This window comes from Microbacterium sp. CFH 31415, assembly GCF_022538185.1.
In the GTDB taxonomy this organism is placed as follows: domain Bacteria; phylum Actinomycetota; class Actinomycetes; order Actinomycetales; family Microbacteriaceae; genus Microbacterium.
This window is the reverse complement of record NZ_JAKYXC010000002.1, coordinates 1-57,671: the sequence shown is the minus strand read 5'-3', so window position 1 is coordinate 57,671 and position 57,671 is coordinate 1. Positions and strand designations below refer to the sequence as shown.

52 protein-coding genes (1 of these 52 running past the window's edge) are annotated in these 57,671 nt (G+C 69.1%); 17 read left to right on the top strand and 35 right to left on the bottom strand.

Annotated elements, in window-relative coordinates:
* The 3 genes from MK786_RS01165 to MK786_RS01155 form a co-directional block, all read right to left on the bottom strand.
* Positions 1-823, bottom strand: the 5' portion of a protein-coding gene (locus MK786_RS01165; protein ID WP_241110436.1) for a tyrosine recombinase XerC. Its footprint begins 86 nt before the window's first position; 823 of the gene's 909 nt are visible here — the first part of the coding sequence; the start codon lies at positions 821-823; the stop codon falls past the left edge of the window.
* A gap of 85 nt (positions 824-908) precedes the next feature.
* On the bottom strand, positions 909-2,099 hold the full coding sequence (gene dprA / locus MK786_RS01160) for a DNA-processing protein DprA (RefSeq protein WP_241110435.1): 1,191 nt from the start codon (positions 2,097-2,099) through the stop codon (positions 909-911).
* Complete coding sequence (locus MK786_RS01155) at positions 2,096-2,668, bottom strand: ATP-binding protein (protein WP_241110928.1); 573 nt, start codon at positions 2,666-2,668, stop codon at positions 2,096-2,098. The genes dprA and MK786_RS01155 overlap by 4 nt, the downstream gene beginning before the upstream one ends.
* On the opposite strand from MK786_RS01155, the gene MK786_RS01150 reads away from it, so the two are divergent.
* The 3 genes from MK786_RS01150 to MK786_RS01140 all read left to right on the top strand — a co-directional run bounded on the left by MK786_RS01150 (position 2,637) and on the right by MK786_RS01140 (position 5,648).
* Positions 2,637-4,289: a recombinase family protein gene (locus MK786_RS01150; RefSeq protein WP_241110434.1), complete on the top strand. Its 1,653-nt coding sequence runs from the start codon at positions 2,637-2,639 to the stop codon at positions 4,287-4,289. The two genes, MK786_RS01155 and MK786_RS01150, sit on opposite strands and share 32 nt — an antisense overlap.
* 70 nt (positions 4,290-4,359) lie before the next feature.
* Positions 4,360-4,809, top strand: a complete 450-nt coding sequence (locus MK786_RS01145) for a hypothetical protein (protein WP_241110433.1) — start codon at positions 4,360-4,362, stop codon at positions 4,807-4,809.
* Positions 4,806-5,648 (top strand): hypothetical protein, encoded by an 843-nt coding sequence (locus tag MK786_RS01140; RefSeq protein ID WP_241110432.1) that lies wholly within the window; start codon positions 4,806-4,808, stop codon positions 5,646-5,648. Before MK786_RS01145 ends, MK786_RS01140 begins: the two co-directional genes overlap by 4 nt.
* On the opposite strand, the gene MK786_RS01135 is transcribed toward MK786_RS01140, so the two are convergent.
* Positions 5,649-6,449: an AbiJ-NTD4 domain-containing protein gene (locus MK786_RS01135; protein WP_241110431.1), complete on the bottom strand. Its 801-nt coding sequence runs from the start codon at positions 6,447-6,449 to the stop codon at positions 5,649-5,651.
* Positions 6,450-6,588: 139 nt separating this feature from the next.
* Between MK786_RS01135 and MK786_RS01130 the strand changes: the two genes are divergently transcribed.
* Both MK786_RS01130 and MK786_RS01125 read left to right on the top strand, forming a co-directional pair.
* Positions 6,589-7,170 carry a hypothetical protein gene (locus MK786_RS01130; protein WP_241110430.1) on the top strand — a complete coding sequence of 194 codons (582 nt, stop codon included), beginning with the start codon at positions 6,589-6,591 and terminating at the stop codon, positions 7,168-7,170.
* 370 nt (positions 7,171-7,540) lie between these two features.
* Positions 7,541-8,413, top strand: a complete 873-nt coding sequence (locus tag MK786_RS01125) for a hypothetical protein (protein WP_241110429.1) — start codon at positions 7,541-7,543, stop codon at positions 8,411-8,413.
* A 3-nt stretch (positions 8,414-8,416) separates the two neighbouring features.
* Here the strand turns inward: MK786_RS01125 and MK786_RS01120 are convergent, their stop codons facing one another.
* The gene (locus tag MK786_RS01120; protein ID WP_308220009.1) at positions 8,417-9,064 is read right to left on the bottom strand and encodes a recombinase family protein; all 648 of its coding nucleotides are present in this window, start codon (positions 9,062-9,064) and stop codon (positions 8,417-8,419) included.
* A 272-nt stretch (positions 9,065-9,336) separates the two neighbouring features.
* On the opposite strand from MK786_RS01120, the gene MK786_RS01115 reads away from it, so the two are divergent.
* Positions 9,337-9,510 (top strand): hypothetical protein, encoded by a 174-nt coding sequence (locus tag MK786_RS01115; protein ID WP_241110427.1) that lies wholly within the window; start codon positions 9,337-9,339, stop codon positions 9,508-9,510.
* 172 nt (positions 9,511-9,682) lie between these two features.
* Here MK786_RS01115 and MK786_RS01110 read toward each other — a convergent pair whose 3' ends face one another.
* The 14 genes from MK786_RS01110 to MK786_RS01045 all read right to left on the bottom strand — a co-directional run bounded on the left by MK786_RS01110 (position 9,683) and on the right by MK786_RS01045 (position 19,633).
* Positions 9,683-10,798, bottom strand: a complete 1,116-nt coding sequence (locus MK786_RS01110; RefSeq protein WP_241110426.1) for an AAA family ATPase — start codon at positions 10,796-10,798, stop codon at positions 9,683-9,685.
* Positions 10,799-10,812: 14 nt separating this feature from the next.
* Positions 10,813-11,658 (bottom strand): bifunctional DNA primase/polymerase, encoded by an 846-nt coding sequence (locus MK786_RS01105; RefSeq protein ID WP_241110425.1) that lies wholly within the window; start codon positions 11,656-11,658, stop codon positions 10,813-10,815.
* 1 nt (position 11,659) lies between these two features.
* Positions 11,660-11,812, bottom strand: a complete 153-nt coding sequence (locus MK786_RS01100; protein ID WP_241110424.1) for a hypothetical protein — start codon at positions 11,810-11,812, stop codon at positions 11,660-11,662.
* A 1-nt stretch (position 11,813) separates the two neighbouring features.
* The gene (locus tag MK786_RS01095) at positions 11,814-12,134 is read right to left on the bottom strand and encodes a helix-turn-helix domain-containing protein (RefSeq protein WP_241110423.1); all 321 of its coding nucleotides are present in this window, start codon (positions 12,132-12,134) and stop codon (positions 11,814-11,816) included.
* Between the two features lie 569 nt (positions 12,135-12,703).
* Positions 12,704-13,282, bottom strand: coding sequence for a hypothetical protein (locus MK786_RS01090; RefSeq protein ID WP_241110422.1), 579 nt, complete (start codon positions 13,280-13,282; stop codon positions 12,704-12,706).
* The gene (locus tag MK786_RS01085; RefSeq protein ID WP_241110421.1) at positions 13,282-13,719 is read right to left on the bottom strand and encodes a hypothetical protein; all 438 of its coding nucleotides are present in this window, start codon (positions 13,717-13,719) and stop codon (positions 13,282-13,284) included. The genes MK786_RS01090 and MK786_RS01085 overlap by 1 nt, the downstream gene beginning before the upstream one ends.
* A 182-nt stretch (positions 13,720-13,901) precedes the next feature.
* The gene (locus tag MK786_RS01080; protein ID WP_241110420.1) at positions 13,902-15,044 is read right to left on the bottom strand and encodes a hypothetical protein; all 1,143 of its coding nucleotides are present in this window, start codon (positions 15,042-15,044) and stop codon (positions 13,902-13,904) included.
* Positions 15,045-15,076: 32 nt separating this feature from the next.
* Positions 15,077-16,156: an ATP-binding protein gene (locus MK786_RS01075; RefSeq protein WP_241110419.1), complete on the bottom strand. Its 1,080-nt coding sequence runs from the start codon at positions 16,154-16,156 to the stop codon at positions 15,077-15,079.
* Positions 16,153-16,521: a YraN family protein gene (locus MK786_RS01070; protein WP_241110418.1), complete on the bottom strand. Its 369-nt coding sequence runs from the start codon at positions 16,519-16,521 to the stop codon at positions 16,153-16,155. Before MK786_RS01070 ends, MK786_RS01075 begins: the two co-directional genes overlap by 4 nt.
* A gap of 101 nt (positions 16,522-16,622) precedes the next feature.
* Entirely contained in the window at positions 16,623-16,946 is a 324-nt protein-coding gene (locus MK786_RS01065; protein ID WP_191766815.1) for a DUF2469 family protein, read from the bottom strand.
* 65 nt (positions 16,947-17,011) lie between these two features.
* Complete coding sequence (locus MK786_RS01060) at positions 17,012-17,671, bottom strand: ribonuclease HII (RefSeq protein WP_241110417.1); 660 nt, start codon at positions 17,669-17,671, stop codon at positions 17,012-17,014.
* Positions 17,668-18,450, bottom strand: coding sequence for a signal peptidase I (gene lepB, locus MK786_RS01055; RefSeq protein ID WP_241110416.1), 783 nt, complete (start codon positions 18,448-18,450; stop codon positions 17,668-17,670). Before lepB ends, MK786_RS01060 begins: the two co-directional genes overlap by 4 nt.
* Before the next feature lie 174 nt (positions 18,451-18,624).
* On the bottom strand, positions 18,625-18,972 hold the full coding sequence (gene rplS / locus MK786_RS01050; protein WP_109210763.1) for a 50S ribosomal protein L19: 348 nt from the start codon (positions 18,970-18,972) through the stop codon (positions 18,625-18,627).
* A gap of 169 nt (positions 18,973-19,141) precedes the next feature.
* On the bottom strand, positions 19,142-19,633 hold the full coding sequence (locus MK786_RS01045) for an MFS transporter permease (RefSeq protein WP_241110415.1): 492 nt from the start codon (positions 19,631-19,633) through the stop codon (positions 19,142-19,144).
* Between the two features lie 118 nt (positions 19,634-19,751).
* Here MK786_RS01045 and map point away from each other — a divergent pair, with 118 nt between their 5' ends.
* Positions 19,752-20,534, top strand: a complete 783-nt coding sequence (gene map, locus MK786_RS01040; protein WP_241110414.1) for a type I methionyl aminopeptidase — start codon at positions 19,752-19,754, stop codon at positions 20,532-20,534.
* A gap of 11 nt (positions 20,535-20,545) precedes the next feature.
* Here map and treZ read toward each other — a convergent pair whose 3' ends face one another.
* The 3 genes from treZ to glgX are packed head-to-tail and all read right to left on the bottom strand — an operon-like array spanning position 20,546 to position 26,839.
* Positions 20,546-22,279, bottom strand: a complete 1,734-nt coding sequence (gene treZ / locus MK786_RS01035) for a malto-oligosyltrehalose trehalohydrolase (RefSeq protein ID WP_241110413.1) — start codon at positions 22,277-22,279, stop codon at positions 20,546-20,548.
* A complete protein-coding gene (gene treY / locus MK786_RS01030; RefSeq protein WP_241110412.1) occupies positions 22,276-24,618 on the bottom strand; it encodes a malto-oligosyltrehalose synthase in 2,343 nt (780 codons plus the stop codon). Before treY ends, treZ begins: the two co-directional genes overlap by 4 nt.
* Positions 24,619-24,625: 7 nt before the next feature.
* The gene (gene glgX, locus MK786_RS01025) at positions 24,626-26,839 is read right to left on the bottom strand and encodes a glycogen debranching protein GlgX (RefSeq protein WP_241110411.1); all 2,214 of its coding nucleotides are present in this window, start codon (positions 26,837-26,839) and stop codon (positions 24,626-24,628) included.
* A gap of 332 nt (positions 26,840-27,171) precedes the next feature.
* On the opposite strand from glgX, the gene nirB reads away from it, so the two are divergent.
* Genes nirB through MK786_RS01005 form a run of 4 tightly spaced genes read left to right on the top strand, consistent with a single transcriptional unit; the run spans position 27,172 to position 32,032 of the window.
* Positions 27,172-29,751 carry a nitrite reductase large subunit NirB gene (gene nirB / locus MK786_RS01020; RefSeq protein ID WP_241110410.1) on the top strand — a complete coding sequence of 860 codons (2,580 nt, stop codon included), beginning with the start codon at positions 27,172-27,174 and terminating at the stop codon, positions 29,749-29,751.
* Positions 29,748-30,131, top strand: a complete 384-nt coding sequence (gene nirD, locus MK786_RS01015) for a nitrite reductase small subunit NirD (protein WP_241110409.1) — start codon at positions 29,748-29,750, stop codon at positions 30,129-30,131. Before nirB ends, nirD begins: the two co-directional genes overlap by 4 nt.
* Positions 30,128-30,883, top strand: coding sequence for a uroporphyrinogen-III C-methyltransferase (gene cobA, locus MK786_RS01010; RefSeq protein WP_241110408.1), 756 nt, complete (start codon positions 30,128-30,130; stop codon positions 30,881-30,883). The genes nirD and cobA overlap by 4 nt, the downstream gene beginning before the upstream one ends.
* A gap of 3 nt (positions 30,884-30,886) precedes the next feature.
* Complete coding sequence (locus MK786_RS01005) at positions 30,887-32,032, top strand: uroporphyrinogen-III synthase (protein WP_241110407.1); 1,146 nt, start codon at positions 30,887-30,889, stop codon at positions 32,030-32,032.
* 19 nt (positions 32,033-32,051) lie between these two features.
* Here the strand turns inward: MK786_RS01005 and trmD are convergent, their stop codons facing one another.
* Positions 32,052-32,729 carry a tRNA (guanosine(37)-N1)-methyltransferase TrmD gene (trmD, locus tag MK786_RS01000; RefSeq protein ID WP_241110406.1) on the bottom strand — a complete coding sequence of 226 codons (678 nt, stop codon included), beginning with the start codon at positions 32,727-32,729 and terminating at the stop codon, positions 32,052-32,054.
* Positions 32,730-32,894: 165 nt separating this feature from the next.
* Between trmD and MK786_RS00995 the strand changes: the two genes are divergently transcribed.
* Positions 32,895-34,316: an MFS transporter gene (locus MK786_RS00995; RefSeq protein WP_241110405.1), complete on the top strand. Its 1,422-nt coding sequence runs from the start codon at positions 32,895-32,897 to the stop codon at positions 34,314-34,316.
* Positions 34,317-34,475: 159 nt separating this feature from the next.
* Here MK786_RS00995 and MK786_RS00990 read toward each other — a convergent pair whose 3' ends face one another.
* The 4 genes from MK786_RS00990 to rpsP all read right to left on the bottom strand — a co-directional run bounded on the left by MK786_RS00990 (position 34,476) and on the right by rpsP (position 40,034).
* Complete coding sequence (locus MK786_RS00990) at positions 34,476-38,600, bottom strand: bifunctional nitrate reductase/sulfite reductase flavoprotein subunit alpha (RefSeq protein WP_241110404.1); 4,125 nt, start codon at positions 38,598-38,600, stop codon at positions 34,476-34,478.
* A gap of 118 nt (positions 38,601-38,718) precedes the next feature.
* A complete protein-coding gene (rimM, locus tag MK786_RS00985; RefSeq protein WP_374200393.1) occupies positions 38,719-39,366 on the bottom strand; it encodes a ribosome maturation factor RimM in 648 nt (215 codons plus the stop codon).
* 1 nt (position 39,367) lies between these two features.
* A complete protein-coding gene (locus MK786_RS00980; protein WP_055965452.1) occupies positions 39,368-39,598 on the bottom strand; it encodes an RNA-binding protein in 231 nt (76 codons plus the stop codon).
* 4 nt (positions 39,599-39,602) lie between these two features.
* Complete coding sequence (rpsP, locus tag MK786_RS00975; RefSeq protein ID WP_241110403.1) at positions 39,603-40,034, bottom strand: 30S ribosomal protein S16; 432 nt, start codon at positions 40,032-40,034, stop codon at positions 39,603-39,605.
* Positions 40,035-40,228: 194 nt separating this feature from the next.
* Here rpsP and MK786_RS00970 point away from each other — a divergent pair, with 194 nt between their 5' ends.
* Positions 40,229-41,392 carry a glutamate--cysteine ligase gene (locus MK786_RS00970; protein WP_241110402.1) on the top strand — a complete coding sequence of 388 codons (1,164 nt, stop codon included), beginning with the start codon at positions 40,229-40,231 and terminating at the stop codon, positions 41,390-41,392.
* 13 nt (positions 41,393-41,405) lie between these two features.
* Here the strand turns inward: MK786_RS00970 and MK786_RS00965 are convergent, their stop codons facing one another.
* From MK786_RS00965 to MK786_RS00950, 4 genes are all read right to left on the bottom strand, one after another.
* The gene (locus MK786_RS00965) at positions 41,406-43,109 is read right to left on the bottom strand and encodes a glycosyltransferase (protein WP_241110401.1); all 1,704 of its coding nucleotides are present in this window, start codon (positions 43,107-43,109) and stop codon (positions 41,406-41,408) included.
* Positions 43,106-44,266, bottom strand: a complete 1,161-nt coding sequence (locus MK786_RS00960; protein ID WP_241110400.1) for a hypothetical protein — start codon at positions 44,264-44,266, stop codon at positions 43,106-43,108. Before MK786_RS00960 ends, MK786_RS00965 begins: the two co-directional genes overlap by 4 nt.
* A gap of 98 nt (positions 44,267-44,364) precedes the next feature.
* Positions 44,365-45,921, bottom strand: coding sequence for a signal recognition particle protein (gene ffh, locus MK786_RS00955; protein ID WP_241110399.1), 1,557 nt, complete (start codon positions 45,919-45,921; stop codon positions 44,365-44,367).
* A 50-nt stretch (positions 45,922-45,971) separates the two neighbouring features.
* A complete protein-coding gene (locus MK786_RS00950; RefSeq protein WP_241110398.1) occupies positions 45,972-46,961 on the bottom strand; it encodes a TetR family transcriptional regulator in 990 nt (329 codons plus the stop codon).
* An 86-nt stretch (positions 46,962-47,047) separates the two neighbouring features.
* On the opposite strand from MK786_RS00950, the gene lipB reads away from it, so the two are divergent.
* Positions 47,048-47,689, top strand: a complete 642-nt coding sequence (gene lipB, locus MK786_RS00945; protein ID WP_241110397.1) for a lipoyl(octanoyl) transferase LipB — start codon at positions 47,048-47,050, stop codon at positions 47,687-47,689.
* A complete protein-coding gene (gene lipA / locus MK786_RS00940) occupies positions 47,686-48,711 on the top strand; it encodes a lipoyl synthase (RefSeq protein WP_241110396.1) in 1,026 nt (341 codons plus the stop codon). Before lipB ends, lipA begins: the two co-directional genes overlap by 4 nt.
* An 11-nt stretch (positions 48,712-48,722) precedes the next feature.
* On the opposite strand, the gene MK786_RS00935 is transcribed toward lipA, so the two are convergent.
* The 3 genes from MK786_RS00935 to ftsY form a co-directional block, all read right to left on the bottom strand.
* Positions 48,723-49,154, bottom strand: a complete 432-nt coding sequence (locus tag MK786_RS00935; protein WP_241110395.1) for an MSMEG_6728 family protein — start codon at positions 49,152-49,154, stop codon at positions 48,723-48,725.
* Between the two features lie 4 nt (positions 49,155-49,158).
* Positions 49,159-49,659 carry a DUF2004 domain-containing protein gene (locus MK786_RS00930; protein ID WP_241110394.1) on the bottom strand — a complete coding sequence of 167 codons (501 nt, stop codon included), beginning with the start codon at positions 49,657-49,659 and terminating at the stop codon, positions 49,159-49,161.
* Between the two features lie 89 nt (positions 49,660-49,748).
* On the bottom strand, positions 49,749-50,621 hold the full coding sequence (gene ftsY, locus MK786_RS00925) for a signal recognition particle-docking protein FtsY (protein WP_191766791.1): 873 nt from the start codon (positions 50,619-50,621) through the stop codon (positions 49,749-49,751).
* Positions 50,622-50,675: 54 nt separating this feature from the next.
* Here ftsY and MK786_RS00920 point away from each other — a divergent pair, with 54 nt between their 5' ends.
* The gene (locus tag MK786_RS00920; RefSeq protein ID WP_241110393.1) at positions 50,676-53,291 is read left to right on the top strand and encodes a DUF4062 domain-containing protein; all 2,616 of its coding nucleotides are present in this window, start codon (positions 50,676-50,678) and stop codon (positions 53,289-53,291) included.
* Between the two features lie 6 nt (positions 53,292-53,297).
* On the opposite strand, the gene smc is transcribed toward MK786_RS00920, so the two are convergent.
* Complete coding sequence (gene smc, locus MK786_RS00915; RefSeq protein ID WP_241110392.1) at positions 53,298-56,837, bottom strand: chromosome segregation protein SMC; 3,540 nt, start codon at positions 56,835-56,837, stop codon at positions 53,298-53,300.
* 497 nt (positions 56,838-57,334) lie between these two features.
* On the opposite strand from smc, the gene MK786_RS00910 reads away from it, so the two are divergent.
* Entirely contained in the window at positions 57,335-57,589 is a 255-nt protein-coding gene (locus MK786_RS00910; protein ID WP_241110391.1) for a hypothetical protein, read from the top strand.
* The last annotated feature ends 82 nt before the right edge of the window (positions 57,590-57,671 follow it).

Sequence of the window (57,671 nt, the reverse complement as noted above, 5' to 3'; positions counted from 1 at the left end):
CGTGGCCGAGGATCTCCTGCACCGCGCGCAGATCCGCACCGCCGTCGAGGAGGTGCGTCGCGGCGGAGTGCCGCAATGAGTGGGGTCCGACAGGGGCCCCGAGCTCCGGACCGAGCACGCGCGAGACCACGTCGTAGACGGCGCGCGTGCCCATGCGCCCGCCCCGCGCCCCGAGGAAAACCGCTGCGGTCGCCGGCGCATGGCGGCCCGCACGAGCGAGCAGCGCGGGGCGGCCTCGGACGAGGTACGCGTCGAGCGCGCGACCGGCGGCGCCGCCGAACGGCACGACGCGCTCCTTCGAGCCCTTGCCGAGCACGCGTACCGTGCGTCGCCGGGCGTCGATGTCATCGAGGTCGAGCCCGCACAGCTCCGAAACGCGCACGGCGGCGCCGTAGAGCAGTTCGAGCAGCGCGTGATCGCGAAGGGCCACCGGATCCCCGTCGGCCGCTGCATCGCGCAGCAGATCGAGGAGAGCAGTGAGCGAATCGGATGCCGCGACCTTCGGCAGGGTGCGCCCGCGCTTGGGCGCAACCAGGCGCAGGCTGGGGTCGGTGTCGAGGAGGTGCTCCTCGACCGCCCACGCGAAGAACCCACGTGCCGACGAGGTGCGGCGGGCGATCGTCGACCGAGCGTCGCCGCGCTGCGTCGCCTGCCACAGCCAGTCGCGGAGCTGCTCGAGGTCGATGTCGGTCAGCTCGGCGTCAGCACTGGCCGCCGTGAGGTCGGCGAGGTCGGAGCGGTACGCACGGACAGTCGCAGGCGCGAGCCGACGGACGTCGGCGAGATGCGTGACGTACGTCTCGGCTGCCCTGCTGATCCTCACTCCCCCAGCTTGCCCCGGCCCGCGCCGACCGGCCCCGCGGCGCACCGCGGCGCACCGCGGCGGCGCGGCGCGCCGACGGGAAGCGTCACTCCCGGCTGCCGGCCTTGCGCCAGCCGCCGGGGCCACGGGCGACGCTCCCCTCGAGATCCAGCAGGCCGAGGATCGCTTCGACCTCGTCGGGTGCCATTCCGGCCCGGCGGGCCACGTCGGCCGTCTCGCGCCATGCCCGAACACTGAGCGCGTCGCGGACCCGGGTGGTGTCGTCGGTGCGGTCGCCCTCGTACGGCATCGCGCCGAACGGCGCGGTGCCGTCGAAGCCGATCATCTCGCGGATGTCGGCGGCGCTCGTGATGCATTGAGCGCCGTACTCGCGCAGCAGCCGGTGAGTTCCCGCCGATGCGGCCGAGGTGATGGGCCCCGGAACCGCGCCCAGCGGCCGGGAAAGCGCCGCCGCGTGGCCCGCAGTGTTGAGCGAGCCGCTGCGCCACCCGGCCTCGACGACCACCGTGGCGCCGGCAAGGGCGGCGATGAGCCGATTGCGCTGCAGGAACCGCCACTTCGTCGGCGCCGATCCGCAGGGAACTTCGCTCACGACGGCACCGGACGCCGCGATGCGATCGATCAGGCCCGCGTTGCCGGCAGGGTAGGCGCGGTCGACGCCGCCCGCGAGGAGGGCGACCGTCAGCCCGCCGACGCTCAGCGTCGCCCGATGTGCCGCAGCGTCAATGCCGTACGCGCCGCCCGAGACGACCGCGATCCCACTGCCGGCCAGTTCTGCGGCGAGCTCGATGGCGACATGCTCACCGTACGACGTCGCCGCCCGGGCGCCCACGACGGCGACGGAGGGACGCAGCTCGCTGAGCCGCACCGCGGCGCCGCGCACCCACAGGCAGACCGGCGCGTGCAGTCCGAGATCGTCGACCTGCTCCGGCCATTCGGGATCGCTCCGCGTCACCAGCTGCACACCTGCCCTCGCCGCGCTGTGCAGCGCATCGCCGACGTGCGTGAGGGAGAGCCTCGGCAGCCAGCGCTTTCGTGCCGTCGCGAGTTCCGTCTCACCGAGCAGCGCGGTGGTGCTGTCACCGACCGCGAGCCGCAGCGACTCCGACGGGCCGAGGCCCGCGAGGAGCTGCCCCGCCACCGAGTCGCCGGGCTCGAGCAGGTGGCACCACACGACCGTCGCCAGACGGTCGACCACCGCGTCATCGCCCTCGGCGGGCGCGAACGGTCCGAGCAGTCTGCGTGCCGTCGCCGGCGAGAGGTCGAGCGCGGTCATAGCGCGATCCCCTTCTTCAGGTAGAGCGCACGGCCGATGTGCTCGGTCCCGAGCTGCGCGCTCGCGTCGAGGTCGGCCAACGACCACGCCACGCGCAAGACCCTGTCGTAGCCGCGCAGGGTGAGGGCACCACGATGGAGCGCCGCATCGAGCGGCCGACGTACCGCCGGCGGAGGCGCAGCGGGGCCATCGCGCAGCCAGGCTCCTGAGACCTCGGCGTTCACCCGCCACGGCGTGCCGGCGAGCCGCCGCGCCGTGCGGTCGCGGGCCTCGGCCACGCGCTGCCGCGCGGTCGCGGTCGTGAGGGCTGCCGTCGACTGCTCGCGCTGCGCCACCGACACTCGGGCGAGAGTCAGCTCTATGTCGATGCGATCGAGCAGCGGGCCGGAGAGTCGTCCGAGGTAGCGGCGGATGGCGGCGGGCGGACACGTGCACGTTCCGCCGCGGATGCCGTAGTCGCCGCATGGACACGGATTCGTCGCCATGACGAGCTGGAAGCGGGCGGGGAACTCGGCGGTCGCGCTCGCGCGATGGATCGTGATCGACCCGTTCTCGAGCGGCTGCCGCAGCGCATCGAGCGCGCTGGCCTGGAACTCCCCCGCCTCAGCGAGGAATCAGAAAGTCACCCTTGTAATACAATCGACTATGAGCACTTCAACCCCGCGCCGCGCCGCGCTCTATCTTCGCCAGTCGCTTGACCGTGCGGAAGGTATCGACGCGCAGCGCAAGCGCTGTACCGACCTCGCGAGCGCGCGCGGTTGGCCGATTGTCGCGGTCTTCGACGACAACGAGGTTCGGGCGTCGAGCGCCCGCGGCGAGGGCACTCGTTGGCACGAGATGCTCGGCAGGGTGGGCCGCGAGTTCGAGGTGATCATCGCGGTGGACCTCGACCGGCTCGTTCGCAGTACCTCCGACCTCAACAAGCTCATCGAGCGAGGCGCGCAGGTCGTCACCGTCGACGGCGAGATTGACCTGACCTCGGCTGATGGTGAGTTCCGCGCCACGATGATCGCCGGTATCGCTCGCTTCGAGACTCGACGCGCGAGTGAGCGCCAGCGACGGCATAAGGCGGCGAAAGCCGAGCGAGGCGAGTGGCACGGTGGGATTCCGCCCTACGGGTACCGAGCGGAGGCCGGCCGCCTGGTCCCAGAGCCCGTCGAAGTGAAGCGCATCCACGAGGTCGCCCAGCGCCTGCTCGACTTCCGCGAGCCCATGCACGCGATCGTCACCGACTGGAACAACCAGGGCGTCAAAACCCGCGGCGGGAACCACTGGCGGCAGGCGAACCTGCGCTCGATCATGCTCAACCGCTCGATGCTGGGTGAGACCAAAGCGGGCAAGGTCGGCTGGGAACCCATCATCGATCCTGAGACCTTCGACCGCGTTACGCGCCTCCTGACCGACCCTTCTCGCAAGGTCGTTCACTCACCCGGGGTGAAGGGCGGGAAGTACTCAATGGGCGGCGGGCTCACCGTCTGCGCGAAGTGCGGAAAGCCTCTCATCACGGCCACCAAGTCCGGGGGCGGTTCGGGTAAGCGCCCTGCCATCGGATGCCTCGCCCGCGTACACGGACCCGACCCGAAGAATCACCCTCGCGTCGAGCGCGTGACTACTCGGAACGGCGAGAAGATCACGGTTATGCAGGACACCGGCCGGGTGAACATCGACCACGACCTCCTGGAGGGCTACGTGTTCGAGCAGGCCATCGCTCGCCTCAACGACTCCGAGTACTGGCAGAAGCGCAAAGCCGAGCGTGACCCTGACGCTCAGAGCAAGATCGCCGCGCTGAACGCGAAGCGCGAGGCGCTTTTCGAGAAGCGTGCGCGCGCCGAAGACCTCGCCCTCGATGGGCTCATCACGAAGGAACGGCTTCGCTCAGAGATTCAGTCAGTCGAGGCCGAGGTCGAGCAGATCGGCAAGGACATCCAGGCGCTGGTTGGTGCGCCCGACATCGAGCAGGCGTTCGGACCCCGAGACGCGATCCTCGCTCGGTGGACGGAATGGACGCCAGGGCAGCGCCGAGAGTTCCTGCGGCTGCTGATCGCCCGCGTGGTCGTTGACGAATGGCCCGAGGGGATGCCTCGCACGCGGCCCCAGCTTCGCAACGAGTCTGACGAGGACTACTCCAACGCGCGAGCTGCCATCCTTCGTCAAGCGGTCGAGGCCAGGGTAACGATCGACTGGGCGTGACGAGACACGCCGTCAGCACCACGCGCAGATCGATAGAGTGGCGTCAACTTGCTGAGCCGGATGGGATGACGTGACAACACAACCGCCACCTGCGGGGCCGGCCGCCTCCGACAAAGTGGTTCTCGCCGTCCCCGGTTCGAGCGTGCTCGCGGGGCCGCCGCGGGTAAGCTACGTGACCGCAGTAGAGAAGTTCGCACGAGCTGTCCTGCGCGAAGCGAGCAACCTTGAAGAGCAAGAGCGGACAAACCGTCGCGCGCCCCGTGAGTACCACAGCAAGCACATCGAACGTGCCGCAACCTGGGTGCGGGAAAGTGGGTCGACTTTGCGCCCACGTAGCGCGTGGTACCTCGTGGGCAGGATCGCGCAGGCGATTCTCGTCATCGCAACGAGCATCTTCCTTACCTTCATGGTTGTCCCGGAGGCCTGGAGCGGGTTCGGCTACCTCTTCACCATCAGCCTGGTCCTGACAGTCATGCTGACCGTGATCGTTGAAGTCATTGATTGGAGGTCACGGCGATGAACGAGAGCAACCGGCACGACGTCCAGATGTCCGATGCGGCCAGAGCAACTCTTCAGGAGTATCTCGCCCAGTACGAGGCACGTGTGCTTGCGGAGGCAACTCACCTCACCGCCGGTCAGGCGCTGACCCCGAGGGACATTGTGAACACCGTCGAGGCGCTTGAGGCCCGGAATGCGGACCGCGACGTCTGGTACGCGCTTCACACGACTCGTCGTCGAGGCAGCCGCCCCAACTTCCTTGTCTTCGTCCTCCTCGGCCTTACTTTGGTGGCATTCCTGCTGGCATACGCTTTGCCGCTCATGTTCAACGTTTCGGGTGATCTCACAGCGACTGTGCTGGTCTCCTTCGGCACTGCGACGCTGGCTGGCGCAGGCGCTCTCGTCGGTTTCCGGTACGCCGATCGGGCCGAGTCGGAACGAGCCGAAGCCGCGTTCCAGCTGGCCGCGGCCGAACGTGCCAAGGCAGACGCCATCGCTGACAGCCGAGCGGCCTACGCCGCTTGGGACGGGAGCGCGTACATCGCTAGCGAGTCGTCGGACTTCCTGCATGAGTGGATGCGAGTCGAGGAGAGAATCCGCTCGCTCGCGAGCGTGGCGCTCGGCATGAGCCGCGCAGACGTTGAGGACTACCCCATCGGGCTGCTCCTGGACCGTCTCTCGGCCCTTCACGTACTAGATGAGACTCGCCGAAATGATCTAGTGAAGGTCCTAAATGTCCGGAACGCCGTAGCGCACGGTCGGCGAACAAGCGACGCTGAGCTCCGAGTCGGTATGGACTACTTGCGAGACCTCGAAAGATTCCTGGACGCCTACATCAAGGAGCACAAGGTCGGCCGGTAGTCAGCGTGCGGTCCCGATCAAGAAATTGACGATCGCGGAGCAAGTCACCAAGAAATAACGCGCAAGGTCTTGGCTCACGTCGGGAGCATGGGCTCCACCGTGCCGAATGGCCGGGGCGTCGCTAGTGAATCCGTAGAGCGACTTCCAGCCGGCCACCAACGCAGGGTGGAGATCGGGGTTTCGGGACCGTAGCTCATCCAGCGCCGGACCAAGAGCGTTCTTCCCTGTCAGGATTCGGGCGATTGCCTCGACGGAACTTATGGACTCCTTGACGGAGTTCGCGTAGTCGGGATTCTCTAGCCGGGAGTACAGGGTCAGCGCGGTGCGAAGGTGGTGGCGAACGGCTGCGTACGGGCCGGAGTTGGCGATCGCGTCTTCGACCGACTCAACCTCTCGTGCATCTGAGAGGGGCGTCACGTCTCCGTCGATGATTCGGTAGCCGGCGAGGTGGGTTTCCAGTACCTCGTTGTAGACGGTCGTTAGTTCTGGTTCATTCACTGTCGTGACGATTGTCTGAACGATGTCGTAGACGACGTACCACTCCTCGTTCTCGAACATCATCCGCAGCGTCTTGGCAGCGCCGGACGCAAACTCCGGGACGGTGGCGATGTCCCAGTGGAAGAGGGACGCCCAGAGTACGCGCATCATCGATGCGCCGTTGCGGTACTCGTATGTGTCAAAGTCCTTCAGGAAGCGTTGATAAGTGACGTTCCACAGAGCCGTGCGGAGCGGCGAGTCCATCGACTCGACCTGCGCCACCGTGCGGGCCTCCGTGTATCCGTATCGCTCTGAGAACTTCACAAGGAGACGGTCTCACAGACCGCCCTCGCTCATGCGTTGCCGCGCGGGTCGCGTCGCGCCACTCTGACGCGATCCTGCTAGAAGCGGTCGAGTAGCCCGTCAGTTTCAGGTAGGCCGATTGACGCGCTAGCTTGCGGGGATGGCACACTCCCCGCTGTACGAGAACGTCCCCGCGCCGCCAGACGACGCCACCCGGATCGACATGTTTCTTGATACGGCCGACTCGTACGCCGATCTGGCCGAGACCTTTCCGCTCCCTCGCAAGTACGACCTCTTCGGATCCCCGAGCCGAGCCGAGTACTGGACGGTCATCTTGCACGCTGGCGTCCTCCGGAAGTTCTACAGCGCCAAGGACCAGGTATGTCTGACCAAAGTCGTGGATTCCCTCGCCCGCATGGCTCTGGTGGACCATCCGGTTATGCGCGGTGACCTCATCGAGTTTCGGAAGATTGCTACGGCTCGCACCGTGCCGGAAGGTTTTGGACTGCGGATCGGCGACAACGACGTCACACAGTGGGAGATTGTTGAGGTCGAGCTTCACGGACGCCACCTCCACGCAGACTGGGGCAAGTGGGCCGCTTCACTAGAAGTACGAGAAGGCGGGCGGGACTTCTTTCTCGGCCAGTGGTGCCGCACCGCTGCTGACTTAGTAGACATCGCGAAGAGGAAGATTCGCTGGTACCAGGAAGAGGGTTTCATCGATGGTCCCGCGGGGTCCTAGGCGGGGCGTATCGTGCGTGCATGGATCCTCGACCTGGCTCGCGCGATGGCGTCGTGAATGAGCGGCTCGAACTCACCTACCTACGCGCGGGCTCGGAGCCGCAGTGGGAGCGTGTGACGCACGGCGGCGTCGATGTCACAGAGCGGCCCGACCTCTGGACGCCATACGAGACGGATAGGCGCGCGGGCTTTGAGGCGAGGATTGAGCGGTACCGCCGCGAGGGGCTGATTCCGTAGAAGCGCCTACAAGCATCTCAGGGCCGAGAGTCGAGTGATCTATCGACTCCTAGTCCTTCGGCGCGCGAGATGCGCCTAGGAGGCCTCTCCGAGTGTCGCGACGCCTGGTGCGCGAGGGTCGATAACCTTCGGCTGTGGATGGAGGCGAAGTGGACCCGATCGTTACCGGTGCAGTCGTCAAGGTGGGAGCTTTCGGCGAGAAGATGGCGGACTCTGCTGCCAAAGAGACTGGCGGACTGATCACGCGCCTGTTCGGGCCATCAGCTGACGTGATTGGCAACAACTGGGCAGAGCGTCTCCGCGAGCGGAACCTCGACAAGCTTCTGCGCAAGACCGAGAAGCGGGCCGCGGGAAAGGCTGATCCCGGCATCGCCAACCCACGCGTGGCCTCGCAAGTGTTCGAGGCGGCGGAGTATGCGGACGCGGAGGTCGTGTCCGAGTATCTCAGCGGCGTTCTGGCTTCATCGCGCACCCCGGATGGCTCGAGCGACCGCGGAGTGAGCTGGGTCGCCCTCATCCGGCGTCTTTCGAGCGATGAGTTGCGGCTCCACTACGTGATCTATGCAAGCGCGCGTCAGATTCTCCTGGAGCAGGGTTTTGAGCAAACCGGCTCGGCTCACAACATCGAGGTAGTTCTGCCTCTTCGGGATCTCGCTGCATCAACGCAAATGACTCATCGAAGGATCGGCGAATCTGTTGAGGTCCTCATGCGGGAAGGGTTGCTCGGCGATGCCTATCGCCTGGGGCCTCGGGACTTCGCGTTCGAGAACGAGTTGAAGCGCGACAACGTCGAGGTCGTCTATCCCGAGGTCCCCGCTCTCCGAGTGCGTGTCACTGTGCACGGCTTTGCGCTCTTTGCATGGGGCAACGGGGAAGGAGAGCTGTCGAAGGGGGCGTACCTCGACCCCACTGTCGAGATGGGCCCGATCGACTCTGACGGACAGTTGCCCTTGGTTGAAACGAAGCTGCTCAAAGCGGTGGTGAGGAATAAGGCTTCTGAATCGTGACCTTCAGCTGCCGCTGCGCGTAGTGACCCGCTCAATCAGCTTGGCAACGGTCGAGGGATAGAACTGGTTGCCGTGCGCGGTGGTGTGGCCGGCCTCGTTCAGCTCGCGAGCGATCTGTGAGATTCGAGCGCCCTCTTCGCGACGCATGGTGATGTAGTTGACGACCTCGCCCTTGAGGTCTGTCTTCGAGGGCCTGCCGACTGGCTTGCCCTGTCGCTTCAACTCGGCGAGGGCTGTCTTGGTCCGTTCGCTGATGGTTCGCCTCTCCCACTGGCTCAGGTTGATGACCATGTTGGCGATCATCTCCCCGTTCGCGGTGGCAGTGTCGATGTCGAGGTCCAGCGCTGCGATCGTCCATCCGTTGAGGCGAAACCGGGCCAGGGTCGTCGCGAAGTCAGGCACATCGCGGGACAGTCTGTCGAGCTTGGTGACGATCACGCCGTGCGCCTCGCCTGACTCCAACAGGGCGAGCATCTGCGCGCCACCTTCGCGCTTGGCGATCGGCACCTTGCCCGAGGTGTCGGGGTCGGTGATCCAGGCGACCACCTCGTGCTCTCGGTAGGCCGCGTAACGCTCGATCAGGTCCCGTTGAGCGGCCATGCTGAGGTCCTGCTTGTTGGTGCTCACTCTGATGTACGCGGCTACCTTCACGGCGGCTCCCTCGAGGTTGATTTACCCCAACCGCACGGTTCGGGTTCAGTATCAACAGTATTCGAACGTATCTTCGATGCAACCACCAGTTTCCGCAGCTGGCCTGGGCTTTCCTGTCATCGTGAATCGCATTCCAATCCGCGCCGGACTGGCGGATCGACCCCAATCGAGCCACCTCCCGTATGGCTTCCTCGATGGGTCACACTCAGGGCTTCATCGACCTGAGCGTGTGGTGACCGGCTCCGAGTCAGACGCGCCAGTACGTTGAGACCGTGACCTTCGACTTCTCCGACCCGAACCAGGTGCTTCTCTTCTGGGTGATGGCCATCGTCGTGGGCATCCTGAGCCTCGTCCTGACGTTCCTGTTCTTCTACTGGATCATCCGGCTTGGGGTGTACCACGGCATGCGCGAGTTCAAGCGCTGGGAGCGTTCGGGCGAGCTGTAGCCTCAGGCCCGCGCCCGGGGGTGTATTCGATGTAACAACTGTCAACCTTGCTTGGAGATAGTTGACAAAAGTTACATAAATTCCATATCAGGTGCGCGCGCGTACGTGTGGGCGCGCGCGCGGGTGGGTATCCCGCGCACGCGCCCTGTAAGTCCTCGCGCGAGGCTCCGGGTCAGTCCTCGGGCTCGAACGGGAGGCGGAACTTTTCGTAAAGCCCGTGGGTGGTCCGGGCAAGGTCGTTCCGCTTCACCAGCCGAGAGAGGTTCGTCCTGACAGCGTTCTGTTCCTCGTCTGGGAACGCCGCGTAGATCTGCTCGATGGACACCGAGCCTTCCTGAGCGACCTGCACGGCTTCGACCACCTTGCGGATCGCGTGAGCGAGGTTGTACTTCGCGTTGCGGACCTTCGCGCCCTCTCGCTCACGGTCGATGAGGTCATGCACGGAGGTATCCGACTCGCCCGTGAGAACCGCCCTGCCGACCGCAGCTAGCCCGCCGCCCACCGGCACATCGACCGTCTCGACGTTGTACGCCCAGGACAGCCCCTCCTTGCCGTAGTTGAGCTTGTCGACGGTGGTGACCCGCTCGTCGGACTCGGGATCCTTCGCCATGATGATGAGGGACCGCACGATGTCTCGCCAGGCGTGGGAACCGCTCATCATGTCGCCTGCCGGTCCAGCGCCTGACTTGCGGAAGTGACCGACCACGATCACCGCGATGTTGAGTCTCCGAGCCATTGCCGCGAGAGGATCCAGCGCGTTGCGGACCTCCTTGACTCGATCCGGGTTGCCATCGATGAACGACACGATTGGGTCCACGATGAGGATGCGCGTGTCCGTCTCCTGGATCAGCGCCTCGAGGTCGCCGAGGTCTTGCGCCAGATCCAGCACGGTCGGAACCTCCTCATCCTCCGAGCGTTCCAGCGTCACTTCCAGGGCCCTCACCCGATCCATGTCCGCGCCCGCTGCTCTGAGCCTTGGGACGAGCTGGCGGTCGATGTCGTCCTCACCCGACACGATCATGACGTTGGTCGGCTTGCCCTTGAGGTCGCCGGGAAGCATGCCGTGCGTCCAGTACGCCGTCAGCAGGGCAAGGACGGTCGACTTCGCGATGCCAGCGCGGCCGGCCAGGGCAGTGAGGACTCCGAGAGGCACCATCCGGTCGATGGCCCATTCGGTCGCCTCGCCCTCTCGGCCCGCGAGCGACGTGGCGCTCAGCTTGCGTCGCCCGGAGGGTCGCCGCTCGTCGCCCAAGGCTTCGAGGATTCGGCGGGTGTCGAGCGGCGTCACGTTGCTCGGATCAGTCATGCCAAGCCCTCTCGGTAGAGCCAGGCTGTGAGCGCCTGGCGAGTCTTGTAGTCCTCGGACTCGATGAATCGGCGGGCGCTGCGCACCGATGTCTCGACCTCGCTCCACGGAAACGACCCTTGCCCCGGGGTCGAGTCCCAGACAGCACGGGCGAGGGTCCAGACCTCCGCCTCAGCGTCGAAGCCCAACTTCAGCCACCATCGGCACGCGAGGCGATGCATGAAGTCGTTCCGCGAGTTGAGCGGTAGCCCGTGCTCGATGGCTTCCTCAGTCGTAGGCAGGTCGCCACCTGGCGAGGTCGATCCGCCTCCGTTGCCCGGTCGCCCGACCCGCCACCCGCGGATCGCCGACAGGAGGGCGTCGGGTGCGTAGGGAATCTCTCGGAGGCTTCCGCGAACCAGGGTGTAGACCCTCTGGACGCCGGACGAGTCGTCGCGGATCGTGCCTGGCCCTGCGACTTGATGCCCACCGTCCGCTTTCACATCGAGGTACGGCACCCACGGAACCTTCGAGTCCAGGCGACCGCCGTAGCGGAAGTACAGATGGACGCCGTTCGCGGTGGTCACCATCGGCAGGTTGCTGAGGTCGATCGCCAGCAGTTCCTCGATGTCGATGAGCGAGCCGAACCCGCCTGGGTCGCCCTCTGGGGCGTTCTTCGTGTCGAGGTCGAGGACACCTAGACCGTCGCCGGTGAGGATGCCCCAGTTGCATCCTGGGACCTCTCTGCGCCATTGGGTGATCTGGTCGTGGTCGGCGCTGGCGAGGTTCTGCCAGTTCTTGATGGCAGGGATGTTCGTGCCCGGTCGGAGTGGAAGCACTCGGAGGGGCGGATTGCCCTCCACGTCAGGCCTCGTCGTCGTAGTCGAGCGTCGCGCCGATCCGGTCGAGCAGGGAGACGATCCGGTCAACGCGCGCGGCGCTGATTGCACGGACTTCGGCAGCGACAGCGTCGAAGGCTTCGAGCGGATCGGGCGTGGGCTGGGTGATCCTAGCCACGTCACTCACCCGCCTCGTGACGGTCGCGGTCGAGCTGGGCACGAAGCCGCTCGAAGTCAGCGATCTGCGCGGCCCCGCCTCGCGGCGGCGGCCAGGGGCCGTCACGGTAGACGAGCATCTCGGGCTCGAAGAAGACCTCAACCGGCAGGCCGAACAGCCGGCCGATTGCGGCAAGCTCGTCTGGGCTGGGGTACGTCAGGCCACGACAGAGGTTGTGGATCCGCGCAACGTTCGTGTTGAGCGCGGCCGCGACGACCTCGGGAGTGAGGTCATGGAAGGGGATGAACTTTGCGAGCGGCTGTCGCCGTCGGGGAAGCGCCAATTGGGCCACCTACCGTTCTGAACAGAACTGGTAGGCCTTCTTTTCCCCACTCCAGCGGATTCGCTTGGTAAGTCGAATATACACCCCGCGGTACCAACTTAGTAACTATCTTCGAATGTCGCGTAGGCGCATCTGAAGCGGCGTGGTCGAGGTTCGATTCGACCTCGCGACGCCAGCGCCTCAGATCGACTCAGGACGCCTCTCGTCAGGCAGTCCTCACCGTTCGAGGGCGCGATTCGAGTCGAGGATGAAGGCTCGCGCGTCCTGCGCTCGCTTGAACGGCTTGCACGTGCAGTTCCGGGTGGGGTGGTATCCGTTCGGGCACCCTGGGGCGGTGGCGAACCAGGTCGTGGAGTGGTTTCCCCACGATCCACTGATCTTCCGAAGCCGCCAGGTGTTGATGTCCTCTACCTCTTGCTCAGACAAGTCAGTTCTCCTCATACGTGCGTCGTCCCTTGACGACATCTGACCAACGCTTCGAGGGAGGGCCGAGCGGGTCACCCGGATCGGGGTCCTTCACCGGAGGCAGGGAGAACTCACCGTCCTCAGGCGTCCTGGCGGCACCGGGCTCACGCTGGCTCATCTTCTCGTTCCCATCGGTTCGGCGGATCGACTGTGCGGGGAATGTGAGGAAGCGCGGCGCGGGCGCGGTCGCGTTCTTCTTCGCGGTACGCCTGGACGCGACGTTCGGCTTCCTCACGCTCGTGGCGTTCAAGCTCGTCCCCGCTGTCGCCCTCAACCACTTCGGCATCCTCGATGTCGCCTGGCTGGATCTGTCGGAGAATCGGGATCTGTCCGTCCTGCGGCGTGAGCAGCTGCTCCCAGAGCGGCGGACCCTCGACGTGGATGTTCGTCTTGCCGGGAACGAAGCCAGTGCGATCCGCGATGAACTTTGCCCAGGCAAGGGCCTCCATCGGGTCGAGCTTTCCCTCAGCCGCTTCCTTGATGTACCGCGCGGCGGTCTGGATCATCGGGTCGATGTTGTCGTTGAAGCGCTCGCGTGCCTTCCGCTGCACTTGCGGCGTCGCGCCTCCGTGTGACCGGCAGACGGTCGCCCCTCGAATGGCGGCCTTCTTGCACCGCTCGCCGTCGCGTTTGTGTGCGATGCAACGGTGCGCGGCATCTTGACTGAGGACTCCCTTGGGCATCAGTCGGCCCGTCCCGGAGAACCGATCTGCGGCTTGCAATCGAGGTCATCCATCGCGTGCTTGGTGCACGCGTTGCAGAGGTCTACTTGGGCGATGACCGTTCCGCAGTTCACCCAGAACGGAGTGGTGAAGCCCGTTGGGTCGCCGCAGTACGCGCAGTAGGTCACGGTGCTCTTTCGACCTGCGGGTTCCTCTCCCACACGCTCTCGGATGGCTTGGGTGAATCCGCCCGTCAGTTGAATGACTGGGACTGTGCCGCCGACGCTGTCGTAGTCGGCCGAGCGCAGGGCGTTCTTGATCGCCGCGCGGATGGGGGCGAGTCGAAGGAGCTTCCGGTTCGTCCCCTGCGGGCAAAGCGCGTCGGCATCGCCGTACTCCGCGAGAGTCTGGTCGAACGCGGCGATGTCTACGTTTGCGAAGTTGCTGGTGTCAGTCATGGCCTTGGCCTTCCATGTGTTGGCCGGTCGGGAAGAAGGGGAGCCCCGCCCTACCGGCCAAGGCGGCGGGGCTCCCAAGTGACGCATGCCCCTGCGTCAAGGAGTTCGAGGAAAGGAAGACCCGAACTCCAGGTTCGGAGGGGTCCGGGCGAACAAGCAGCCAAAGCCCGGACCCCGGTCTGTTAGGTCCAGCTCGGCGCGGTGTACGTGCCGGAGGCCTTGATCTGGATGACTGCGGCGGCGTCGCGACGACGGATGCCGAGCCCGAAGCCTCGCTCGTAGATCGACTCGATGAGCGGGTAGCGAGCGAGCGGCCCCTGCACGAGGCGGAACCCCTGGTTGTCAGCGATGGGGTGCTGACGGAATGCGACGGGGTTCTCACCGCCTGCGGCGACGGCCACCATGTAGCCGGCCTTCGCGAGCGTGTGCTCCACGATCAGCGCGTTCCCATAGGAGCCCAGGACGTCGAGACCGTTGAAGGTCGCGGGTGGGCGTTCTCCGACGAGAGTCTGATCGGTGAGGTAGGCGGGCTCGTTCGCCGTGGCGATGAAGTCGTACCGATCACCGTCCGCCACGCGGAAGGCACGGATCTTGTCGCCCTCCTGCTTGTGGACGAGGACGACCATCTGTTCGCCGCTCTCCTTGGTGCCGCGCCCGTGCTCCGTCACCTTGGCGATCACGTCGTCCAGGTCGCCGGAATCGACGGTCGCTCCACCTGACACCAGGAAGTGCGTGTGGTTCGCGGCGAAGGTCGTTCCATCCGGCGCGGTCGGCGGCTTGTCGTCGGCGGCACCCGCGTAGAGGGAGTAGATCGTCTGGCCCTCGGGGTTGGTGCCTCGCGCAGGGAACGCGCCCCCGCTCGGGGTCATCAGGGTCGCCATGATCGAGTTGAAGATCAGCCGGTTGTCTCCCTCCTGGGCGGCGATGTGCTGCGACTGGATCTGGGGCGTCTTCGCATCGCGCAGGAACTTGCGCGTGTAGCGAGTCGCGAAGTCGTACCACTTCAGGTCGTGGCCGACCGCGTAGTACTTCGGCTCGACGCGACCGGCGACCGGAACGCCGAACTCCGAAGCGACTTCGAGGTCGACGCGGCCACCGTCGAGCGGGAGCAGGTCGTACGAGTCGGTCGTGTTGGTGGTGAACAGTGCGGCGACAGCCGACCGCCCGTCGTTCCACGCCTTGAGAGCGTCCTGGAGTTCGGTCCAGACGGAATCGAGCGAGCGACCATCCGCGAGAGTCGTGAGGACGTCGCCGCCCACGTTGAAACCGCGGTCCGCGCCGATGATGTCGCGGGGAAGATCCGCGATGTTGAGACGGCAGGACATGCCGACCCTCCAATCGGTTGAGGTGGGTTGGGTTATCCCGGCCTCTGACCGACGGACTCTTGAATGCTGGGAGCGAATCGACTCAGCGCCTCAAGCGAAGGCTTCGACACGACCTCTGGTCGGTGTCGATGGATTGATAGTATCACCTGGGGTTTCTTCGTGCACATTAGGGCGACTATGCGATACTCCGACTCGTCGAGGAACAGGATGCCCTCGGTCGCCCGGGCGATCGCCCCCGGCCGCACGGTGCGGGTTCCGCCGCCGACCAGCGCGGCGACGCTCGCACTGTGGTGCGGCGCTTCGAAGGGCGGCGTGCGCGAGAGCTCCGCGACACGGGCCCCGGACAGGCTGCGGATCGACGCGCTGGTGAGCGCCGCCCGGTCGTCGAGCTCAGGAAGAATCCCCGGCAGCCGCCGCGCGAGCATCGTCTTGCCCGCTCCGGGTGGTCCGCACATGAGCAGATGGTGTCCGCCCGCCGCCGCGACCACCAGCGCGTCGACGGCCTCACGCTGGCCGATGACGTCGGCGAGATCGGGCTGTGCTGTTTCGGGCACCTCGTCGTCGGGCAGTTCGACAGGCTCGTCGTCGGGCACGACCACGTCGGCGCCATGCCACGACGCCACCTGCGCGAGGTTCACGGCGGCGATGACCTCGATCCCCTCGACCAGGCCCGCTTCGTCGCGGTTCGCCCACGGCACGATCACGGCACGATGCCCGGCGCGGGCGGCGGCCAGGACCGCCGGCAGCACGCCGGGGATGGGGCGCAGGCGGCCGTCGAGCCCGAGCTCGCCCAGGTGCACCGTCGAGGCGACGGATGCGGCATCCATCGGCACCTCCGTCGCCAAAGCGGCGACCGCGATCGCCAGATCGAACCCGGATCCCTGCTTCGGCAGGCTCGCCGGCGAGAGGTTCACCGTCAGCCTGCGGCGCGGCAGCGGAATGCCGCTGTTGGCGCACGCGTTGTGCACGCGCTGCACCGCCTCGCCCAGCGCCTTGTCGGGGAGCCCGATGATCTTGAACTCCGGCGTCTGCTGCGACAGGTCCGCCTCGACCTCGACCGGCTCGCCCGCAGCGCCGACGAGCGCGACCGCCCACGTGCGCGCGACGCTCACGGCACCTCGACGTCGACGAGGTGCTCCAGGCGCGCACTTCGCGGATCGGCGCCCGTCAGGCCGATCGCGTCGATGCGCAGCCGACGGCCCTGCACGCTGTCGCGATGCGACGCGGTCCATGCCACCGCCAGACGCCACAGCCGCGCCCGCTTGCGGGCATCGATCGCCTCGAACGGGTGCCCGAACCCCTCGCCCCGGCGGGTCTTGACCTCGACCACGACGATGTCGCCGCCGCGGGCGACGACGAGATCGATCTCGCCTTCGCGGCACCGCCAGTTGCGAGCGAGAACGGTGTAGCCGTGCTCTTCGAAGTAGTGGGCGGCGCGTTCCTCGCCCGCCCGGCCCAGGACGTCTTTGTCTGCCATGAAGGGATCGTCGCGCGCGCGGCGATCCCGTTCACGCCGTGGCGGAGCATCCGTTCACTGCTCTCAGCCGCTCATGGCTGGGGAGGAACCGGCGCGGCCGATCAGGTGTCGAGCGACAGCTCTTCCGGGAGGTGGAAGTCGCGCCGTTGGAGCTCTTCGACGTTGACGTCCTTGAAGGTCAGCACACGGACTGCCTTGACGAAGCGGTCGGCGCGGTAGATGTCCCACACCCAGACGTCGGCCATCGAGATCTCGAAGTAGAAATCGTGCTCGGTGTCGCGGCGCACGACATTGACCTCGTTGGCGAGATAGAAGCGCCGCTCGGTCTCGATCACATACTGGAACTGCGAGACGACGTCGCGGTACTCGCGGTAAAGGGCGAGTTCCAGCTCACGGTCGTAGTCCTCGAAGACTTCGTCATCCATGGTGAGTCCATCCTATGGGCGCGAGCGGACGTCGCGACGCGCGTCCGCCACCGGCGGACACCCGATCAGAACAGGGTCGGGGCGTCGGCGATCGACCACGACGCCCGGTGGTGCGCGCTGATGCCGTGCTCGCGGATCGCCTCGCGGTGATCAGGGCTCGCGTAGCCCTTGTTGCGCGCCCAGTTGTAGGCGGGGAGCTGATCGTGCAGCTGCGTCATCAGCGCGTCGCGGGCGACTTTGGCGATGACGGATGCCGCGGCCGCGGACGCGCAGTCCCGGTCGGCCTTGATGACCGGGGTCACCCGCAGGCCGGTCGCGCCAGCCGCGGTGATGTAGTCGTAGTTGCCGTCGAGGATCACGATGGCGTCCTCGGCGACGACCCCGTGCGCGCGCAGGTCCGCCAGGGCGCGGATCGACGCGAGGCCGAGGGCGCGCATGATGCCGATCTCGTCGATCTCGGCGGAGCTCGCCCACCCGACGGCACTCGCGGACACCCAGGACGCGGCGCGGGCGGCCACATCGGCGCGCCGCGGTTCGGGAACGAGCTTGGAGTCCCGCAGGCCCTGGGGGATGCGCTTGCGCGACCGGGGGGCGTCGATCACGGCCGCGCCGACGGCGACGGGCCCGGCGAGAGCGCCGCGGCCGACCTCGTCGCAGGCGATGACGAGCGCGTGCTCACGCAGGAGTCGACGCTCGAGCGTGAGGCGCGGCTCGGCGACCGTCATGGCGCGGGCTCCTCCTCGGAGGGCGCGGGCACACCGGCGAAGTCGTCGTGATGGAAGTCGAGCGTCCCGAAGCGGTCGAGCGGCCACGTCACCAGGAACGCGCGCCCCACGACGTTCTCGAGGGGAACGAACCCGTCGCCGGGCTGGTCCTGGTTGTAGCGCGAGTCCTTCGACTGGTACCGGTTGTCGCCGAGCACCCACAGGCTGTCGGCCGGAACGGTGATGTCGAAGGGGTCGCCGGAAGCCGCAGACTCACCCGTCGGCACGACGATGTAGTCGGTCTCGTCGATGGGCACGCCGTTGACGGTGATCTGGCCCAGCGCGTTGCAGCACACGACGTGATCGCCCGGCATGCCGATGATGCGCTTGACGAGGTGGTCGTCGCTGTCGGGCGCCGAGAGCCCGACGAGGGCCAGGACCCAGTCGATCGCCTCGACGACGGGCGGGCGGGCGGGGTCGGTGCTCGGCGGAAGCCAGCCGCCCGGGTCCTGGAACACGACGATGTCGCCGCGTCCGTATCCGCCGAAACGAGGCGTGATCTCGTCGACCAGGATGCGGTCGTCGACGTGCAGCGTCTCCTTCATCGATCCCGAGGGGATGTAGAACGAGCGCACCAGGAAGGTCTTGACGAGGAACGAGACCAGCACCGCGATCAGGATGATCACGATGACATCGCGCAGGAACGTCAGCCAGCCGCGCCGACGACGGTGGATGGCGGCGTCCCCTCCCGACCCGGAAGCGGGGGCCGGTTCGGCCTCAGCCGTCTTCTCGGTGGTCATGCACGTTCCTTCACCCGGCACGCCGTCGATCGGAGGGCCTTCCTCAAGGTTCCCACATTCCGCGGGGCACGACATGCCGGGGTCCACGCTTCGGGGGACGTTTCCAGCCAGGAACGGTGCCTGGGAAGACGACGAAGCCCCGGACCGCAGGTCCGGGGCTTCGTGACGGAGAACTCAGTTCTCGCGCTTCTCCTTGATCTTGGCCTTCTTGCCACGGAGGTTGCGCAGGTAGTAGAGCTTCGCGCGGCGGACGTCACCGCGGGTGACGACCTCGATGTGGTCGATCACCGGGCTGTGGACGGGGAACGTGCGCTCGACACCGACCTGGAAGCTGATCTTGCGGACCGTGAAGGTCTCGCGGACTCCATCGCCCGAGCGGCCGATGACGACGCCCTGGAAGACCTGGATGCGCGAGCGGTTGCCCTCGGTGATGTTGACGTGCACCTTGACGGTGTCGCCGGGAGCGAAGGCGGGGATGTCGGAGCGGAGCGAGGCCGCGTCGACGGCGTCGAGGATCTGCATGATCGTTTCTCTCTGCGGCCGCCACAGGTCGACCGCGGGAAGTGTTGGAAAGGATGTCGTGTGCCCGATGCCACCGGCTGAGAGCCGAATGGCGGATTCCCCTGAGGCAGAACCTGGTCAGGGCACAAACAGCCATTCTGCCATGGATGCGACGCCCCGCCAAAACGGGTCAGGGCGCCGGCGGCCGCTGCTTCTCGGTGACGATGATGATGTCCTGGACGGATGCCTCGGCGCGCTCCTCCGCCGGCGGGATGTACGCCATGCCCTCCGACGTGCGCAGGACCACCCGAGAAGGCTTCGCCTCACTCCACAGCTGCCACAGCGAGAGCCAGAACAGCGCGACTCCGACCAGGACCGTGAGGATCATCAGCGGCGTCCACCACGCCTGGTTGTAGAAGCCGAGCGAGATGACCATCAGGTGCCACACGGTGAGGCCGAGCAAGTCCCACCACGACACCGCCCGGTGGGCGCGGACCGTGCCTCGCGCGCGCACGAGCAGGGAGATGAGCAGCTGCCACAGGAAGACGCCGGGAATCGCGAAGATCATCCAGAGGAAAGCCCAGCCGCCGGCTCCGGCGATGAGCCAGCCGACGAACAGCCACAGGGGCAGGACGAAGGCGGCGGGGATGAGCCAGCCGAAGAAACCGCGTCGCAGCCACATGCTGTGAATGGTACGCCGGTCGAGCGCGGCGCGGCACGCGGTCATCGAGCTGCGGAGCATCCTCCCAGCCCCGTGCGTCCGCGTCAGACAGAATGGATGCGAACGAAAGGGAACACCGATGATCGAGCTGCGCACACCCGCCGAGATCGAGGCGATGAGGCCGGCAGGGCGATTCGTCGCCGAGACGCTGGCGACGCTGCGCGACGAGACGAAGGTCGGCACGAACCTGCTCGCGATCGATCGCCGCGCGCACGAGATGATCCGGCGCGCGGGGGCCGAGTCGTGCTACATCGACTACCACCCGTCGTTCGGCGCGAGCCCGTTCGGCAAGGTGATCTGCACGTCGGTGAACGATGCCGTCCTGCACGGTCTCCCCTTCGACTACGTGCTCCGCGACGGCGACCTGGTGTCGCTCGATTTCGCGGTGTCCGTCGACGGCTGGGTCGCCGACTCGGCGGTGTCGTTCGTGGTGGGCACTCCGCGTGATGAGGACCTCGCCCTGATCGACACGACCGAGCGGGCATTGGATGCCGCGATCCGGGCCGCGACGGTCGACCACCGCATCGGCGACATCTCGGCGGCGATCGCGGCCGTCGCCCACGCCGACGGCTACTCGATCAACACCGACTTCGGAGGCCACGGCGTCGGACGCATCATGCACGGCGACCCCCACGTGCCCAACGACGGCAAGCCGGGCCGTGGCTATCCGCTGCGCGCGGGTCTGGTCGTCGCGCTCGAGCCCTGGTTCCTCCAGACGACCGATCGGCTGGTGACCGACCCCGACGGATGGACGCTCCGCTCGGTCGACGGCTCCCGCGGGGCGCACTCCGAGCACACCATCGCGATCACCGAGGACGGGCCGATCGTGCTCACCGACCGGTCCTGGCTCGGCGTGGCCTGACCGCTGCGCGCTCAGTCCCCAGGAGGCACGAGCACCGCGGCCGATCGTGCCGGCAGGCGCAGGAGCCCGCCGGTCGCCGTTGTCATGCCGTCGGTGGCGAGCGCGATGCGAGCCGACACGTCGATCGGAAGGACGACCTCCGCCGGACCGAAGTTCACGACGATCTCCGATGACGCGCGCCGCAGCCGGAACCAGCGCCGCTCCTCGTCGGCGTCCGCGCTCAGCGAGCGGAAGTCGGGGTCGGTGAAGTCGGCGACCCTCCGGCGCAGCGCGATGAGCTCTCGGTACAGCGCCAGCAGGCGGGCGTGGGGCGCAGCATCCCGTTCCTCCCATCGAAGGATGGAGCGCTCGAACGTCGCCGGATCCTGCGGGTCGGGCACGGCGGACTCGTCCCAGCCCATCCGGGCGAACTCGGCCTTTCGGCCGCGGGCCGTAGCCTCGCCCAGCTCCTTCTCGGGATGCGACGTGAAGTACTGCCACGGCGTCGACGCGGCCCACTCCTCCCCCATGAAGAGCATCGGCGTGAACGGCGCGAGCACCGTGAGCACCGCGGCGATCGCGAGGCCGCCCGGGTCGAGGGACTGCGAGAGGCGGTCCCCGGCGGCGCGATTGCCGATCTGATCGTGGTCCTGCGCGAACGTCACGAGGCGCCAGGTCGGAAGCCGCGGGTCGATCGGTTCGCCGTGCGGGCGGCCGCGGAACGACGAGAAGGTCCCATCGTGGAAGAACCCCTGCGTCGACGCCTTGACGAGCGCCGACAGGGGCGCGAAGTCGGCGTAGTATCCGGTCGTCTCCCCCGTGAGCGCGACGTGGAGAGCATGGTGGTAGTCGTCGCTCCACTGGGCGGTGAGCCCGAAGCCGCCCGCCTCACGGGCGGTGACGAGGCGGGCGTCGTTCAGATCGCTCTCGGCTATCAGCGTCAACGGCCGGCCCACGTGCGCGCTCAGCGCGTCGACGGACTCGGCCAGCTCCTGCAGGATGTGCGTAGCTGAGCGGTCGTGGAGCGCGTGGACGGCGTCGAGGCGCAGCCCGTCCACGCGGAAGTCGCGCAGCCACATGAGGGCGTTCTCGACGAGATAGCGCCGCACCTCGGCCTCGTCGAGGTCGACCGACGAGCCCCAGGCGGTCGCCTCGGCGTCACGGAGGTACGGGCCGAACTCGGGCAGGTAGTTGCCGCTCGGTCCGAGATGGTTGTAGACGACGTCCTGGATCACGCCGAGACCTGCGCGATGGCACGCGTCGACGAAGCGCTGGTATGCGGACGGTCCGCCGTAGGGCTCGTGCACCGCGTACCAGAGCACCCCGTCGTAGCCCCAGTTGTGCACGCCGTTGAACGCGTTGACCGGAAGCAGCTCGACGAAGTCCACGCCGAGGTCGACGAGGTGACCGAGGCGCCGGGCGGCGGCATCCAGCGTCCCCTCCTTCGTGAAGGTGCCTACGTGCAGCTCGTAGACGACCCCTCCGGCCAGCTGCCGTCCCCTCCAGCCGGTGTCCTGCCACGGGTGGCGAGAGGGATCGAATGCCGCACTCAGCTCGTGGACGCCGCGCGGCTGCCATCGCGAGCGTGGATCGGGCCGGGCGGATGGGGAGTCGCCCAGGACGAAGCCGTACTCCTCGCCGTGGTCGAGGGTCAGCGGCGCGTGCCACCATCCGTCGTCTCCGCGCCGCATCCCCACGTCGGAGCCCCGCGCGGGCACGCGGAGTGCGACGCGGTCCGCGCGCGGCGCCCACACCGAAGTGGTCATGACGAGCCCGCCGTGAGCAGCGCCACCGGGTACACGGCGAGGAGCTCCGCCACCGGGACCGCCCCGCCCCGGTAGGTGCGGCCGGTGAAGACGTCGGTCGTGGGGCCGGCGTGGCGCAGCAGCACGGTGTCGTGCCACGGGGACCCGGATGCCGCGCCCCGGCGCGCGAGCGCGACGGGAAGGCGCGTCGCGACCGCGAGGGCGCCGCCGCGATCGACCGCGACGACGTGGTCCGCGGCGGATCCGACGACGGTCGCAGGCGTGTACCGGGTGAACAGGTCGGGTCGGTCCCGACGCAGGCGCAGGGTGCGAGAGGTCACGAGCAGCTTCGCGGCGCCGGACCGGTCCACCAGCGGCTGGAGGCCGGCGTCGAGGTCGGCGAGCAGTCGCCGGCGCTCGGCGAAGTCGACCGGCCGCCGGTTGTCGGGATCGACGAGGCTCTGCTCCCACAGCTCACTCCCCTGGTACACGTCGGGCACGCCTGGGCCGGCGAGCTGGAGCAGCTTCGCCGACAGCGCATTCGACCACCCGGCCGACTCGATCTCGGCGACGAAGGACTCCACGCGCGCCGCGACGTCGGCGTCGTCGAAGACCGCGTCGATCACAGCGCGCACGTGCGACTCGAACGAATCATCGGGGGCGAGCCACGACGTCGCCTCCCCCGCCTCTCGTGCGGCCTTCTCCGCGTACGCGCGCAGTCGCTCGCGCGACGCGGGCCACGCGCCGACGACGCCCTGCCAGAGCAGGGCGTCGAGGGGACCGTGCCCGGTGGACGCGGCATCCCGCAGCTCTTCGAGCACCTCAGCCCAGCGCGCCGGGATCTCCGCGAGCACAGCCAGCCGGGCCCGCACATCCTCGCCGCGCTTGGTGTCGTGGGTCGACAGCGTCGTCATGCTGCTCGGCCACGATGCGTGGCGGCGCGCCTGCGCGGCATGAAAAGCGTCGACAGACAGTGCGAACTGCGACGGGTCGGCGCCGACCTCCGTCAACGTGCCCAGGCGCGTCGACCGGTAGAACGCGGTGTCCTCGACGCCCTTCGCCATCACCATGCCGCTCGTCTGCGAGAACCGCTGGGCGGCGGGATGCCGCGGATCGGCGAGCAGGGGCAGGAGGCGGTCGAGCACGCCGGCGAGCTCGGGGCGTGCGGCCCGAGCGGCGCGGTGCGCGTGGTCGAGGTGCTCGCGCCCGGCCGGCAGGTACGAGCGGTATACCGGGAACCACGCCAGCAGCTCGGCGAGGGCGTCCTCCGTCGATGGGTCGTCGGTGCTTCCGAGGTCGCGAGCGAGCCGCCTGACCTCGGAGTGCAGGATGCCGTCGGCCACCGCACGCTTGGTTCCCGCGATGAGCTGTGGCCAGGGCTCTGCGGCGGGCAGGCCCGTCGCGCTGCGCAGCGCCGCGTCGAGGGCGTCGAGGCGCTCCTCACCCGAGGGGTCGACGAGCACCCGGTCGATCTCAGCGAGCGCGTCGTACCCCGTCGTCCCGTCCGCGGCGAAGAACTGCGGCAGCGCCTCGCCCCGCTCGAGGATCTTCTCGGCGACGATGTAAGCGCTCTCCGTGACGCGGTCCAGCCGCTCGAGGTAGCCGACCGGGTCGCGCAGACCGTCGGGATGGTCCACCCTCAGCCCGTCGACGAGCCCCTCGCTGAACCAGCGGGCGACCTCCACGTGGGTGCGGTCGAACACCTCGGCGTCCTCCACACGGACGGCGGCGAGGCTCGAGACGGCGAAGAAACGCCGGTAGTTCAGGTCGTCCGCCTCCCGGCGCCAGTCCATCAGCTCGTAGTGCTGGCGCGAGAGGACCGTCGTGACGTCGTCGCCGTCGGCCCAGGATCCGGGCGCCAGGGGGAAGCGGTGCTCGTGATAACGCAGTTCCCCGGCCTCGGCCCGCAGAGCACCGGACGCAGCGGCATCCGTCGTCGTCTCCCCGAGCACGGGAAGACGCACCTTCCCGCCCCCGAAGTCCCAGTCGATGTCGAACGTGCTCGCCCACACGGACTCCCGGCCGTGCGTGAGCACGTCCCACCACCACGCGTTCTCTGCCGGCCGGGCGACGCCGACGTGGTTCGGCACGATGTCGACGAGAACGCCCAGACCCGCGGCGCGGAAGGCGCCGCTCGCCCGGGCGAGTCCGTCCGCACCGCCGCGTGCGGGATCGACCGTCGTCGGATCCACCACGTCGTAGCCGTGGTCGGACCCCTCCGACGAGGTCAAGATGGGCGAGAGGTAGACCCAGCCGACCCCGAGATCGGCGAGGTAGCCGGCCAGCGCCGCCGCGTCGTCGAGGGTGAACGACGGCCTGACCTGCAGTCGGTACGTCGAGACCGGCACCTTCGCGGGCACGTCCGGCTCACCCGCCCAGCTCGGCCCGCGGCGCCGCGCCCGGCACCTCATCCGGTCCGGCGACAGATGTGACGGCGAGGGATGCCGCGACCGTATGACCGATCGCCGGCTCGGGCACCTCGTGCTCGCGCAGCACCATGAGCGACCGGCCTTGCACCGGCAGTCCGGCGCCCGGCTCGAGGGGCTCGGTGTCGGCGTGCTCGCCGGCCGTGTCGACCACGACGTCCCACTTGGGGCTGAACTCCACGTCGGGCACGACGAAGTCCACGACGTCCTCGCCCGCGTTGAACAGCACCATGAAGTGATGGTCCGAGATGGGCTCACCCCGACGGTCGCGCTCGCGGATCCCGTCGCCGTTCAGGAAAACCCCGACGGCGCGACCGAAGCCGGAACCCCAGTCCTCGGGCTGCATCTGCGTGCCGTCGGGTCGGAGCCACACGATGTCGGGGATCGGCGCGCCCTCTTCGCGCCGCACCGGCCGCCCGTTGAAGAACCGGCGCCGGCGGAACGTCGGGTGCTCGCGCCTCAGCCGCGCGAGAGCAGCCGTGAACTCGACGAGGGGCTGGTCGACGGCGGACCAGTCCACCCAGGTGATCTCGTTGTCCTGCGCGTAGCCGTTGTTGTTGCCGCGCTGGGTACGGCCGAGCTCGTCGCCGTGGAGCAGCATGGGCACCCCCTGCGACAGCATCAGCGTCGCGATGAAGTTGCGCTGCTGGCGAGCGCGGAGCGTAAGCACCGCGGGATCGTCCGTCGGGCCCTCCACTCCCCCGTTCCACGAGCGGTTGTCGTCGGCGCCGTCGCGGTTGTCCTCGCCGTTGGCGTCGTTGTGCTTGTCGTTGTACGAGACCAGATCGCGAAGCGTGAACCCGTCGTGGGCGGTGACGAAGTTGATGGATGCCACGGGCCGGCGGCCGGAGTGCTCGTAGAGGTCGGCCGACCCGGTGAGCCGTGAGGCGAACTCGCCGAGCGTCGCCGGCTCACCGCGCCAGAAGTCACGCACCGTGTCGCGGTACTTGCCGTTCCACTCCGTCCACTGCGGCGGGAAGTTCCCGACCTGGTAGCCGCCCGGCCCGACATCCCACGGCTCGGCGATGAGCTTCACCTGCGACACCACCGGATCCTGCTGCACGAGCTCGAAGAACGTCGCCAGCCGGTCGACCTCGTAGAACTCGCGCGCGAGCGTCGAGGCGAGGTCGAACCGGAACCCGTCGACATGCATCTCGAGCACCCAGTACCGCAGCGAGTCCATGATGAGCTGCAGGGTGTGCGGGTTGCCGACGTTCAGGCTGTTGCCGGTGCCGGTGTAGTCGGTGTAGTAGCGCTTGTCGTCGTCTTCGAGCCGGTAGTAGGCCTCGTTGTCGATCCCGCGCATGGAGAGGGTGGGTCCCAGGTGGTTGCCTTCGGCGGTGTGGTTGTATACGACGTCGAGGATCACCTCGATCCCCGCGGCGTGCAGGGCTTTCACCATCCCCTTGAACTCCTGGACCTGCTGACCGCGCTGACCGCTGGAGGCGTACGTGTTCTGCGGGGCGAAGAATGCAATGGTGTTGTAGCCCCAGTAGTTGGACAGGCCGTTCTCCTCGAGCACCGAGTCGTTGACGAACTGGTGGACGGGCATGAGCTCGATCGCCGTCACGCCCAGCTTCTGCAGGTGCTCGATGACCGCGGGATGGGCGATGGCGCTGTACGTGCCGCGGATCTCTTCGGGCACGGCGGGATGCAGCTCGGTGAGTCCGCGCACGTGCGCCTCGTACACGAACGACTCCGAGTACGGCGTCTTCGGCTGGCGGTCGCCGCTCCAGTCGAAGTACGGGTTCACGACCACGCCCATCATCTGGTGCGACGCCGAGTCCTCGTCGTTGCGCGAGTCGGGGTCGTCGAAGTCGTAGCCGAACACCGGCTGCCCCCAGGTGACCTGTCCTTCGACGGCTTTGGCGTAGGGGTCGAGCACCAGCTTGTGGGGATTGAACCGCTTGCCCGAGGCGGGGTCGTGCGGGCCGTGCACGCGATAGCCGTAGCGCTGCCCCGGCTGGACCGCGGGAAGGTAGCCGTGGTGGACGAACGCGTCGACGTCGCGCAGCTCGATGCGCGTCTCGGTGCCGTCGTCGTCGAACAGGCAGAGTTCGACGCGCTCGGCACCCTCGCTGAACAGAGCGAAGTTGGTGCCATTGCCGTCGAACGTCGCTCCGAGCGGGTAGGCGGAGCCTGGCCAGGTGTGCATTGGACCTCCATGTCGGCGGGTCTTCACGATATCGACCGCCGCCTCCGGAAGTCCGGCCTGGCGTGGACGGGCGCGGTGAGGTAAGCCGGCGCGGTTCTCACTTCCGGCGCGACGGCGGTGTGAGGGAAACGTTCGCCGGAGGTAACCGGCGCCCGTCGCACGGCGAAACACTGCGCTCCTAGCGTGGCGGGCACCGACAGCCGTTCCGTCGAGCAGGAGACGCCATGACCGAGGAAGCCCCCCGCACCGCACCGGAAGACGGGCGCCCCACCGTCAAGAGCCGGAAACACGACGCTGACTCGCCTGCAACATCGCACGCGTACCGTGACGGAATGAGCTCCACCGAATCGGCCGTCACGCACGTCATCGTGGTCGGCGCCGGCATGGTGGCGCACCGGTTCGTCGAGAGCCTGCTCAGCCGCGCCGACGAGTCGTGGCGCATCACGCTGTTCGGCGAAGAGGGACGGCACCCCTACGACCGCGTCGGTCTCACCGGCTTCTTCGGCGGCGCGACTCCCGACGACCTGACCCTCGATCGCGCCGTGCTCGACGAGGAGCGAGTGCGCTTCGTGGGCGGGGATCCGGTCGCGCGGATCGACCGCACGGCACGACGGGTGACCACCAGGAGCGGCCTCAGCGTCGCCTATGACCGGCTCGTCCTCGCAACCGGCTCGTACGCCGCGCGTCTGGCCGTCGACGGCTTCGGACTCGAAGGATGCTTCGTCTACCGCACGCTCGACGACGTCGAGCGCCTGCGCGCATTCGTCGGGAAGCGCTCGGCGGAACTCGGACGCCCCCTCAGCGGGACGGTGATCGGCGGCGGTCTGCTCGGCCTGGAGGCGGCCGGGGCGCTGCAGGGGGTGGATGTGGCGTGCACGGTCGTGCAGTCCTCGGACAGGCTCATGTCTGCGCAGCTCGATCTCCCCGCCGGGGACGCCCTCCGCCGCATCATCGAGTCGCGCGGCATCCGCGTCCTGACCGGCACGAGCACCACGCGGCTCGACCCCGACCGCACCGGGCAGGTGACCGGACTCGAGTTCCGTGACGGCAGCTACGAGCGCACCGACGTCGTCGTCTTCACCGTCGGTGTCCGTCCTCGCGACGAGCTCGCACGGGGCGCCGACCTGGCCGTGCATCCGCGCGGCGGCGTGCTCATCGACGCCGGCTGCGAGACCTCCGATCCGCGCATCCTCGCGATCGGCGAGGTCGCCAACTTCGACGGCGCCTGCGTGGGGCTGGTGGCCCCCGGCTATGCGATGGCCGAGGTCGCCGCCACCCGCCTGCTCGGCGGCGACGCATCCTTCCCCGGCTACGATCTGTCGACCAAGCTCAAGCTCTCCGGTGTGGATGTCGCCAGCTTCGGCGACGCGTTCGCCGAGACTCCCGGCGCGCTCGACGTCGTCTATGCCGACCCCGTCGCCGGCGTCTACAAGAAGCTGGTGCTCTCGGACGACGCCAAGACGCTCCTCGGCGGCATCCTCGTCGGCGACGCGTCGGCGTACGGCTCGCTGCGGCCCCTGGTCGGCGGAGCTCTCGGCGGCGACCCGGCGGCCTACCTCCTGCCCGAGAACGGCGTCGCCGCCCCGACCGGCGACCTCCCCGACGCCGCACTCGTCTGCTCGTGCAACAGCGTCACCGCCGGCGCCATCCGCCACGCCGTGCACGAGGACGGCTGCACCGATGTCGCCGCGATCAAGGCGTGCACCAAGGCCGGGGCCGCGTGCGGGTCGTGCGTGACGATGGTCAAGAAGATCGTCGGCGCCGAGCTCGCGAAGACCGGCGCGTCCCTGAGCAACGCCCTGTGCGAGCACTTCGACATGTCGCGCCGGCAGCTCTTCGACGCGGTGCGCGTGTCGGGCCTGCGCACCTTCAGCGCCGTGATCGATCGTTTCGGCGCGGGCCGCGGCTGCGACATCTGCAAGCCCGCGCTCGCGAGCATCCTGTCCACCCTCGTCGGCGCGCACGTGCTCGACGGGGAGAACGCGACCCTTCAGGACACCAACGACCACGTGATGGCCAACCTCCAGAAGGACGGCAGCTACTCTGTCGTCCCGCGCATCCCCGGCGGCGAGATCACACCGGAGGGCCTCGTCGTCATCGGCGAGGTGGCGCGCGATTTCGGCCTGTACACCAAGATCACAGGCGGTCAGCGCATCGACATGTTCGGCGCACGGCTCGAGCAGCTGCCCGAGATCTGGAGGCGTCTCGTCGACGCCGGCTTCGAGTCGGGCCACGCGTACGGCAAGTCGCTGCGCACCGTGAAGTCATGCGTGGGATCGACCTGGTGCCGGTACGGCGTGCAGGACTCGGTCGGCATGGCCGTGCAGCTCGAGCTGCGCTACCGCGGCCTGCGCTCGCCGCACAAGCTCAAGCTCGGCGTCTCTGGCTGCGCGCGTGAGTGCGCCGAGGCGCGAGGAAAGGACGTCGGCGTCATCGCGACCGAAGCCGGCTGGAACATGTACGTGGGCGGCAACGGAGGATTCACTCCTCGGCACGCTGTGCTGCTCGCCGAGGGGCTGAGCGATGCCGAGCTGCTCACGGCGATCGACCGGTTCCTGATGTACTACATCTTCACGGCCGATCGGCTGCAGCGCACGGCTCCGTGGTTCGAGGAGCTCGAGGGCGGGATCGACGGGCTGCGCGCCGTCATCTTCGACGACAGTCTGGGCATCTGCGCCGACCTCGACGCGGCCATGGCGGTCCACGTCGGCGCGTACGAGGACGAGTGGAAGGCCACGCTCGACGACCCCGCGAAGCTGCGCCGGTTCGCGTCGTTCATCAATGCCCCGACGACCCCCGACCCGTCGCTCGCCTACACCGCCGAGCGCGGTCAGGGCAGGCCGGCCACCCCGGCCGAGCGCGAGCGCGGTGGCGTCCTCATCGCCGGAACGATCCTGGAGGTGCGCCGATGACGCTCGTCGACCCGCAGCCCACCGCGACCGCGGTCCCCGAGGGATGGGTGCGCGTGTGCGCGCGCGCCGATCTGGAGGTCGAGCGCGGGCGCGCCGCCCTCCTCGGCGGCACGCAGATCGCGCTCTTCCTGCTGCACAACGGGCGGGTGCACGCCGTGTCGAACTTCGACCCGTACAGCCGCGCGAACGTGATCTCGCGCGGCATCGTCGGAACCCGGCAGGATGCCCCGACCGTCGCCTCTCCGATGTACAAGCAGGTGTTCGACCTGCGCACCGGCGCCTGCCTCGACACACAGGGGAAGGAACCCGCTTCCCTGCACGTCTGGCCGGCTGCCGTGAGCGACGGGGACGTGCTCGTGCGATGGGAGGCGCAGAAGTGACCGGCCGCGTGGATCTGGTGGGCGGCGGCCCGGGGCCGATCGACCTCATGACCGTCCGTGCCTGGCGCCTGATCGTGCAGGCCGACGTCGTCGTCATGGATCGCCTCGGCCCGACCGAGATCCGTGCGCACCTGCGCTCGGACGCCGAGCTCATCGACGTCGGCAAGCTCCCCGGGCACCACCCGGTGCCGCAGCACGAGATCAACGAGATGCTCGTCGACCGCGCCCGTGCCGGGAAGCGCGTCGTACGGCTCAAGGGGGGCGATCCGTTCGTCTTCGGCCGCGGCGGGGAGGAAGTGCTCGCCTGCGTCGCCGCCGGCGTGCCCGTCGACGTCGTGCCGGGGGTGACGAGCGCGGTCGCCGTGCCCGAGGCCGCCGGCATCCCGGTCACGCACCGCGGAGTCGCGTCGGCGGTGCACATCGTCAACGGGCAGTCGGAGATCACCGCCGCGACCGTCGCCGCCCTCGGCGACGACGACGTCACCACCGTGATCCTCATGGGCGTGGGGGCGCTTCCCCGCCTCGTCGCCGACGCCCTGCGAGCCGGCGTGCCGCGCACGCGACCGGTCGCGATCGTCGAGCGCGGTCACCACCCCGACCAGCGCACCACGCACAGCACGCTCGGCGAGATCGTGGTCGACGCCGGTCGCATCGGCGTGCGCAACCCCGCGGTCATCGTGGTGGGCGAGGTCGCCCGCGCCGGCATGCTCGTGCCGCAGCTGATCGCCGCGCGCTCCGGAGCGGGCGGCTGACCAGTGGCGCTGCCTCGCCCCGCTCTCTCCGCCGCCCTCGACGGCTGCACCATCGTGATCGCCGTCGATCGACGCTCGCTCGAGCTCGCAGCCGCGCTGGAGCGTCACGGTGCAACGGTCCGCCACGCTCCCGCGCTGACGATCGTGCCCCACATCGACGACGACGCGCTGATCGCCGCGACCCGCGAGCTCGTCGCGCACCCGCCCGAGATCGTGGTCGCCAGCACGGGCGTCGGCTTCCGCGGCTGGATGGAGGCCGCCGACGAGGCGGGGATGCTCGACGAGCTCCATGCCGCCCTCGCCGGTGCGCAGATCGTCGCCCGCGGCCCCAAGGCCCGCGGCGCCATCCAGCAGGCAGGGCTCACGGCCGACTGGGTCGCCGAGTCCGAGACGTCCGCCGAGCTGGGCGAGTACCTCCTCGCCGAGGGCGTCACCGGCCGCCGCATCGCGGTGCAGCACCACGGCTCGGGGGCCGACGGGCTCGACGAGCTCTTCGAGCAGGCGGGCGCGGACGTCGTGAGCCTCACCGTCTACCGGTGGGGTCCGCCACCGGATGCCGCGGCGGTGAGTCGTTCGGTGGTGGCCACCGCCCAGGGTGAGGTCGACGCCGTCCTGTTCACGTCCGCTCCCGGAGCCGCCGAGTGGCTGGCCGCGGCCGCGCGCGAAGGCGTACTCGACGACATCGCCGATCTCGCCGGCAGCGGGCGTGTGCTGATGGCTGCGGTCGGACCGATCACCGCCGCGCCACTCGTCGACGTCGGGATCACGCCCCTCATCGCCGAGCGCGGCCGGCTGGGCTCGCTCGTGCGGGCGGTCGTCACGCACTTCGGCGGCGGTCACGTGACGTCTCTCGCCACCACCGCCGGACGCCTCGAGCTGCGCAGCACGGGCGCCGTGCTGGCCGGCGTGCACGTGCCGCTGTCGCGGACGGGGACCGATATCCTCGCCTCGCTCTTCGATGCCGGCGGCGGCGTCGTATCGCGTCAGCGACTGCAGAGCGCTCTGCCCCGCTCGGGCGCGAACACCCACGCCGTCGAGATGGCGGTCGCCCGGGTGCGCGAGGCCCTGGGTGTGCCCGATCTCATCAAGACCGTCGTCAAGCGCGGCTACCGGCTCAACGTCCTCGACCCGGCCGAGGCATCGGCCTGAGCCCGGCACGCGTCTCGCGTCAGGCGAGCAGGTCGGGCCGGTTCGCCCGCGTGCGCTCGAGGCTCTGGTCGCGCCGCCACGCGGCGATCGCACCGTGGTTGCCGCTGAGCAGCACCGGCGGGACCTCGTGGCCGCGCCAGACGGCGGGCTTGGTGTAGCTCGGGTACTCAAGCAGCCCATCCTGGTGCGACTCCTCGACGAGGCTGTCCGGATTGCCGACGACTCCCGGGATCAGCCGCGAGACCGCCTCCACCACGGCCATCGCCGCTACTTCACCGCCGTTGAGCACGTAATCGCCCAGGCTCACGAGGCGCACGCGCCCGCGCTCGGCGTAGTGATCGACGACGCGCTGGTCGATCCCCTCGTACCGGCCGCACGCGAACACGAGGTGCTTCTCCTCCGCGAGTTCGCGGGCCATCGCCTGCGAGAACAGCTCACCGGCCGGAGACGGCACGAGCAGGACGGCGTCGTCGGAGAGCAGCGTGTCGAGGGCCTCGCCCCAGGGCTCGGGCTTCATGACCATGCCGGCACCCCCGCCGTAGGGGGTGTCGTCCACCGTGCGGTGGCGGTCGTGGGTCCAGTCCCGCAGATCGTGGACATGCATGTCCAGGATGCCGCGATCCCGGGCCTTGCCGATGAGTGAGACGTCGAGCACGTCGAAGAACGCCGGGAAGATCGTGACGATGTCGACGCGCATGGTGTCGAGTCTAGGCATCCGCTCATGTTTCCGACGTGTGACCGGACCCTAACCGCACCCCTCCGGGCGCGGTGACGGAACCTTGACGGAGAAGTAACCGCAGCGGTCGCAGGACGGAAACACCCGCTTCCTACGGTGAGAGCACACTTCACCTGAGGAGGCGTCATGACCACGACCGTCACCCCGTCGACGACGGAGGTCTCAGCTTCGCACCCGGCTCTCGCGCCGGTCTCGCTCACCCACCGCCCCGGCCGCTGGATCGACGGCTGGAACCCCGAGGACTCGGGCTTCTGGCAGTCGAGCGGCCGGGCGATCGCCCGTCGCAACCTGGGCTGGTCGATCTTCGCCGAGTTCCTCGGCTTCATCATCTGGCAGCTGTGGTCGATCGTCGTCGTCATGCTGCCCGCGGCCGGGTTCGACCTGTCGAGCTCGCAGCTGTTCTGGCTCATCTCGCTCCCGAGCCTCGTGGGGGCGACGCTCCGCTTCCCCTACACGTTCATGGTGGGCGTCTTCGGCGGCCGCAACTGGACCATCGTCTCGGCTGCGCTCCTCCTGCTCCCCGCCGTGCTGCTGGGCTTCGTCGTGTCGCAGCCCGACACCCCATTCGGCGTCCTGCTGCTCGTCGCCGCGCTCGGCGGCGTGGGCGGCGGCAACTTCGCGAGCTCGATGGCGAACATCACCTACTTCTTCCCCCAGAAGGAGAAGGGCTGGGCGCTGGGCCTCAACGCCGCGGGCGGCAACCTCGGCACCTCGGTCGCCCAGTTCGCCGTGCCGATCGCGGTCACCATCGGCGCCGGAGCCACGCTCAACATCGCGCTCGCCGGATGGATGTGGATCCCGCTGATCCTCGTCGCGATCTGGGGCGCGTGGCGCTACATGGACAACCTGTCGTCGGCGAAGGCGGACTTCGCCGCCTCCGCCGCCGCGCTTCGGGAACCGCACCTGTGGCTCATGGCACTGCTCTACATCGGCACGTTCGGCTCGTTCATCGGCTTCGCCAGCGTCTTCCCCAAGCTCATCGCCGATCAGTTCCCCGGGTTCTCGACGTTCCAGGTCGGGCAGGCTGCGGTGTCGCTGGCGTTCCTCGGCGCCCTCGTCGGATCGCTGGCCCGGCCGTACGGCGGCCGGCTCGCCGACCGCTTCGGAGGTGCGCGCGTCACCGTCGGCGCGTTCGCGGTCATGGCACTGGGTGCGCTCTCGCTGATCTGGACGCTCCCCCTGCAGAGCTTCTGGGTCTTCCTCGCCTGCTTCCTGCTGCTCTTCGCCGCCACCGGCATGGGCAACGGCTCGACCTATCGAATGATCCCGAACATCTTCACGGCGCGGGGCATTGCCACCGGAGCGCTGCCCGGCACGCCCGGGGGCGAGCAGGTGCAACGCAAGGCCGCCGCCGCCCTCGGGCTGATCTCGGCCATCGGCGCCTACGGCGGCTTCCTGGTGCCGCAGGTGCTCAACGCGTCGCAGCTCGCCACCGGCGGCTACTCAGCCGCCTTCTACGGCTTCGTCGCCGCCTACGTCGCGCTCATGGTCGTCACCGTGCTCGTGTACGTCATCCCCCGCCGCGCGCTCGCCGGACAGCGCATCTGACGGATCCCGGAACGGCGGGCCGCTCCTTCGGGGGCGGCCCGCCTGGTGGTGTGCGACGAATCGGGGGGCTTCGTCAGGCGACACGCCCCATGGCCTGCGCGCCGGTGCCGCCGCGCGGCGTGTCTCCTGGCACGGGCACACGAGAGACGTCAGGCGATCTCAGTAGACGTCGCGGACGTAGCGCCGCTGGGCCACGAGCCCCTTGCGGTAGTCGACGGCGGCGTCCTCCGACAGGCCGCCGTGCCGGCGAGCGATCGTGACGAGCGTGTCGTCGACGTCCTTGGCCATACGGCTCGCGTCGCCGCACACGTACAGGTGCGCACCGTTCTCCAGCCATCGCCAGAGCTCCAGTCCGTGCTCGACCATGCGATCCTGCACGTAGATCTTCTGCCGCTGGTCGCGCGAGAAGGCGAGGTCGAGGCGGGTGAGGAACCCGTCGGTCCGCATCGACTCGAGCTCCTCCCGGTAGTAGAAGTCGGTCGCCGCGTGCTGCTCGCCGAAGAACAGCCAGTTGCGCCCGGTGTGCCCGTCGGCGCGGCGGTCGTGCAGGAATCCGCGGAACGGTGCGATCCCGGTGCCGGGACCGATCATGATCATCGGAGCATCCGCGGCCGCCGGCGGGCGGAAGTGCGGCGACTTCTGCAGATAGACGGGCACCGGCGCCGCGTCGGCCTGATCGGCGAGGAAGGTCGACGCGACCCCGCCGCGCCGCCTCCCGGTCTCGGTCTCGAACCGCACGACCGAGACGGTGAGCTGCACTTCACCGGGAGAGGTCTTGGGGCTCGACGAGATCGAGTACTGCCGCGGCTGCAGACGCTTGAGCAGAGGCATCCACTCCCCCGCTTCAGCCGCCACCGGGAACGCGCGGAGCAGATCGACGGCGTGCATGCTCCACAGGTACTGCTCGAGTCGTCCCTTGTTCTCGCGCCGCAGGAGCGTCGCCAGCACGGGGTCGGGGTTGCGCTCGGCGACGAATGCGAGCAGGTCCGCGCCGATGCGCGTGATGTCGAGGTCGGTGAGGGCGTCTTCGAGGAACCGTTCGCGGCCCTCCACCTCGACGACCGCGTGCCGCGACAGACCGGTGACCTCGAGCCACTCGGCCACCATCCCCGGAGCGTTCGCGCACACGACGCCGAGCGAGTCGCCCGCCTCGTACGTCACGCCCGCGCGCGCCAGGTCGAAGCCCAGCTGCCGCACCTCCTTGGCCGACCCTTGGCCGCTGAGCAGCCGGTTCGTCACCAGCGGCGCGAGCACCGGGTTTCCACGAGTGAACAGACGTCGCGCCGGCGGCGGGGCGGTGTCGACTGCAGTGACGGATGCCGCTTCCCCGGCCGTGAGCGTGCGGATGACCTCCTCGAGCCACACGGCGGCAGGCTCGGCGTAGTCGGGCTCGCAGTCCACGCGCGGGAGCAGCGCGGTCGCGCCGAGCGCCCCGAGACGCGTGTCGATGCCGCGGCCGTGGCCGCAGAAGTCGTCGTAGCTCGAGTCGCCGATCGCGAAGACGGCGTAGTCGAGCTCGGGCAGACCGGGCACCGCGTCGCCGTTGAGGTCCGCCCAGAGGTCGGCCCCGTTGTCGGGCGGTCCGCCGTCACCGAAGGTCGAGGTCACGACGAGGAGCTTCCGCACCGCTGCCAGATCGGTGAGGGTCATGTCGACCATGCTGACCGCCCGAGCCGGGATGCCGCGGGCCGTGAGCGTCGCCGCGCACGTCGAGGCGACCTCTTCGGCGTTCCCGGTCTGCGACCCCCACAGCACCGTCACCTCGTCGGTGCCCGTCGCCGGCGAGAGGGGACGTCCGAGCGGCGTTCGCGAGTACAGCCCGGCGAGGACGCCGTCGAACCACGCGCGCGACTCCTCACGCAGCGGCGCGCCCGGAGGAAGCGCGGGCACGACCCCCGGCGCCACCGGCGCCGCCTCCAGCGCCGCCAGGAACCCCGAGACGTACTGCCCCTCGACGTCGCTCAGCGCAGGGGCGGCCCCGCACCGGGCCCCGGTCCCGGCGAGCACCGCCCGCGCGGCGCCGGGCTGCGGCATCCCGTTCCCGCTCGCTTCGGCGGCGACCGGATCGGACGACGGACCCACGCGGCGCAGCGCGACCGCAGCGAATTTGAACTCGGGCTGGAGCGATGCCGCGTCCACCGCGTCGCTCGTCACCGCGTTGACGGCGAGGTGCTCGCCGTGCTCGTCGTTCCAGTGGAACGGCGTGAAGCAGCATCCCGGCCTCACCCGATCGGTGACGACCGCCGGCAGCACCGCGCGCCCCCGGCGCGACGCGACCTCGACCTGATCGCCGTCGGAGATGCTCAGGCGCTCAGCGTCGAGCGGATGCACCTCGACGAACGGCTTCGGGTTGAGCCGCACGAGCTTGTCGACCCTGCCGGTCTTCGTCATGGTGTGCCACTGGTGCTGCAGCCTGCCGGTGTTGAGGATCCATGGATAGTCGTCGTCGGGCAGCTCGCTCGGCCCCAGATGCGGTCGCGCGAAGAACTGCGCGCGGCGGCTCGGCGTCGCGAACGCCAGTCGGGGCGTGGTGCCATCCGCCTCGCGATGCGAGGCGTGGCTCACGCCGTCGTTGAGGTAACGGATCGGATGCCTGCCCTCGGCGTCGCCCGGAGGCGCGGGCCACTGCACCGGTCCGTGCCGGAGGCGGTCGTAGTCGACGCCCCGGATGTCCCACCCGGTCTGCGGGTTCCAGAACCGGCGGATCTCGTCGAACACCTCGGCGCTGCTCTCGAAGTCGAAGCCCTCCTCGAAGCCCATGGCACGGGCGACCCGGCAGATCAAGAGCCAGTCGGGCTGCGCGTCGCCGGGGGCGTCCGCAGCGCGCTGCATGAGGGTCATCGTGCGGTCGCTGCTGACCATGACCCCCTCCGACTCCACCCACAGGGTCGCCGGAAGCAGGATGTCGGCGTACGCGTTCGTGGCGGTCTCGGTGAAGACGTCCTGCACGATGACCAGCTCCGCGGCTTCGAGCCCTTCGATCACCGTCGATCGGTTGGCCACCGAGGCGACCGGATTCGTGCAGATGATCCAGGCCGCCTTGATGTGGCCGGCGGCCATCGACCGGAACATGTCGATGGTCCCGCTGCCCGCCTCGTCGCGGATCGTCCCGGACGGAAGTCCCCAGACGTCCTCGACGAAAGCGCGATCATCCGGGTTGAAGACGGCGCGCTGACCCGGCAATCCGGGCCCCATGTAGCCCATCTCCCGTCCGCCCATCGCGTTGGGCTGCCCGGTGAGCGAGAAGGGACCACTTCCGGGGCGGCAGATCGCGCCGGTGGCGAGGTGCAGGTTGCAGATCGCGTTGGTGTGCCACGTCCCCTGCGTGGACTGGTTGAGTCCCATCGTCCACAGCGTCATCCACTCGCCCGCCTCGGCGATCCAGCGGGCGGCGGTGCGGATGTCGGCCTCGGCGAGCCCGGTCACCTCGGCGACGCGCTCCGGCGCGTACTCGGCGAGGAACTCCGGCATCCCCTCCCAGCCCTCGGTGTGCGCGGCGATGAACTCGCGGTCGATCGCCCCCTCTGCGACGAGCAGGTGCAGCAGGCCGTTGAGGAGGGACAGGTCCGTGCCGGGAGCGATCGGGAGGTAGAGATCGGCGCGATCGGCGGTCGCCGTGCGGCGCGGGTCGACCACGATGAGCTTCGCCCCCTGCTTGAGCCGATCGGCCATGCGCAGGAAGAGGATCGGGTGGCAGTCGGCCATGTTGGACCCGATGACGAAGAACAGATCGGCCCGGTCGAGATCCTCGTACGATCCGGGCGGACCGTCGGCTCCGAGGGACTGCTTGTAGCCGGTCCCTGCCGAAGCCATGCACAGCCGCGAGTTCGACTCGATGTGCACACCCCGCAGGTAGCCCTTGACGAGCTTGTTCGAGAGGTACTGCGCTTCGATCGACATCTGACCCGAGACGTAGACGGCCACGGCGTCCGGCCCGTGCTCATCGACGATCGCCTGCAGTCGCCGGCCTGCCTCGGCGATGGCGGTGTCGAGCGGCGTCGGAACGATCTCCTCGCCGCGCGCGGGGCGCAGATACGCCGACGACATGCGCCCGGGCGCGTGCATCAGCTCGACGTGCGTCGCCCCTTTGGTGCACAGCCGCCCGGCGTTCGCCGGGTGCGCCCTGTCTCCGGTGACCTTCGACACGACGAAGCCGGATCCTGCCGCAGCGGGCTCGGAGGTGACGCTGATCCCGCATCCGACACCGCAGTACGAGCACACCGCGCGCAGCCCGGCCGGCGGCGCGCTCTGGCGCGGGCCCGCCGGGAGTGCGATCGTGCTCATCACCCGATGATCGCGGAGGCATGTTCCGCCGGGCGGCACGGGGTGTTACGCCCGGATCACATCACGCTCACGGCGGGACGGGAAGAACAGTGAGCGGATGCCGCACCCTGCGGCGCGGTCAGTCCTCGGTGTCCTGCGTGCTGGCGCTGTGGTCCGGCGTGTCGTCGCCCGGAAGCTCTTCGAAGAGGCCTGCGGGAGGGGTGACCACGAGACGGCCGCCGGCGACGTCGACCTCGGGGACGATCGCCTTGACGAACGGCACGAGCACCTCGTCGTCGCCGGGCGTGCGGACGATCAGGAGATCCTGCGCCGGCATGTGGTCGACACGGATGACGCGTCCGACGGTCGCCCCGTCGCGGACGACGTCCAGGCCGACGAGCTGGTGGTCGAACCACGCGTCGTCCTCGGCGGACGGAGTCTCGGTGTCCTGGTCGATCCACAGGATCGCGCGAATGAGGCCTTCCGCCGCATCGCGGTCGTCGACGCCTTCGAAGAACGCCACCGGGTGGCTGTTCATCCAGCGGAACTCGCGGACCGTGAGCGGCTTGCCGTGCCACGGAGAGGACACGGGGACTTGAAGAGTGAACGTGGCCCCGGGCACGAACCGGCCCTCGGGGTCGTCGGTGTAGAGCTCGAGCTTGATCGCGCCCTTGAGTCCGTGGGCTTTGACCAGGCGTCCGACGCGCAGCTGCGTCTTGCCGGACGGTGCCGGTGCGGGGCTCTTCGACGCGGAGTCGGGGTTCGCGCCGGCGGTGTCGTCTGCCACCTCAGTCGTCCGCGACGTCGACGCGGACGCGCCTGCCGTCGGCGAGTGCGCTGATGAGAGTGCGCAGGGCTTTGGCCGTGCGGCCGCCGCGCCCGATCACGCGACCCCGATCGTCGGGGTGGACGTGCACCTCGAGCACGTCACCGCGAGGCGACGTGGACGAGTCGATGCGCACGGCGTCGGGGTGATCGACGATCCCCTTGACGACGTGCTCGAGCGCGGCGGCGAGCAACGGATTACTCGGCGGACTCGGCGGCCCCGTCGGCCGCGTCGGTCGCCTCGTCGGCGGGAGCCTCGGCGGGCTCCTCGGCCTTCTTCTCGGCCTTGGGCTTGATGACCGACTTCTTCGAGGAGTCGACCTCGAAGTCGGCCTTGGCCTCACGGGTCTTCACCGTCGAGACGGCGTCCTTGTCGCCCTTGAACTGACCCCAGTCGCCGGTCAGCTTGAGGAGCGCGAGGACCTGCTCGGTCGGCTGCGCGCCGACCGACAGCCAGTACTGCGCACGCTCGGAGTCGACCTCGATGAACGAGGGCTCCTCGGTGGGGTGGTACTTGCCGATCTCCTCGATGACACGACCATCGCGCTTGGTGCGCGAGTCGGCCACGACGATGCGATAGTACGGCGCACGGATCTTGCCGAGGCGCTTGAGACGGATCTTGACAGCCACGATTCTCCTGAATGTGTGGAAAGTGATTGAACCGATCGCCTGGGGAGTGGGGTGCACACCCGGCGGAAGCTCTGAAGGGAGGATCTCCGCGCTGGATAGAGGGTCGAGCGGGTGATCCAGCGTTCTATTCTGCCAGATGACATCGCATGCCGCGAACACGCAGTCGGACGGCTCGCGCGTGTCAGACTGTGGAAATGACGGTGCCCTTCGCGACATCCGCCCGCTCGTCCGTCGGCCTGGAGTGGGAACTCATGCTCGCCGACGGCGCGACAGGAGACCTCGCGCCGCGGGCGCCCGAGATCCTGCGCGAACTCGAGGAGAGCTCCGCCCTCGAACGGTATACCGTCACGGGCGAGCTGCTGACCAACACCGTCGAGGTGACCAGCGGCATCGGAGACACCGTGGCCGCGGCCGTCGACGACATCGCCGACGCGATCGCCGCCGTGCGCACGGTGAGTGACCCGCTCGACGTCGAGCTGCTGTGCGCGGGGAGCCATCCTTTCGCCCAGTGGTACGACCAGCAGGTCACCGACAAGACGCGCTACAACAAGCTCATCGAGCGCACCCAGTGGTGGGGGCGCAACATGATGATCTGGGGCATCCACGTGCACGTCGGCGTAGACGACGTCGCGAAGGTGTTCCCGATCATCAACGCCCTCACGGTCTACCTCCCGCACCTGCAGTCGCTGTCGGCCTCGAGCCCGTTCTGGGCCGGAGAGCGCACGGGCTACGCATCCAACCGCTCCCTCGTCTTCCAGCAGCTCCCGACCGCCGGTCTCCCCTGGCCCCTCGACACGTGGAGCCAGTTCGAGGGCTACCTCTACGATCTCGTGGGCACCGGCGTCATGGAGGATGCGACCGAGGTGCGCTGGGACATCCGCCCGGCACCGCGCTGGGGCACGATCGAGGTGCGCGCGTGCGACGGCATGTCGACGCTGCCCGAGCTGGCGGCGCTTGCGGCGTTCATCCAGGTGCTGGTCGAGCACTTCTCCCGCGAGCTCGACGCGGGGCGCGAACTGCTCACGCTGCAGCCGTGGTTCATCCGCGAGAACAAGTGGCGCGCCGCGCGGTACGGCCTCGACGCCCGCGTGATCGTCGACCGAGCAGGCACGCAGGTGCCGGTGACCGAGCACATCCGCGCGAAGCTCGACGAACTGGCCGACATCGCAGTGGAGCTCAAGTGCGTGCGCGAGCTCTCGGGGATCGAGACGATCCTGAGCCAGGGGGCCAGCTACGCCCGTCAGCTCGTCGTGGCCGACGCCGCCGACGGCGACCTGCGCGAGGTCGTCCAGCATCTCATCCGCGAGTTCCGGTCTGGCCCCACGCTGCGAGAGCATCTCTCCGCGCTCGGACACTGACGCGGAGTCGGAATCAGTCCGCGACCGCCCCGCGCACTCCATCCGGCGCCGCCGGCGTGCCCTCCGCCGCGTCGGCGAGGGTGAAGTGCGACATGCCGTGCTCGGTCTTCTGCCAGTAGTGGGGCTTGGTGATCAGCTGCCACAGCGCCTTGTAGGAGGCGATCGAGTGCAGGAGCCAGTACACGGGGTTGAGGATCGCCCACCCGACGAGCCAGAACGCACCGCGCTTGTACGGTCCCATCATGTTCAGGTAGACCATCAGCGCGTTGCCGACGAGGAAGTTCGCCAGACACACCCACAGGATCACCGGCGGGAAGACCGCCGACAGGTCGGCCCAGGGCAGGAAGAACGACGCGATCGTGAGGATCGTGAACGGGATCACCCCGAGAAACGTCAATGGGGTGCCGGCGATGAGCAGCGTGAACGCGGCGAAACGCTGTAGGCCGATCTGGCGGATGAGGGCGAAGGGCTGGCGCGCATGGACGAGCGCCGTCTGCATGTACCCCTTGATCCACCGGCTGCGCTGGCCGATGAAGATCCCGAGGCGCGATGTCGCCTCCTCCATCGTCGTGGAGTCGACGACGCCGACGCGATAGCCGAGAGCGCTCGCCCGGATGCCGAGATCGGCGTCCTCTGTGACGTTGTACGGATCCCATCCGCCGAGCTGCCGCAGCGCCTCCGTGCGGAAATGGTTCGACGTGCCGCCGAGCGGGATCGGGAGATCCCTCACGTCCAGACCTGTGAGCATGTAGTCGAACCAGTAGCTGTACTCGAGTGAGAACATGCGGGTGAGGACGTTCTCGCGCGCGTTGAAGTAGTTGAGGGCGGCCTGCATGACCACGACGGACGGATCGGCGCGAGCGAAGGCGATCACCGTCTTCTTCAGCTGGTCCGGCTCGGGCGCATCCTCCGCGTCGTAGATGACCAGGAAGTCGCCGCGCGCGACGTCGAGGCCGACGTTGCACGCGCGCGGCTTCGTCTGGGGGGAGCCTTTCGGGACGGTCACGACGATGAAGTGGTCGGGCGGATGAGAATCGGCGATCGCGTCCCGCGTCTCGGCGTCCTCCTCCTCCACGAGGATGATCACCTCGAGTTTCGCCGTCGGATAGTCGAGCCGACCGAGGTTCTCGACGAGGCGTCCGACGATGCGCGCCTCGCGGAAGACCGGCACCAGGACCGTGTACACGGGCAGGTCATCGTCTCGCAGTGCTTCGATCTCGTCACGGCGCACGCGGTCCACGAGGTCGTACCGCGAGCCCCGCAGGGCGACGAAGAACTTGAAGAGGGTACTGGCGAGGAACACGACGCTCGCGATGCCGATCAGCGCCATCAGCGTGGCCACGGGCCAGATGACCGCCAGGACGACGAGAGCGAGCAGAAGCATCAGTCCGATGACCTTCTGCGTGCCGGAGAGCACGTGCCGCGCCGAGAGCACCGGATTCGTGCGATAGAGCCCGTCGGCGGCCTGATCGGCGAACTCGGCGCTGAGCCGATCGGTGAGCGCTGCGACGATCGCCGCCTGCGAAGCGGGTCGCTCCCGGATCCGTCCGCCCAGGATGCCCTCGATGCGCGCACGCCGCCGTGGGTTCAGAGCTGTCGCCGTGGCGACCTCGATCTCGGAACCCACACGGCGGAGGGGCAGCCAGCCCTCCGTCGCGTACCTCGTCCGCAGCGCCGGATCGAGCAGACCCGCGTCGACGTCCAGTGACTCGGTCACGACGCACCGCCGATCAGGACGTTCATCCACGCGCTGACGGCGTCGTTGTCGAAGGCCTGCGCCCATCCGATGGCCCACAGCACGACGGACGTGGCACAGACGACCGCTGCCTGCGGGGTCGTCGTCGGTCGCGGCACGACCGCCACCGCCAGCAGGAGCATCAGGAGGTAGTTGATCCCCGCGAGGCCCGGAGGAGTCAGGCCGACGATGTACGCCAGGAGGATCATCGCCGTCATCACCGGGGCGACCAGGCCGACGCCGGGGTATCGCAGCACCAGGGCCGTGAGCACGATGACCGCCGTCGGTGCGAGGTAGAGCAGCCCCGACGGGCTCAGCAGGAGGTCCGCTACAGCGCTCGCGCGGGTGTCGTCCCACATCAGGTCACCCCGGATCATCGCCAGGGGTCCCAGGCGGAAGGCGACGCCGAGGAGCATCAGCGCAGCGAGGAGCGCCAGGGTGGGAAACACCACCACGAGCGCATTGGCCAGACGCGACGCTGCCCGTGACCGGACGATGAACGTCGCCGCGATCGCGGCGACGACGGCGACGAAGAGGCCCGTGGAGTCCGAGAGAGCGGAGCACGCGAACAGCAGGCCCGCACGGAAGCCTGCCTGCGTGTTGGCATATGTCACGAAGCGGACGAGATCGATCATTCCGAGCCCGAAGAATGTCAGGCCGAGAGACGCCTCCAAGCTCGTCGTCACGACGTACGCGAACATCGGGGTCAGGCCGAGCGTGAGGATGAAGACCAGTCGCACGGGGAGCGGGAAATCCTTGCGCTGCATGGACTGGACGATGAGCTGCAGCATCACGCCGCCCACCAGAGCGCCGGCGATGCCCAGTCCGAGTGCCCCGCCGGGGATGAGGACAGCGAGCAGGCTCGTGATGATCGGATAGAGCTCGGCCAGCGCGGCGACATCGGCTGAGCCCCAGGGAAGGCCTGCTACCCGTTCGGCAAGTGCCCCGTTGGCCGTCCCGGACCAGTCGCCTCCTGAGGCGATCGCGAACCACACGGCCAGCGCGATGTACGGCAGCGCGGCTGCGATCCGCACACCCCAGCGCAGCCACGCGTTGCGCGGGTACCGGTCGATGCGGCCCGACTCGCTCTCGAGATACAGGGGCGAGTCCCTCGCGAACACGCTCTCAGCCGTCGTCACCCATCTCCGCCGATCCCCCCAGCTCGTGTCACCGGCGCATCCGCGCCTGACGGGTCCACGTTACCGACCGGAACGCCCTCCGCGCACGCGGCGGGGCCTCACCCCTTGCCGAGGAGCTTCTGCAGCTCGGCCAGGTCGGCCTCGCTCGGCGTGCCCTTCGCATTGCCCAGGCCGAAGCCCGAGCCCGTCGGAGCGGTGGGAGCAGCCGCGAGCCCCGCGTTCTCGGCGGCACGCTTGGCGGGATTGCCGGAGCGCGAGCCCTTGGCCTTCTGCTGCTTCCCGCGCTTGGACGACGCGCCCGGACGGCCGGCGCCGGGGACGGGCCCCATGCCGGGGATGTTCGGCACGCCGCCGCGGGCGACGGTCTTCATCATCTTGGCCGCCTGCTCGAACCGCTGGACGAGCTGGTTCACGTCAGTCACCGTCATGCCGGATCCGCGCGCGATGCGCAGACGGCGGGAGCCGTTGAGGAGCTTGGTGTTACGGCGCTCCGCGGGGGTCATGGAGCGGATGATCGCCTCGGTGCGGTCGATCTCGCGCTCGTCGAAGTTCTCGAGCTGATCCTTCATGGAGCCCATGCCCGGGAGCATCCCGAGCATCTTCTTCATCGAGCCCATCTTGCGCATCTGCTGCATCTGCCCGAGGAAGTCCTCGAGCGTGAACTGCTCGGTCGCGAGCTTCTCGGCCATCTTCATGACCTCTTCCTCATCGAAGGCCTGCTGGGCCTGCTCGATGAGGGTCAGGATGTCGCCGAGGTCGAGGATGCGGCTCGCCATGCGGTCGGGGTGGAACGCCTCGAGGTCGTCGAGACCTTCACCCGTCGACGCGTAGATGATCGGGCGCCCGGTGACCGAGGCCACCGACAGCGCGGCACCGCCTCGCGCATCTCCGTCGAGCTTCGAGAGCACGACGCCGGTGAAGTCGACGCCGTCCTGGAAGGCTTTCGCGGTGTTGACCGCATCCTGTCCGATCATCGCGTCGATGACGAACAGCACCTCGTCGGGATCCGTCGCGGTGCGGATGTCGGCCGCCTGCCTCATGAGCTCCGCATCGACGCCGAGTCGTCCGGCGGTGTCGATGATCACGACATCGTGCTGCTGGCGACGCGCCACCTCGACGCCGTCGCGCGCGACCTTCACCGGGTCGCCGACGCCGTTGCCGGGCTCGGGCGCGTAGATCGCGGCGCCGGCGCGTTCGGCGACCACCTGGAGCTGGTTCACGGCGTTGGGGCGCTGGAGGTCGGCGGCGATGAGAAGCGGTGTGTGGCCGTCCTTCTCGAGCTGGTGCGCGAGCTTGCCCGCGAACGTGGTCTTTCCCGAGCCCTGGAGGCCGGCGAGCATGATGACGGTGGGCGGGTTCTTCGCGAACTGCAGGCGTCGCTGCTGTCCGCCGAGGATCGCGACGAGCTCTTCGTTGACGATCTGCACCACCTGCTGCGCGGGGTTGAGCGCCCGGTTCACCTCGTCGCCGAGGGCGCGCTCGCGTACCTTGGCGGTGAAGTCCTTGACGACGGGCAGCGCCACGTCGGCGTCGAGCAGCGCGCGCCGGATCTCTCGGACGGTGCCGTCGACGTCCGCGGGCGTGAGCTTGCCCTTGGTGCGGAGGTTGCGGAAGGTCTCGGTGAGCCGGTCGGAGAGAGTGCCGAAAGTCGCCATGGTCCCCCGATTCTACGTGAGCGGATGCCGTGTCCCGCCGCGCGTGCGGCTCACTCCGGTCCGAGCTCCTGGAAGAGCGTGAGCTGCAGCTCCGCTGGGCCGCGCAGGCGGGAGTTGAGCGAGCGCCAGGGAGTCTGGCGAGCGGATGCCTCGACCTCGGCGCCGGCGGCCGCGAGGCGGTCTGTCGCACCGGCCGCATCGTCGACCTCGAGCGCGAGCCGGATCCGGTCGCTCGTGACGCCGTCGGTCTCGACCCGGTCGATGAACTCGACCTGCGCCGGATTGGACAGCTCGAGCGTCGCGCGGCCGGCGTCGAGGATCGCCACGCGCGCGCCGCCCTCCGCCTCATATGCCTCCGACTGAGACATGCCCACGACGTCGCGGTAGAAGGCGAGCGCCTCGTCGAAGTCGGCGGCGCGCACGACGACGCGCAGCTGCCGCACCTCCCCCGCCGCCGGCGCCAGCGCGACCGAGCCCGCAGCATCGGCCGCGCGGCTCAGGAAGCGTTCGAGCGAGGTCACGCCGGCACCATCGTGCGCCCAGGCCTCGACCGCGGCGATGACCGCCCCGCCCCAGGCGGCCCCGGCGACCTCGGCATGCAGCCGGTCGGCCCCGCCGCGCGACAGCCGGTCGGCGACGGCGCGGCCGATGCGGGTGCGGCGCAGCGCGCCCTCGCGGTCGAGCTCGCTCTCGAGCCCCATCGCGGTCGCGTTGACGATCGCGAGCGCCAGGCTGTCGGGGGCGAACTCGGAGCCGAGGGCGAGCACGGCGGCCCGGACGTCGGCCGCGGCATCCGCTCCATCGTCCTTCTCGAGCCGCTCCTCGAACGCCGTCAGCCTCTCGTCGAGCCCCGCCCACAGGATGTCGGACTTCGAGGCGAAGTAGTTGAAGAAGCTCGATCGGCTCACGCCCGCGCGCGACGTGATGTCGGCGATGGAGGTCGCCTCGAACCCCTGCTCGAGGAACAACTCGCAGGCCGCTTCGGCGAGTGTCTCCTTCGACGACGCCTTCGGCCTGCCCACGCGTCCCGTGCTGTTCACCCTGGACACGCTAGCGGGAGTGGTGGATCGTCGCAGTGGCGTAATGTTGGACGCGATCCAGAAATCGCCACGAGCGAAGGAGCACGATGCTCGAGATCCAGACGGTGGGCCTCGCCCCCGACTATGTCCCCTACCTCGACGGATGGGCGCTGCAGCGCAGCATCCACGACGAGGTGGTCGCCGGCACCCGGCCCGACACGCTCCTGCTGCTCGAGCACGAAGCGGTCTACACCGCCGGCGCCCGCACGGCCCGGCATGAGCGCCCGACCGACGGCACCCCGGTGATCGACGTCGACCGCGGCGGCAAGATCACGTGGCACGGGCCCGGTCAGCTCGTCGGCTACCCGATCGTGCGGCTCGCCGAGCCCGTCGACGTCGTCGCGCACGTGCGGCGCCTCGAGCAGGTGCTGATCGACGTGCTGCAGATCCACGGGGTCGACGGCTACCGCGTCGAGGGGCGCAGCGGCGTCTGGGTGCGCCGGCCACTCGGCGAGGACAAAGTCGCAGCGATCGGCGTGCGCGTCCAGCAGGGCGTCACGATGCACGGCTTCGCGCTGAACTGCGACAACACCCTCGCCGGGTTCCGCGGCATCATCCCGTGCGGCATCACCGACGCCGGCGTCACCACGCTGAGCGAGATCGTGGGTGCGGATGTCGCGCCGCGCGACGTCATCGACACCGTGGCGCAGGCGTTCCAGGCCGAGTACGCGAGCGAGGTCGCGGCGTGAGCGCATGCGGATCCGGCTCCGCGGCACCGGCCGCCGGGCCTGACGGACGCAAGCTGCTGCGCCTCGAGGTGCGCAACGCGCAGACGCCGATCGAGCGCAAGCCGGAGTGGATCAGGACCAAGGCGAAGATGGGGCCGGAGTACCAGGCGCTCCACGCCCTGGTGAAGACCGAAGAGCTCCACACCGTCTGCCAGGAAGCGGGCTGCCCGAACATCTACGAGTGCTGGGAGGACCGCGAAGCCACCTTCCTCATCGGCGGCTCGCAGTGCACGCGTCGGTGCGACTTCTGCCAGATCGACACCGGCAAGCCCGCCGACTACGACACCGACGAGCCGCGCCGCGTCGCCGAGAGCGTCGTGCGCATGAACCTGCGCTACGCCACGGTCACCGGCGTCGCACGCGACGACCTGGCCGACGGCGGCGCGTGGCTGCACGCCGAGACGGTGCGGCAGATCCACGCGCTGAATCCGAACACGGGCGTCGAGATCCTCGCGACCGACTTCAACGGCGATCCGGCGCTCCTCGCCGAGGTGTTCGAGAGCCGCCCCGAGGTGTTCGCCCACAACGTCGAGACGGTGCCGCGCATCTTCAAGCGCATCCGCCCCGCGTTCCGTTACGAGCGCTCTCTCGGCGTGCTGACGCAGGCGCGCGACACCGGGCTCATCACGAAGTCGAATCTCATCCTCGGTATGGGCGAGGAGCCCGAGGAGGTCGTGCAGGCGCTCCAGGATCTCCACGATGCGGGCACCGACATCATCACGATCACGCAGTACCTCCGCCCCTCGCCGCGGCACCTGCCGGTCGCACGCTGGGTCAGGCCGCAGGAGTTCGTCGAGTTCAAAGAGGAGGCCGAGCGAATGGGCTTCCTGGGGGTGCTCGCCGGTCCCCTCGTGCGCTCGTCGTACCGAGCGGGACGCCTGTGGGCGCAGTCGATGCTGTCGAAGGGGCACGAGATCCCCGCTCACCTCGCGCACATCGCCGAGGACGTCCACGTCGAGCGGGGGTTCGCGCAGGCGGTCTGACCGCCCGCGTGCTACGGCGTCGGCCAGATGTACGGCAGGTCGTCGGGAACGTCGCCGAACCGAGGTCGATAGAACTCGGGGTCCTTGCGCACCAGGTTCGACCGATGCGACAGGTGGAAGGCCTCATCGCCGAGCCACCGCGGCATCTCGATGTCCGACTGCGGCACGCCGTCGACCTCAGGCGCGAACTCGAGCAGCTGCGCGCGGACGCTGTCGGCGCGACCGAGCGCGGTCCAGGCATCCGTCATCGCCAATCCGTACGCGACGAGCGCCGGAAGCCGGCCCGCCCACATCTTCGCCGCGGGATGATGGCGCCAGCCGTAGCCGGGCACAGTGTTCGCGCGGAGCAGCTGGAGGGTCTCGACGCGCTGCTTGCCGAGGCGGGCCGGGTCGAGCGCGGCAGCGGAGTCCCCGAACGAGGGATACGGCAGGAAGGTCTGCACCCGGTCACTCGGCGCTGGTGACCGACAGCACCCCGCCCTCGGAGTCGAGATTCACCAGCAGCACATCGTCGGTCGCGTCGGGGTCGAGCGCGTACTCCAGCACCGCGAACGGATCGGCTCCGCCGTGCTCGTCGGCGAGGATCGTCATGCTCATCAGCTGCAGCGAGCGGATCACGTCGATGTGCGTGTCCCCCGAGATGTCGACGAGGAGGTCTTCGAGATCGTCGCCCAGCGAATCCTGCTGCTCCAGGATGTACTCGGTCACCTCGCTGGTGCGATCGCTCAGCTCGTTCACCATCGAGTTGCGGGCGCTGCGGTCGATGTCCTCGATCGCCGAGATGAGTCCGGCGGCGACGTCGAGCGCGGCCTCGGACACGTCGTCCTGGTCGGGCGCGGTCAGGTCGACCGTCACCGACTGATCTCCCAGTTCGACGCTCTCGGACCAGAAGATCGAACCGTCCGGACCCGACTCGAGGAGTCCGAAGTAGTCGTGCTCGATCGCCATGACCCCATGAAACCAGCCTGCGCGCTCAGGCGGTAGCCCTTACCGCGCGTCGCGCGGATCCGTTACGCGCGCGTCATCCGGCGGCGTTCTCAGTCGACGAGAGATGCCGCGAAAACGTGCGGTGTGAACCCCGTCAGGTCACCGATCCCCTCGCCCTGACCGAGCAGTTTCACGGGGATCCCGGTGCGCTCCTGCACCGCGAGGACGAAGCCGCCCTTGGCCGAGCCGTCGAGCTTCGTGAGCACGAGACCGGTGACACCCGCGTGCTCGAGGAACGCCTGCGCCTGCATCACGCCGTTCTGCCCCGTCGTCGCGTCGAGCACGAGCAGCACCTCGCTGATGGGGGCCTGCTTCTCGATCACGCGCCGGATCTTCGTGAGCTCGTCCATGAGCCCGCCCTTGGTGTGGAGGCGCCCCGCCGTGTCGACCAGGACGATCTCGGTGCCGGTGCGCTTCGCGTAGTCGATGGTCTGGAAGGCGACGGATGCCGGGTCCTGGCCCTCCTGCTGCGGCCGCACGATCTCGGCCCCGCCGCGCTCCGCCCACGTCGCGAGCTGATCGACGGCGGCGGCCCGGAAGGTGTCGGCGGCGCCGACGACGACCGAGCGTCCGTAGCGCTGCAGGAACTTCGCGAACTTGCCGATCGTCGTCGTCTTCCCGACGCCGTTGACGCCGACCACGAGCACGACCGCCGGGCGCTCGGTGAGGCGCAGGGTGGTGTCGAACTTCGCGAAGTGCTCCTCGAGGGTCTCCTTCAGCATGCGCTGGAGGTCCTTCGGATCGGTCGTGCGGAAGCGGTCGACCTTCTCGCGAAGCTCCTCAACGATGCGTTCGGAGATGTCCGGCCCGAAATCGGCGGTGATGAGCGCCGTCTCGAGGTCGTCCCATGTGGTCTCGTCGATCGTGGGTTTGACGAACATCCCGCGCAGTGCGCGACCGAGCGACCAGGAGCTTTCAGCCATGGGGTCCAGCCTATTCATCGCGCGCGGCGTCGGCGTTCACGGCATGATGAGGGGATGTCGCCCGACGAGAGTGCGGTGATCCGCACGCCGGACCAGCGCCTGCGGGTGTTCGTGAGTTCGACCCTGGCCGAACTCGCAGAGGAACGGGCCGCCGTCGCCCGGGCGATCACGTCGCTCGGGCTTGCCCCCGTGATGTTCGAGTTGGGCGCGCGCCCGCATCCGCCTCAGGAGCTCTACCGGGCCTATCTCGCGCAGTCCGACGTGTTCGTCGGGCTGTACTGGGAGAGCTACGGCTGGGTCGGCCCCGGGATGGACATCTCAGGGCTGGAGGACGAGTTCCGGCTGTCCAGCGGGCGCCCGCGGCTGCTCTATCTGAAGGCGCCGGCCCCCGAGCGGCAGCCTCGTCTCGAGGCGATGATCGATGAGATCCGCGCCCAGGGGACCGACGCGTATCGCACGTTCCGCAGCACGCGCGAGCTCGGCAGGCTGGTGCGCGACGACCTCGCCCTGCTGCTCAGCGAGCGTTTCGTCAGCGGTGCGCGAGCGACCGCGGCGCCGCGCCCCGATGCCGCGTCCGACGCGCCCCGGCCGGCGGCTCCGCGCCGAACGCTTCCTGTCCCGGCGACATCACTGGTCGGGCGCGATGACGACGTCGCCGCGATCGTGGCCATGCTGCGGGCGCCCGACGTCCGTCTCGTCACCGTCACCGGACCGGGCGGGATGGGCAAGACCCGCGTGGCCATCGCCGTCGGCGAAGCGCTGACGGACGCGGCCGCGACTCCGGTCCTCTTCGTGCCGCTGGCCGACGCCATGGACGAGGCGGAGGTGCTCCCCCGCATCGCGTCGGCTGCCGACGTCGTCATCGAGGGCACGAGGTCGACCAGGGAGATCCTGATCGATCACTTCTCGACACGGCCGACGCTGCTGATCCTCGACAATCTCGAGCAGGTCACGAGGATCGCGCCCGAACTCGATGCCCTGCTGGCATCCTGCCCCGGCCTGAAGATCGTGGCGACGAGTCGCATCGCACTGCGCCTGCGCGCCGAGCACGAGTACGTGCTCCCGCCGCTCGAGACGGGCAGCGAGCCGGGCGATCGAGTGAGCATCGAGGACGCGCTGCTGCTTCCCGCCGTCCAGCTCTTCCTGGACCGCGCCGACGCCGTCGGGCGGCGCGTCGACTCCTCGCCCCGCAGTATCGGAGCGGTGCTCGCGATCTGCCGGCGGCTGGACGGCCTGCCGCTGGCCATCGAGCTCGCCGCGGCGCGCACGCGACTGCTCGATCCGGTCGCGGTGCTGGCGCGCCTCGAGAAGGTACTCGACGCGCTCGGCAGCGGACCGGTGGACCTGCCCCAGCGTCAGCGCGGGCTGCGCGCGACCGTCGAGTGGAGCGTCGGCCTGCTCGGCGAGGACGAACGGCGACTGCTGGCCCGGCTGTCGGTCTTCGTCGGCGGCTGGACGGTCTCCGCAGCCGCCGCGGTAGCCGGTCTCGATGAGGACGCCGCGCTCGAGCTGCTCGATCTGCTGGTCGGGAACAGCCTGGTCGTGGTGGCCCTCGGTGACGACGAGCCCCGCTTCCGCATGCTCACCGCGGTCCGCGAGTATGCGGCCGAGTTGCTGATCGGTGAGGACCGCGCCGAGGCCGAACGGTGCCACGCACGCTTCTTCGCCGACCTGGCTGAAGGCGACGTCGACGCCGCGGACCGGGCGTCGTGGGGCGAGCGGCTTCACACCGAGGAAGACAATCTCCGCGCGGCGATCCGCTGGTTCTTCGCCCACGACGTCGCCCGGCTGCCGCATCTGTTCCGTTCCCTCTGGCTCTACTGGCAGGTCTTCGACCGGATGTCGGAGGCCCGGCGTCTCGCCGGAGAGCTGCAGCGCGTCGTGCGCCCCGGCGACCTCGACGAGAGAGCCGAGACCGAGCTGCTCTTCACCATCGCCGTCACCTCGACCGAGGTCGGCGATGATCAGGCCGCGCTGGATGCGGTCGACGCGATCGCGCAGCGCATGGCGACGCTCGACGATCCCGAGCTTCGCGATGCGCTTCTGCTCGCCGATTCCTGGGTGCGTCCGCTCCGCGGCGACATCGACGGCGCGCTCGCATCCGCCGAGGCCGCCTATGCCGGCTACGCATCGCGCGAAGATCTCTTCGTCGCCGCCGCCGCGCTGACGATCGGCATGCTCCGCATGGCGGTAGGCGACTATGACAGCGCCCGTCGCTACCTCAGGGAAGTCGACGAGTTCGGCGGCCGGCTCGACATCCAGTGGCTCACGGCTGCCGGTCTCACCCACCTCGCGATCATGGATGTGCGCTCCGACGCGACGGACGCGGCACGTGATCGTCTGCGTCGGCTGCTGAGCCGTCTCGACGACGAGCGCACGGTGACGCTCTCGGCGAGCCTCGTCCTCGCAGCCTTCGGGGATCTCTCTCTGGCCGAGGGGCGAGCCGAACCCGCTGCTATCGCGGTCGGCGCCATCGACGGCCTGCGACGGCGCACCGGCGTCGCGCCGTGGCCGAACTCGCGCGGCCACGAGGAGGATCTCCGACGCCGAGTCCGCGCTGAGTTGACCCCCGCAGAGTGGTCCCGCGCCTACGACACGGGGGCGGCCCTGCGCTTGACCGAGGCCATGGCGATGGTCCGCGACGCCGTCGGCGCGCCCGCCGGAGCGTAGCCCGCGTCAGCTCGCGGCGCGGTCTCCCAGCCGCTGGCCGACGACGGCGGAGACGCCGTCCTGGCGCATCGAGACCCCGTACAGGGCATCGGCGATCTCCATCGTGCGCTTCTGATGCGTGATGACGATCAACTGGCTCGACTCGCGCAACTGCTCGAAGACCCCGAGCAGGCGGCCGAGGTTGGCGTCGTCGAGGGCGGCCTCGACCTCGTCCAGAATGTAGAACGGGCTGGGACGCGCCTTGAAGATCGCGGTCAGCAGCGCGACCGCCGCGAGCGACCGCTCACCGCCCGACAGCAGTGAGAGCCGCTCGATCTTCTTGCCGACCGGGCGCACTGCGACCTCGATCCCCGTCGTCAGCGGGTCGTCCGGGTTGGTCAGCGAGATGCTGCCCGAGCCCCCCGGGAAGAGGATGGGGAACACCTCGCCGAATGCCGTCCTGGTGTCCTCGAACGCCGCGAGGAAGATCACCTGCATCCGCTCGTCGAGCTCCTCGATGATCGTTAGCAGGTCCTTGCGAGTCTGCGTGAGGTCGGCGAGCTGCTCGGTGAGGAACTTGTGGCGCTGCTCGAGCGCGGCGAACTCCTCGAGCGCGAGGGGGTTGACCCGGCCGAGCTGGGTGAGCTTGCGCTCGGCCTCCTGCAGTCGTCGGCGCTGCTGGGCGCGATCGTACGGAACGAATGCTTCGGCCTCGGCGTCTTCGTCGCCATCCGCCGAGGAACCCGCTGGAACCGGCTGGTCCGGACCATATTCCGAAACGAGAATGTCTTCGTCGAGCCCGAGTTCGGAACTCACCCGCTCGAGGAGTCCCGTGACGTGAAGGCGCTTCTCGTGGATCTGCAGCTCGAGGCTGTGGACGGTCTCGGTGAGTCCGGCAAGACGCTCGCGAGCCCCGGCCTCCTGACGACGCAGCTCGCCGAGCTCGGCCGTCAGCGCGGTGCGCTCCGACTCCGCCTGGGCGAGCTCGGACCGCGCCTGCGCGAGGGACCGCTCGACCGAGTCGAGCACCGCGGGCAGCTGGGCTGCGACCCCTGCCGCCGTCTCGCGCTGCGCACGCCGCACGACGGCGCGACGTGCCGCTTCGGCCGCGGCCTCGCGCTCGCGCTCGCGCTGCCGCTCGAGTCCTGCGACCCGGGCCTCGCCAGCGCGTATGCGCTCCTTGAGGGTCTCGACGTCCAGGCGCGCCCGCATCTCGGCGTCGCGCGCCGCCTCGAGCGCGCCGAGCATGCCGTCGCGCGCCGACGCATCGAGGATGGGGCGCGGCGCTTCGAGCGCCGCGGTGAGCTGGTCGCCGGCCGACCGGGCAGACGCCTCCGCGTCCTCCACGGCCGACGCGGCCTGCGCGACGCCTGCCGCGAGGCGATCGCACTCCGCGACCGCGGCCTCGTAGCGCACGGTCGCGCGGTTGACCTGCTCGGTGTGCGCGGCCAGTGCCGCATCGTGCTCGCGCAGGGTCGTCAACGCCGCCTTGGTGCGGTGGCGTGCGGCTTCGAGCGCCCGCGCCGCGTCGGAGAGTGCGTCGCGCAGCGAGTCGGCGACCACGGTGATCTCGTCCCGACGGTCCGCCGCGGCATCCCGCTCCGCGGCCAGTTCAAGTCGCGAGCGGCCCTGCCCCGAGCCGGCGCGCACGGTGTAGTCGGTGACGACCTCACCCGACCTCGTCACCACGGTGACCGGACCGCCCACGTCGGCGGCGGCGATCGCGGGTCCGGCGGCGAGGGCTGCGTCGAGATCGTCGGCGATCACGACGAAGGACAGGATGCCGAGCACGCCGTCGGGTGCGGAGACCACGTCGCGCGCCGGGACGACGCCCGCGATGGAGGGGAACGCGGGCACCAGGGCGCCGGTGTCGGCGATCGCGATGTCGACGGTGCCGAGATCTCCATCGCGCACCAGGCGTGCGGTCTCGACGGCGTGCTCGCGACTGTCGACCAGGATGCCCTCGACGAGCGGGCCGAGCGCCGCGGCGATCGCCGCCTCGTATCCGGCGGTGATCTTCACTGCGTCACCGAGCAGGCCGCGGACTCCGGCGGCGCCGCGTTCGACGATCTCGGCGGCCGCGTTGCGCCGGTCGAGCGCCCTGCCGAGCGCCGACGTCTGGGCGGTGAGCGCCTCCACCTCGCGCTCGGCCGCGTGCAGCCGCTCCCGGAGCGTGCCCACCTCGGACTCGGCCTCGGTCGCCTCACGCTGAGCGCGCTCGTAGGCGGCGGCGTACTCCGCGGCCGAGCCCTCGGGAACCAGATCCGGATCGACGCCCGCCAGGGTCTCCTCAGCCTCGGCCCGCCGGGCCAGAGCCGCGTCCAGCGCGCGCTGTTGCCGCTCCACGGCGGCCCGCACCGCGGCGAGGGCGGACTCAGCGGCCTCGGCCGATCCACGCAGCGCGGTGATGCGCATGTCGTGCTCGGAGACCAGAGCGCTCTGAGCGGAGATGTCTGCGTCGAGCGCGTCGAGCTCGGCGCGGGCGCGCATCACATCGCGGGATGCCTCGGCCGCGGCATCCTGCGCGCCGCCGAGTCCGTCCGCGATCTCCTGGATCTCAGCGCGGGCCTCGTCGATCATGGCCTGCGACACCGTGGTGAGCTCGATGCGATCGTCGTCTTCGGCCTCCCCGAGGAGGGCGAGACGCTGGCCGGCGAGGGCGTACAGGCTGCGCAGTCGCTCCTGCACGCGCTCCAGCCCGTAGGTGACGCGCCGAGCCTGGTCGACGCCCTCCGAGCGCTGCTGCGCCTCGAGAAGCTCGATGCGCGTGCGGGCGTTGTCGAGCTGATCCTGCAGCACGAGGCGCTCGGCGTGGCGCTCGTGCTCGTTCTGGGCGTGGGACGCGAGCTGGGCCCGCAGGGCCACGATCTCGTCGGCGAACAGGCGCGCCTTCGCGTCGCGCACGACGGCGGCGATCGTCGCTGCCTCGCGCGCGATCTCGGCCTGTCGACCGAGGGGCTTGAGCTGCCGGCGGAGCTCGCCGGCGAGGTCGCTGAGGCGCGTGAGGTTCGCCTCCATCGCCTCCAGTTTCCGGATGGTCTTCTCCTTGCGACGCCGGTGCTTGAGGATCCCCGCGGCCTCCTCGATGAAACCCCGGCGATCCTCGGGCGACGCCTGCAGCACGCTGTCGAGGCGACCCTGTCCGACGATGACGTGCATCTCGCGGCCGAGGCCCGAGTCGCTCAGCAGTTCCTGCACGTCGAGCAGCCTGCAGACCTCGCCGTTGATCGCGTACTCGCTGGCCCCGTTGCGGAACAGCGTCCGGCTGATCGTGACTTCGGAATACTCGATCGGCAGCGCGCCGTCGCTGTTGTCGATCGTGAGCTGCACCTCCGCGCGGCCGAGGGGGCCGCGCGTGGCGGTGCCGGCGAAGATGACGTCCTCCATCTTCCCGCCGCGGAGCGTCTTCGCGCCCTGCTCGCCCATGACCCAGGCGAGGGCGTCGACGACGTTCGACTTTCCGGATCCGTTGGGACCGACGATGCACGTCACGCCGGGTTCCAGCGCGAACGTCGTCGGCTGCGCGAACGACTTGAACCCTTTGAGCGTCACGCTCTTCAGGTGCATCTATCGTCCTCCAGCCCGGTCGACTACCGCCCTACGCTACCCGAGGTCCGCACTTTCCCCCTCGAGGCGAGCCGCACACTCCACAGCCGTCGCGACACGCCCGTGGTTCGGCGAATCTGCGAGAACGCTTGACGCCGACCACCGGACCGCGCTAGTGTCACTCTCCGCGTCTAGAAGTCGAGAAAGGAGGTCCCCGAAATGATGCACATGAACACCACCGGAGTCACCACGCCCATCGGCGTTGCGGCTCGTGCCTGCGCGTCGGGGACCCGCTCCTTCGGCGCGACTCAGAACAGCGGCTTCCACACCGCCGGCTGATCCCCGCAGGGGAGAACTCTGCCCTCTCGAGGGCACGATCCTCCTGCGCCGCCCCGATGACCGGGTGCTGAGCGCATCTCCCTGCCGTCAACCCCGTCGTGCTGCGGCATGACATCCCCCGCCCGACCGCGCGTGGTTCCGGGCATCCACCTCCACCCATCCGGAAGAGAACAATCCTCATGAACACCACCTTTGCGCCGCAGCGCCTCTCGGGCGTCCCCGATACGCTGCGGCTTCAGAGCCGCGACACCCGCACACCCTTCGTCGACCGCATCGCCCTCCACCTCGGCCTGCGGCTTCTGATCTGGGGCAGCCGGACTCCGCGGCTGACCGACGACCGCGAGCGTCACGCTCGCGCTCGGCGCGTGAGCACCGCGAACGCCGCGCGTGAACACGCCTACCTCCGCGAGGCCCTCCTCGCGCCACGGCCGTGACGGCCACCGGGTCCGCCGCCCGCACCGGGCGGCGGGCCCCCGCCCGCACGTCCTGAGCCTGCACCGAAAGAGGCGTGATGTA

What these genes read in the sequence shown, in the direction of transcription:
- MK786_RS01065 (WP_191766815.1), bottom strand. Translation starts at nt 16,946, where the DNA reads ATGGATGACGAAGTCTTCGAGGACTACGACCGTGAGCTGGAACTCGCC.
- MK786_RS01130 (WP_241110430.1), top strand. Translation starts at nt 6,589, where the DNA reads ATGGCACACTCCCCGCTGTACGAGAACGTCCCCGCGCCGCCAGACGAC.
- MK786_RS00910 (WP_241110391.1), top strand. Translation starts at nt 57,335, where the DNA reads ATGAACACCACCTTTGCGCCGCAGCGCCTCTCGGGCGTCCCCGATACG.
- smc (WP_241110392.1), bottom strand. Translation starts at nt 56,837, where the DNA reads ATGCACCTGAAGAGCGTGACGCTCAAAGGGTTCAAGTCGTTCGCGCAG.
- MK786_RS00970 (WP_241110402.1), top strand. Translation starts at nt 40,229, where the DNA reads ATGACGGTGCCCTTCGCGACATCCGCCCGCTCGTCCGTCGGCCTGGAG.
- MK786_RS00995 (WP_241110405.1), top strand. Translation starts at nt 32,895, where the DNA reads ATGACCACGACCGTCACCCCGTCGACGACGGAGGTCTCAGCTTCGCAC.
- MK786_RS01090 (WP_241110422.1), bottom strand. Translation starts at nt 13,282, where the DNA reads ATGCCCAAGGGAGTCCTCAGTCAAGATGCCGCGCACCGTTGCATCGCA.
- MK786_RS01140 (WP_241110432.1), top strand. Translation starts at nt 4,806, where the DNA reads ATGAACGAGAGCAACCGGCACGACGTCCAGATGTCCGATGCGGCCAGA.
- treZ (WP_241110413.1), bottom strand. Translation starts at nt 22,279, where the DNA reads ATGACCACTTCGGTGTGGGCGCCGCGCGCGGACCGCGTCGCACTCCGC.
- MK786_RS01080 (WP_241110420.1), bottom strand. Translation starts at nt 15,044, where the DNA reads ATGTCCTGCCGTCTCAACATCGCGGATCTTCCCCGCGACATCATCGGC.
- dprA (WP_241110435.1), bottom strand. Translation starts at nt 2,099, where the DNA reads ATGACCGCGCTCGACCTCTCGCCGGCGACGGCACGCAGACTGCTCGGA.
- ftsY (WP_191766791.1), bottom strand. Translation starts at nt 50,621, where the DNA reads ATGGCTGAAAGCTCCTGGTCGCTCGGTCGCGCACTGCGCGGGATGTTC.
- MK786_RS01085 (WP_241110421.1), bottom strand. Translation starts at nt 13,719, where the DNA reads ATGACTGACACCAGCAACTTCGCAAACGTAGACATCGCCGCGTTCGAC.
- map (WP_241110414.1), top strand. Translation starts at nt 19,752, where the DNA reads ATGATCGAGCTGCGCACACCCGCCGAGATCGAGGCGATGAGGCCGGCA.
- MK786_RS01060 (WP_241110417.1), bottom strand. Translation starts at nt 17,671, where the DNA reads ATGACGGTCGCCGAGCCGCGCCTCACGCTCGAGCGTCGACTCCTGCGT.
- glgX (WP_241110411.1), bottom strand. Translation starts at nt 26,839, where the DNA reads ATGCACACCTGGCCAGGCTCCGCCTACCCGCTCGGAGCGACGTTCGAC.
- rplS (WP_109210763.1), bottom strand. Translation starts at nt 18,972, where the DNA reads ATGCAGATCCTCGACGCCGTCGACGCGGCCTCGCTCCGCTCCGACATC.
- lipB (WP_241110397.1), top strand. Translation starts at nt 47,048, where the DNA reads ATGCTCGAGATCCAGACGGTGGGCCTCGCCCCCGACTATGTCCCCTAC.
- MK786_RS00920 (WP_241110393.1), top strand. Translation starts at nt 50,676, where the DNA reads ATGTCGCCCGACGAGAGTGCGGTGATCCGCACGCCGGACCAGCGCCTG.
- MK786_RS00930 (WP_241110394.1), bottom strand. Translation starts at nt 49,659, where the DNA reads ATGGCGATCGAGCACGACTACTTCGGACTCCTCGAGTCGGGTCCGGAC.
- MK786_RS00990 (WP_241110404.1), bottom strand. Translation starts at nt 38,600, where the DNA reads ATGAGCACGATCGCACTCCCGGCGGGCCCGCGCCAGAGCGCGCCGCCG.
- nirB (WP_241110410.1), top strand. Translation starts at nt 27,172, where the DNA reads ATGAGCTCCACCGAATCGGCCGTCACGCACGTCATCGTGGTCGGCGCC.
- trmD (WP_241110406.1), bottom strand. Translation starts at nt 32,729, where the DNA reads ATGCGCGTCGACATCGTCACGATCTTCCCGGCGTTCTTCGACGTGCTC.
- nirD (WP_241110409.1), top strand. Translation starts at nt 29,748, where the DNA reads ATGACGCTCGTCGACCCGCAGCCCACCGCGACCGCGGTCCCCGAGGGA.
- MK786_RS01070 (WP_241110418.1), bottom strand. Translation starts at nt 16,521, where the DNA reads ATGGCAGACAAAGACGTCCTGGGCCGGGCGGGCGAGGAACGCGCCGCC.
- ffh (WP_241110399.1), bottom strand. Translation starts at nt 45,921, where the DNA reads ATGGCGACTTTCGGCACTCTCTCCGACCGGCTCACCGAGACCTTCCGC.
- MK786_RS01045 (WP_241110415.1), bottom strand. Translation starts at nt 19,633, where the DNA reads ATGTGGCTGCGACGCGGTTTCTTCGGCTGGCTCATCCCCGCCGCCTTC.
- lepB (WP_241110416.1), bottom strand. Translation starts at nt 18,450, where the DNA reads ATGACCACCGAGAAGACGGCTGAGGCCGAACCGGCCCCCGCTTCCGGG.